The organism is Streptomyces sp. NPDC088794 (assembly GCF_044750545.1).
GTDB lineage: Bacteria > Actinomycetota > Actinomycetes > Streptomycetales > Streptomycetaceae > Streptomyces.
Genome location: NZ_JBIVKB010000012.1, coordinates 280,500 through 335,639 on the forward strand (window position 1 = coordinate 280,500; position 55,140 = coordinate 335,639).

At 71.0% G+C, this 55,140-nt stretch carries 51 protein-coding genes and 1 pseudogene (2 of these 52 running past the window's edge); 30 read left to right on the plus strand and 22 right to left on the minus strand.

The annotated features are described in order from the left end of the window. Positions 1-173, plus strand: the end of a protein-coding gene (locus tag ACIP6U_RS31020; RefSeq protein ID WP_401724585.1) for a helix-turn-helix domain-containing protein. The gene continues 748 nt to the left of window position 1, outside the view; 173 of the gene's 921 nt are visible here — the last part of the coding sequence; the start codon falls outside the window, past its left edge; its stop codon occupies positions 171-173. Between the two features lie 37 nt (positions 174-210). Here the strand turns inward: ACIP6U_RS31020 and ACIP6U_RS31025 are convergent, their stop codons facing one another. Both ACIP6U_RS31025 and ACIP6U_RS31030 read right to left on the minus strand, forming a co-directional pair. Continuing rightward, a complete protein-coding gene (locus ACIP6U_RS31025) occupies positions 211-1,029 on the minus strand; it encodes an SAM-dependent methyltransferase (protein WP_401724588.1) in 819 nt (272 codons plus the stop codon). Positions 1,030-1,123: 94 nt separating this feature from the next. Beyond that, the gene (locus tag ACIP6U_RS31030; protein ID WP_401724590.1) at positions 1,124-1,507 is read right to left on the minus strand and encodes a winged helix-turn-helix transcriptional regulator; all 384 of its coding nucleotides are present in this window, start codon (positions 1,505-1,507) and stop codon (positions 1,124-1,126) included. Positions 1,508-1,591: 84 nt separating this feature from the next. Between ACIP6U_RS31030 and ACIP6U_RS31035 the strand changes: the two genes are divergently transcribed. Beyond that, positions 1,592-2,242, plus strand: a complete 651-nt coding sequence (locus tag ACIP6U_RS31035; protein ID WP_401724593.1) for an NADPH-dependent F420 reductase — start codon at positions 1,592-1,594, stop codon at positions 2,240-2,242. Positions 2,243-2,416: 174 nt separating this feature from the next. Here ACIP6U_RS31035 and ACIP6U_RS31040 read toward each other — a convergent pair whose 3' ends face one another. Beyond that, positions 2,417-2,782, minus strand: coding sequence for a hypothetical protein (locus tag ACIP6U_RS31040; protein ID WP_401724595.1), 366 nt, complete (start codon positions 2,780-2,782; stop codon positions 2,417-2,419). 163 nt (positions 2,783-2,945) lie between these two features. On the opposite strand from ACIP6U_RS31040, the gene ACIP6U_RS31045 reads away from it, so the two are divergent. From ACIP6U_RS31045 to ACIP6U_RS31055, 3 genes are read left to right on the plus strand one after another with little or no spacing between them, the layout of a single operon-like run. Then, entirely contained in the window at positions 2,946-3,296 is a 351-nt protein-coding gene (locus tag ACIP6U_RS31045) for a hypothetical protein (RefSeq protein ID WP_401724597.1), read from the plus strand. After that, positions 3,293-4,132, plus strand: coding sequence for a hypothetical protein (locus tag ACIP6U_RS31050; RefSeq protein ID WP_401724599.1), 840 nt, complete (start codon positions 3,293-3,295; stop codon positions 4,130-4,132). The genes ACIP6U_RS31045 and ACIP6U_RS31050 overlap by 4 nt, the downstream gene beginning before the upstream one ends. A 30-nt stretch (positions 4,133-4,162) precedes the next feature. Further along, on the plus strand, positions 4,163-4,537 hold the full coding sequence (locus tag ACIP6U_RS31055) for a roadblock/LC7 domain-containing protein (protein WP_401724602.1): 375 nt from the start codon (positions 4,163-4,165) through the stop codon (positions 4,535-4,537). A 12-nt stretch (positions 4,538-4,549) separates the two neighbouring features. Here ACIP6U_RS31055 and ACIP6U_RS31060 read toward each other — a convergent pair whose 3' ends face one another. The 3 genes from ACIP6U_RS31060 to ACIP6U_RS31070 form a co-directional block, all read right to left on the minus strand. Beyond that, entirely contained in the window at positions 4,550-5,851 is a 1,302-nt protein-coding gene (locus ACIP6U_RS31060) for an aminotransferase (protein ID WP_401724604.1), read from the minus strand. Positions 5,852-5,983: 132 nt separating this feature from the next. Next, complete coding sequence (gene cpt / locus ACIP6U_RS31065; RefSeq protein WP_401724606.1) at positions 5,984-6,517, minus strand: chloramphenicol phosphotransferase CPT; 534 nt, start codon at positions 6,515-6,517, stop codon at positions 5,984-5,986. Between the two features lie 61 nt (positions 6,518-6,578). Then, entirely contained in the window at positions 6,579-6,986 is a 408-nt protein-coding gene (locus ACIP6U_RS31070; RefSeq protein WP_401724609.1) for a hypothetical protein, read from the minus strand. A 165-nt stretch (positions 6,987-7,151) separates the two neighbouring features. On the opposite strand from ACIP6U_RS31070, the gene ACIP6U_RS31075 reads away from it, so the two are divergent. The 3 genes from ACIP6U_RS31075 (at position 7,152) to ACIP6U_RS31085 (ending at position 10,167) form a co-directional block, all read left to right on the plus strand. Then, positions 7,152-7,958, plus strand: a complete 807-nt coding sequence (locus tag ACIP6U_RS31075) for an inositol monophosphatase family protein (protein WP_401724612.1) — start codon at positions 7,152-7,154, stop codon at positions 7,956-7,958. Between the two features lie 159 nt (positions 7,959-8,117). Continuing rightward, on the plus strand, positions 8,118-9,515 hold the full coding sequence (locus ACIP6U_RS31080; RefSeq protein WP_401724614.1) for an FAD-dependent oxidoreductase: 1,398 nt from the start codon (positions 8,118-8,120) through the stop codon (positions 9,513-9,515). A gap of 31 nt (positions 9,516-9,546) precedes the next feature. Then, on the plus strand, positions 9,547-10,167 hold the full coding sequence (locus ACIP6U_RS31085; protein WP_401724616.1) for a hypothetical protein: 621 nt from the start codon (positions 9,547-9,549) through the stop codon (positions 10,165-10,167). A 33-nt stretch (positions 10,168-10,200) separates the two neighbouring features. Here ACIP6U_RS31085 and ACIP6U_RS31090 read toward each other — a convergent pair whose 3' ends face one another. The 4 genes from ACIP6U_RS31090 to ACIP6U_RS31105 form a co-directional block, all read right to left on the minus strand. Next, positions 10,201-10,608, minus strand: coding sequence for a DUF3224 domain-containing protein (locus ACIP6U_RS31090; protein ID WP_401724618.1), 408 nt, complete (start codon positions 10,606-10,608; stop codon positions 10,201-10,203). Positions 10,609-10,654: 46 nt separating this feature from the next. Beyond that, positions 10,655-11,896, minus strand: a complete 1,242-nt coding sequence (locus ACIP6U_RS31095; protein ID WP_401724620.1) for a PP2C family protein-serine/threonine phosphatase — start codon at positions 11,894-11,896, stop codon at positions 10,655-10,657. Positions 11,897-12,011: 115 nt separating this feature from the next. Continuing rightward, positions 12,012-12,791, minus strand: a complete 780-nt coding sequence (locus ACIP6U_RS31100; protein ID WP_401724623.1) for an alpha/beta fold hydrolase — start codon at positions 12,789-12,791, stop codon at positions 12,012-12,014. Positions 12,792-12,985: 194 nt separating this feature from the next. Then, positions 12,986-13,990: a LacI family DNA-binding transcriptional regulator gene (locus ACIP6U_RS31105; protein ID WP_401724626.1), complete on the minus strand. Its 1,005-nt coding sequence runs from the start codon at positions 13,988-13,990 to the stop codon at positions 12,986-12,988. Between the two features lie 169 nt (positions 13,991-14,159). On the opposite strand from ACIP6U_RS31105, the gene ACIP6U_RS31110 reads away from it, so the two are divergent. Then, positions 14,160-15,047, plus strand: coding sequence for an amidohydrolase (locus ACIP6U_RS31110; RefSeq protein ID WP_401724628.1), 888 nt, complete (start codon positions 14,160-14,162; stop codon positions 15,045-15,047). Beyond that, positions 15,044-15,544, plus strand: a complete 501-nt coding sequence (locus tag ACIP6U_RS31115) for a cysteine dioxygenase (protein WP_401724631.1) — start codon at positions 15,044-15,046, stop codon at positions 15,542-15,544. Before ACIP6U_RS31110 ends, ACIP6U_RS31115 begins: the two co-directional genes overlap by 4 nt. Positions 15,545-15,581: 37 nt before the next feature. On the opposite strand, the gene ACIP6U_RS31120 is transcribed toward ACIP6U_RS31115, so the two are convergent. From ACIP6U_RS31120 to ACIP6U_RS31130, 3 genes are all read right to left on the minus strand, one after another. Continuing rightward, positions 15,582-16,151, minus strand: coding sequence for a GNAT family N-acetyltransferase (locus tag ACIP6U_RS31120; protein ID WP_401724634.1), 570 nt, complete (start codon positions 16,149-16,151; stop codon positions 15,582-15,584). A 71-nt stretch (positions 16,152-16,222) separates the two neighbouring features. Continuing rightward, positions 16,223-17,161 carry a MerR family transcriptional regulator gene (locus tag ACIP6U_RS31125; RefSeq protein WP_401724636.1) on the minus strand — a complete coding sequence of 313 codons (939 nt, stop codon included), beginning with the start codon at positions 17,159-17,161 and terminating at the stop codon, positions 16,223-16,225. A gap of 130 nt (positions 17,162-17,291) precedes the next feature. Beyond that, the gene (locus ACIP6U_RS31130) at positions 17,292-18,623 is read right to left on the minus strand and encodes a multidrug effflux MFS transporter (RefSeq protein ID WP_401724639.1); all 1,332 of its coding nucleotides are present in this window, start codon (positions 18,621-18,623) and stop codon (positions 17,292-17,294) included. A gap of 72 nt (positions 18,624-18,695) precedes the next feature. On the opposite strand from ACIP6U_RS31130, the gene ACIP6U_RS31135 reads away from it, so the two are divergent. The 7 genes from ACIP6U_RS31135 to ACIP6U_RS31165 all read left to right on the plus strand — a co-directional run bounded on the left by ACIP6U_RS31135 (position 18,696) and on the right by ACIP6U_RS31165 (position 24,558). Next, positions 18,696-19,190, plus strand: a complete 495-nt coding sequence (locus ACIP6U_RS31135; protein WP_401724642.1) for a MarR family winged helix-turn-helix transcriptional regulator — start codon at positions 18,696-18,698, stop codon at positions 19,188-19,190. A 178-nt stretch (positions 19,191-19,368) separates the two neighbouring features. Then, on the plus strand, positions 19,369-20,739 hold the full coding sequence (locus ACIP6U_RS31140) for an ATP-binding protein (protein WP_401724645.1): 1,371 nt from the start codon (positions 19,369-19,371) through the stop codon (positions 20,737-20,739). Continuing rightward, positions 20,736-21,158 carry a roadblock/LC7 domain-containing protein gene (locus tag ACIP6U_RS31145; protein ID WP_401724647.1) on the plus strand — a complete coding sequence of 141 codons (423 nt, stop codon included), beginning with the start codon at positions 20,736-20,738 and terminating at the stop codon, positions 21,156-21,158. The genes ACIP6U_RS31140 and ACIP6U_RS31145 overlap by 4 nt, the downstream gene beginning before the upstream one ends. Further along, positions 21,155-21,517, plus strand: a complete 363-nt coding sequence (locus ACIP6U_RS31150; protein WP_401724650.1) for a DUF742 domain-containing protein — start codon at positions 21,155-21,157, stop codon at positions 21,515-21,517. Before ACIP6U_RS31145 ends, ACIP6U_RS31150 begins: the two co-directional genes overlap by 4 nt. Continuing rightward, the gene (locus ACIP6U_RS31155) at positions 21,489-22,094 is read left to right on the plus strand and encodes a GTP-binding protein (RefSeq protein ID WP_401724652.1); all 606 of its coding nucleotides are present in this window, start codon (positions 21,489-21,491) and stop codon (positions 22,092-22,094) included. Before ACIP6U_RS31150 ends, ACIP6U_RS31155 begins: the two co-directional genes overlap by 29 nt. Next, the gene (locus ACIP6U_RS31160) at positions 22,091-23,329 is read left to right on the plus strand and encodes a cytochrome P450 (protein WP_401724655.1); all 1,239 of its coding nucleotides are present in this window, start codon (positions 22,091-22,093) and stop codon (positions 23,327-23,329) included. The genes ACIP6U_RS31155 and ACIP6U_RS31160 overlap by 4 nt, the downstream gene beginning before the upstream one ends. Next, the gene (locus tag ACIP6U_RS31165; protein ID WP_401724658.1) at positions 23,326-24,558 is read left to right on the plus strand and encodes a cytochrome P450; all 1,233 of its coding nucleotides are present in this window, start codon (positions 23,326-23,328) and stop codon (positions 24,556-24,558) included. Before ACIP6U_RS31160 ends, ACIP6U_RS31165 begins: the two co-directional genes overlap by 4 nt. Before the next feature lie 135 nt (positions 24,559-24,693). Here the strand turns inward: ACIP6U_RS31165 and ACIP6U_RS31170 are convergent, their stop codons facing one another. After that, complete coding sequence (locus tag ACIP6U_RS31170) at positions 24,694-26,226, minus strand: helix-turn-helix domain-containing protein (protein WP_401724661.1); 1,533 nt, start codon at positions 26,224-26,226, stop codon at positions 24,694-24,696. A gap of 158 nt (positions 26,227-26,384) precedes the next feature. On the opposite strand from ACIP6U_RS31170, the gene ACIP6U_RS31175 reads away from it, so the two are divergent. The 3 genes from ACIP6U_RS31175 (at position 26,385) to ACIP6U_RS31185 (ending at position 29,254) form a co-directional block, all read left to right on the plus strand. Beyond that, a complete protein-coding gene (locus ACIP6U_RS31175) occupies positions 26,385-27,005 on the plus strand; it encodes an L-threonylcarbamoyladenylate synthase (protein ID WP_401724664.1) in 621 nt (206 codons plus the stop codon). A 123-nt stretch (positions 27,006-27,128) separates the two neighbouring features. After that, complete coding sequence (locus tag ACIP6U_RS31180; protein ID WP_401724667.1) at positions 27,129-27,884, plus strand: dienelactone hydrolase family protein; 756 nt, start codon at positions 27,129-27,131, stop codon at positions 27,882-27,884. Between the two features lie 197 nt (positions 27,885-28,081). After that, positions 28,082-29,254: a glycoside hydrolase family 64 protein gene (locus ACIP6U_RS31185; protein ID WP_401724823.1), complete on the plus strand. Its 1,173-nt coding sequence runs from the start codon at positions 28,082-28,084 to the stop codon at positions 29,252-29,254. A gap of 104 nt (positions 29,255-29,358) precedes the next feature. Here the strand turns inward: ACIP6U_RS31185 and ACIP6U_RS31190 are convergent, their stop codons facing one another. After that, positions 29,359-31,728, minus strand: a complete 2,370-nt coding sequence (locus tag ACIP6U_RS31190) for a M4 family metallopeptidase (RefSeq protein ID WP_401724826.1) — start codon at positions 31,726-31,728, stop codon at positions 29,359-29,361. A gap of 213 nt (positions 31,729-31,941) precedes the next feature. Continuing rightward, a complete protein-coding gene (locus ACIP6U_RS31195) occupies positions 31,942-34,020 on the minus strand; it encodes a prolyl oligopeptidase family serine peptidase (RefSeq protein ID WP_401724669.1) in 2,079 nt (692 codons plus the stop codon). A 206-nt stretch (positions 34,021-34,226) separates the two neighbouring features. On the opposite strand from ACIP6U_RS31195, the gene ACIP6U_RS31200 reads away from it, so the two are divergent. The 3 genes from ACIP6U_RS31200 to ACIP6U_RS31210 all read left to right on the plus strand — a co-directional run bounded on the left by ACIP6U_RS31200 (position 34,227) and on the right by ACIP6U_RS31210 (position 39,994). Then, positions 34,227-37,010: an ATP-binding protein gene (locus tag ACIP6U_RS31200; RefSeq protein ID WP_401724672.1), complete on the plus strand. Its 2,784-nt coding sequence runs from the start codon at positions 34,227-34,229 to the stop codon at positions 37,008-37,010. A 149-nt stretch (positions 37,011-37,159) separates the two neighbouring features. After that, a complete protein-coding gene (locus ACIP6U_RS31205) occupies positions 37,160-38,506 on the plus strand; it encodes a cytochrome P450 (protein ID WP_401724675.1) in 1,347 nt (448 codons plus the stop codon). A gap of 111 nt (positions 38,507-38,617) precedes the next feature. Further along, on the plus strand, positions 38,618-39,994 hold the full coding sequence (locus tag ACIP6U_RS31210; protein ID WP_401724678.1) for an NAD(P)/FAD-dependent oxidoreductase: 1,377 nt from the start codon (positions 38,618-38,620) through the stop codon (positions 39,992-39,994). 16 nt (positions 39,995-40,010) lie between these two features. Here ACIP6U_RS31210 and ACIP6U_RS31215 read toward each other — a convergent pair whose 3' ends face one another. After that, positions 40,011-40,673 carry a TetR/AcrR family transcriptional regulator gene (locus ACIP6U_RS31215; protein WP_401724681.1) on the minus strand — a complete coding sequence of 221 codons (663 nt, stop codon included), beginning with the start codon at positions 40,671-40,673 and terminating at the stop codon, positions 40,011-40,013. Between the two features lie 78 nt (positions 40,674-40,751). Here ACIP6U_RS31215 and ACIP6U_RS31220 point away from each other — a divergent pair, with 78 nt between their 5' ends. Together ACIP6U_RS31220 and ACIP6U_RS31225 are read left to right on the plus strand one after the other, a co-directional pair. After that, on the plus strand, positions 40,752-42,149 hold the full coding sequence (locus tag ACIP6U_RS31220; RefSeq protein ID WP_401724684.1) for an MFS transporter: 1,398 nt from the start codon (positions 40,752-40,754) through the stop codon (positions 42,147-42,149). After that, positions 42,146-43,366, plus strand: coding sequence for an FAD-dependent monooxygenase (locus ACIP6U_RS31225; protein WP_401724687.1), 1,221 nt, complete (start codon positions 42,146-42,148; stop codon positions 43,364-43,366). Before ACIP6U_RS31220 ends, ACIP6U_RS31225 begins: the two co-directional genes overlap by 4 nt. A gap of 23 nt (positions 43,367-43,389) precedes the next feature. Here the strand turns inward: ACIP6U_RS31225 and ACIP6U_RS31230 are convergent, their stop codons facing one another. Further along, positions 43,390-44,574, minus strand: a complete 1,185-nt coding sequence (locus tag ACIP6U_RS31230) for a M20 family metallopeptidase (protein WP_401724690.1) — start codon at positions 44,572-44,574, stop codon at positions 43,390-43,392. 54 nt (positions 44,575-44,628) lie between these two features. Continuing rightward, positions 44,629-46,206, minus strand: a complete 1,578-nt coding sequence (locus tag ACIP6U_RS31235; RefSeq protein ID WP_401724693.1) for an AbgT family transporter — start codon at positions 46,204-46,206, stop codon at positions 44,629-44,631. Positions 46,207-46,321: 115 nt separating this feature from the next. Here ACIP6U_RS31235 and ACIP6U_RS31240 point away from each other — a divergent pair, with 115 nt between their 5' ends. Then, positions 46,322-47,347 (plus strand): Lrp/AsnC family transcriptional regulator, encoded by a 1,026-nt coding sequence (locus ACIP6U_RS31240; protein ID WP_401724696.1) that lies wholly within the window; start codon positions 46,322-46,324, stop codon positions 47,345-47,347. 38 nt (positions 47,348-47,385) lie between these two features. On the opposite strand, the gene ACIP6U_RS31245 is transcribed toward ACIP6U_RS31240, so the two are convergent. Then, a complete protein-coding gene (locus ACIP6U_RS31245) occupies positions 47,386-48,033 on the minus strand; it encodes a TetR/AcrR family transcriptional regulator (RefSeq protein WP_401724698.1) in 648 nt (215 codons plus the stop codon). 98 nt (positions 48,034-48,131) lie between these two features. Here ACIP6U_RS31245 and ACIP6U_RS31250 point away from each other — a divergent pair, with 98 nt between their 5' ends. The 3 genes and pseudogenes from ACIP6U_RS31250 to ACIP6U_RS31260 all read left to right on the plus strand — a co-directional run. Then, positions 48,132-49,022, plus strand: coding sequence for an ABC transporter ATP-binding protein (locus ACIP6U_RS31250; protein ID WP_401724701.1), 891 nt, complete (start codon positions 48,132-48,134; stop codon positions 49,020-49,022). Beyond that, the gene (locus ACIP6U_RS31255) at positions 49,009-49,770 is read left to right on the plus strand and encodes an ABC transporter permease (protein WP_401724704.1); all 762 of its coding nucleotides are present in this window, start codon (positions 49,009-49,011) and stop codon (positions 49,768-49,770) included. Before ACIP6U_RS31250 ends, ACIP6U_RS31255 begins: the two co-directional genes overlap by 14 nt. 132 nt (positions 49,771-49,902) lie before the next feature. Then, positions 49,903-50,697, plus strand: a pseudogene (locus ACIP6U_RS31260) (MHYT domain-containing protein); the annotation flags it as partial. Between the two features lie 462 nt (positions 50,698-51,159). Here ACIP6U_RS31260 and ACIP6U_RS31265 read toward each other — a convergent pair. Then, complete coding sequence (locus tag ACIP6U_RS31265; RefSeq protein ID WP_401724707.1) at positions 51,160-53,451, minus strand: zinc-dependent metalloprotease; 2,292 nt, start codon at positions 53,449-53,451, stop codon at positions 51,160-51,162. 143 nt (positions 53,452-53,594) lie between these two features. Between ACIP6U_RS31265 and ACIP6U_RS31270 the strand changes: the two genes are divergently transcribed. Further along, on the plus strand, positions 53,595-54,623 hold the full coding sequence (locus ACIP6U_RS31270) for an LLM class flavin-dependent oxidoreductase (RefSeq protein WP_401724710.1): 1,029 nt from the start codon (positions 53,595-53,597) through the stop codon (positions 54,621-54,623). A 36-nt stretch (positions 54,624-54,659) separates the two neighbouring features. Here the strand turns inward: ACIP6U_RS31270 and ACIP6U_RS31275 are convergent, their stop codons facing one another. Then, positions 54,660-55,140, minus strand: the 3' end of a protein-coding gene (locus ACIP6U_RS31275; RefSeq protein ID WP_401724713.1) for a TauD/TfdA dioxygenase family protein. The gene runs 599 nt beyond the window's last position; only the last 481 of its 1,080 coding nucleotides appear in the window; its start codon lies off the right edge, out of view; it ends in the stop codon at positions 54,660-54,662.

Genomic DNA, 55,140 nt, shown 5'->3' on the forward strand with positions numbered 1-55,140 from the left:
TGCCCGACGTGGTCTATCTGGAGCAGATCAGAAGCGCCACGTTCCTGGAGGATCGCGACGAGACGGAGGAGTACCGGGTGGTGCTGGACCGGCTCGCGGACGAGGCTCTCAACCCTCGCGAGTCCCTGGCCCGCCTCCGGGAGACCGTGGAAAGCCGGTACCCGGAAGCGTGACCGACGGAGGGCGAGGCGCGATCGCGGGGACCGGCCTCTAGCGGAGCCGACCCACTCCGCCGAACTCGATCCACTCCTGGGTGAGTTGACGTGGTGCCACCTCGCTGTCGGGGCGCCAGGTGGAGACCTCCACCAGCCCCGGGTCGAGGATCTCCATCCCCTCGAACCACTCCGCGACGTCCTTCTGCTCGCGCACCCGGCCCCAGTGCCCCTGGGTCGCCTGGTCCATGAAGTCGGTGACGAACTTGCGGACCTCGGCGTCCTCGCTGACCAGCTGACACATCACCAGACAGCTGCCGGGCGCGAGCTGTTCGACGACCCGGGCGATCACCGAAAGCGGTCCTTCCGTGTCGCTGTCGGGGATGCAGTGGAAGACCGAGTTGAAGAGCACCGCGGCCGGCTGCGAGAAGTCGATCAGCCGCCGGGTGTCGGGGTGGGAGAAGATCTGGTCCGTCTCGCGCAGGTCGGCCTGGATGACGGCGGTGCGTTCGTTCTGCTCCAGCAGGGCGCGGCCGTGGACCAGGACCATCGGGTCGTTGTCGACGTACACCACGCGTGAGGCCGGATCGATGCCCTGCGCCACCTGGTGGACGTTGTCCTGGGTCGGCAGGCCTGAGCCGTGGTCGAGGAACTGCCGGATGCCGTAGTCCCCCGCCAGTGTCCTGACCACTCGCTGAAGGAAGCGCCGGTTGTTCAGCGCCAGCGCGCGGGTGCTGGGCACCACCTTGTCGAGTTCCTCGCAAGCGGCCCGGTCGACGGCGTAGTTGTCCTTGCCGCCGAGGTAGTGGTCGTACATCCGCGCGGCCGTCGGTACCGTGGCATCGATCTTGGTGGACAACCGCTTCTCGGACTCCATCGTCTCCCCCAGTTCCGCACCGCCCCGACGGACCTACCGCCGGACCCACCATCCTAGAGAAACGGCAGTTGGTGCAGCCACCCCCTTGATCCGGTCAACCCGTACGAGGAGGCCGTTGTGCGGTAGCGGCGGTGCACGCGCCTTCCTGAGCGGCCATCACCTCGTCGCCGTGTTCGAACGCCCATGCTCCGACGGCGTCGATGGGCGCAAGCAACGTCCGCCCCAGAGCGGTGAGTTCGTACTCGACCCGCGGCGGTGCCCCCGGTTGCGCGTGCCGTGTCACCAGGCCGTTGAACTGCAGTCGCCGCAGGGTCTCGGTGAGGACCTTGGAGCTGATGCCCCCGATCCGCTCCCGCAGTTCGCCGGGCCTACGAGGGCCGTCGCGCAGCGCCCAGAGGACCACGGCGTTCCAGGTGTTGGAGAGCAGGTCGAAGGCGAGTCGGGCGCGGCAGTCGGCGAGGAAGGCGTCGGTCGTCACGTACCGAATGGTGCCTGACGCTCCTCCTAGCGTCGTCCCGAACAGTCCCGAACGGTCGTAGCGGGTACGGAGAGGGATCGCGTGATGAGAATCGGCGTACTGGGAACGGGCAACATGGCGGACGCGCTCGCCACCCATTGGGCGCGGGCAGGCCACGAGGTGGTGGTCGGCGGACGGGACGCGGGCAGGGCGCAGCGGCTGGCGGGGCGTCTCGGGTACGGCGCCGGGTCCGGTGACCTGCGAGCGGCGGCCGAGTTCGGTCAAGTGGTGCTGGTCGCCCTGCCGTTCGGCGCGGCGGTGGAAGTGGCTCGGGAGCTGCGGGACGCCCTGGTGGGCAAGGCGCTGGTCGACTGCGTCAATCCGGTCGGGCCGGGATTCCGGCTGCTGACGGAGGGCGGACCTTCGGCCGCACGGCGGTTGGCCGCGGCGGCACCGGGAGCCCACGTGGTCAAGGCGTTCAACCTCTGCCACGAGGACGTGTGGCGGATGCGCCCGCCGGTCTTCGACGGACGGCCCCTGGCCGTTCCGGTGTGCGGGGACGACGATGAAGTCCTCGCACGCGTAAGCGAGTTGGTACGAGACGTCGGCTGCTTGCCCGTCGCGTGCGGCGGTCTCGAAAGGGCCGGGCTCCTGGAGGCGACCGCGGCCCTATTCATCGCCCTGTGGGTCGGCGAGGGAGCGGACGTCCAGGCAATTGCGCCGCCGCTGGCCTTTGCGGCCGGGCCCGTCGATTGAGCGGGATGAGGAAAGTGGACTAGACATGTATGGCCTAGACAATTAAGGCCGCTTCAACCGTCGCGTGGCACCCGGAATAAGGCATTCCGAAGAACCGGTCGGCCTCGGCACGCGTTTTTGCGCCCCGAGGCCGACCGCTTTTTCGACTACCCCTTTGTCATATGCCGGAGGTGCTCATATCTCCAGGCCGGTCTCGAGCCGCTTGAGGTGGTGTCTCGCCAACGCCAGATTGCTGCGCCCGCGGTCCAGCGCCAGGTACAGGAAGAGGGAGCCGCTCGTCTGCGTGAGCGGCCTGATCAGGTGGTACTGCCGGCCGAGGGTGATGAGAATGTCCTCGATCTCGTCGTCCAGGTTGATGGACTTGAGCGTCCGCTGCTTCGCGCGCACGACCTCGGTGTTGCCCGCCCCCGCGACCTCCAGGTCGAGATTCGGCCCACCGCCCAGCACGCCGAGCGTCATGCCGCTCTCGTAGTCGACCAGGGACACCCCCAGGGCCCCGTCGATAGTCATCGCTTCCTTGAGCGTCGCCTCAATGTTCACGTGGTGCCTCGTTTCCTTCACGACCGGGCAAGACGGAGGATCTCGCCCCGAAAACGGTCTCAATGCGAGCCGTGCGGGATCAGACAACACCATTTTTTGGTCAGTGTTGCGATAGTTGGCAAATAAAGTAGTCTGCTCGCCAGGGTGACTGAAGGGGGGCCCTTTGTCATCGCTCGATGCTGCGCTCAGCCGTGCCCTGAACACGCCCGGTATCAGCGGAGCCGCACTGCTCGACGCCGTCACCGGCCTCTCCTACGCGGAGCTGGGCGAGGTGGGCGCCGGTCGGGATTCCTGCGAGATAGCGGAACTCGCCCGTACCCGTCTCACGCGGGCGGGCGCGTCGGGCGATCTGGAGAACGTCATCGTGACGACCTCCACCCAGCACATCGTGACGATCCAACTCCCCCGGCAGGGCGACCCCTTGCTGCTGTGCGCGACCGTCGACCGTGAACGCACCAACCTCACCTGGGCGCTGCGCGAACTGACCCGGTACGCCGACGAGTTGCTCACATGACCGCAGTGCCTCCGGAGCCGCTCCCCGACTCCCGCAACATCCCCGCACTGCTGTCGGCGCTACGGGGCCAGGGGCGTTCCTGCACCGTGGTCGTCGCCGGCGCCCCGGGTGGCTCGATCCACGTGCGCGACGGGCTCGTGGTCGCCATGGAGACCCCTGGCGCGCCGAGCGTCGAAGGCCTGCTCCTCAGGTCCGGCCGGATCAGCGAGGAGACGTGGTCGTCGGTCCGCGCCGCCGACACCACACACGAACATCTCGCCGCCGAGCTGGTGCACCGGGGGTTCGTCGGCGCCGGTGAACTCGAAGTCGTCAGCCTGAGCGCGCTGTTCGACGCCGCGTTCGCGCTCTCCCTCGCCACACCTGACAGTTGGGAGGTCACCGATCCCGTACCGACGCTGTACCGCAATGCCGGTGTCACCCCCGAGCGGATCCTCGGCGAGGTGTCCCGCCGTATCGACCTCCTCGCCGGAGAACCCGGTTCGGTGGCCGCTCTCGCCCGCACACGCATGGAGACGGCGTCCACCGCCGACCTCCCGGGAACAGTCGGCGCGCTCCCCGCTCGGCACAGGGATGTCCTGGCCCTCGCGGACGGACGCAAGACGGCGAGGGACATCGCCTTCGCCCTGGGCCGGGGTCTGTTCGCCGTGATGGTGGACCTACGGCACCTGCTGGACCGCGGACTCGTCCGACCGCGCACGCCCTCGGCCCACACCAGACCGAGTACGGCGGCACGCGGCGCACCCACCGCGACGACGCCGACCGCACCCGACCCCGTATCGCTCCCGCGTCGCCGCCCCGGCCGCGCCTCTTCACCGACGCATCGGCCTCAGGACTGAACCGTCTGCCCGCAACAGGAAGAAGACGCCATGAGCGACCCAGTGATCGACCTTCTCACCGCCCTGCGGGAGAACGTCATGGGCGTCACCGAAAGCACCCTGGCGACCGTCGACGGGCTCGTCGTCGCCTGTGACGTGACCAAGACCCACCCCGAGTCCATGGCCGCGGTGGCAGCGGCGACGCTCTCCCTCGGCCACCGCCTCGCCGACCAGGGCGACACCGGACAGCTCCGCGAGATCAGCGCGCGCTGCAGCACCGGCCATGTCATCGTGACGGCCGTCGGTGACCGGGCCCTGCTCGCGGTCGTGACGGACGAGGGCCTGGACCAGGCGGCTTTCCGCCGCGAGATCCCGGCCGTCACGGCGGAACTGCGCCGCCACCTCGACAAGGACGTCTCCTCCTGACACCGGCGCGTGTCAGTGCGGGCCGGTCCGTCCCGCCTCGGTCTCGCCCACCAGCTTCTGGTAGCCCGCGAGTCGCACGCACACCGTCACCGCGTAGGCGACCTGTCCGACCTCGTCGGCGGTCGGGAAGGTGGGCGCGATCCGGATCACGCTGTCCTGCGGGTCCTCGCGATGGGGGTGGGTGGCTCCCGCCGGCGTCAGCGCGATGCCGGCCTCGCTCGCCAGCCGTACGACCTCCCGGGCGCAGCCTTCCAGGACGTCGAGCGTGATGAAGTAACCACCCTTGGGGCGCGCCCAGTCGGCGAGTCCGGTGCCGTCGAGCTGCTCGGTGAAGACGCGGTCCACGGTGTCGAACTTCGGCCGCAGGATCTCCCGGTGCCGGAGCATGTGCCGGCGCACTCCGTCGGTGTCCTTCAGGAACAGCACGTGGCGGAGCTGGTTGACCTTGTCGGGGCCGATGGACCGCTTTCCGCTGTACCGGCGCAGCCAGTCGACGTTGGCCGGCGAGGAGCCGAAGAAGGCGACCCCGGCACCGCCGAACGTGATCTTCGAGGTGGAGCCGAAGACGAACGCGCGATCCGGGTGACCGGCCTCCGCGCATGCCGTGAGGATGTCGGCGACCCCGGTCTCCTCGTCGGTGAGGTGGTGCACCGCGTACGCGTTGTCCCAGAAGATGCGGAAGTCGGCGGCGGCCGTGGGCATCTCGGCGAGGCGTCGGGCGGTGTCGTCGCTGTAGGTGATGCCGGAGGGGTTGCTGTACTTGGGCACGCACCAGATGCCCTTGATCCGCGGCTCGGTGCGGACGAGGTCCTCCACGACCTCCATGTCCGGACCCGTCTCCGTGAGCGGTACGGGGATCATGTCGATGCCGAACCGCTCGCACAGGTCGAAGTGGCGGTCGTATCCGGGCACGGGACACAGGAACGCGATCCGGCCCTCGTCGACCCAACGCCCTTGTGCGCCCGGCAGGGTGGTGCCCAGGAGGGCGTGGACGACGCAGTCGTGCATGAGTTCCAGGCTGGAGTTGCCGACGGCGAGCAGCTGGTCCGTGGGCACGTCGAGCAACGGGCTGAAGATCTCCCGCAGTTCACGCAGGCCCAGCGGGGCGCCGTAGTTGCGGCAGTCGGTGCCGTCGGCGGCCGTGTACCGGTCACCGGGGAGGGAGAGCAGGTCGGCGGCGAGGTCGAGTTGCTCGGGCGAGGGCTTGCCCCGGCTCAGGTCCAGGGACAGCTTGCGGTCGCGGAGGTCGGCGTAGTCACGGCGTGCCTGTTCGAGGTGCGCGGCGAGGGTGGTGGGGTCTGCGGGCGTCGGCATGGTGCTCTTTCCGGAGAGCGAGCGGAGTTCTGGGCGGCGTGTGGGGCACGCCTTCGGTGAACCTAACAAGTGGCGGCCGCCCGGCTCACCGGATGTGCGGCCGGACGCGTGAGGTTGACGAAGACCCGCCGCTCACTGGATCCAGGCTGCGATGATTCGCGCGCACTTCAAGGACTCGGTGTGCGAGGTGTCCACCTCCAGGTCGTAGTCCACGCCCTGGTGGACCAGTTCCGCCTGTGCGGCGGCCATCCCCCGCACCCGGTCCCCGCGCGCGATCTCGCGGCCCGCGGCGATCTCGGCGTCGCACCTGACGCCCACCCACAGCACGTCCAGCCCCTCGAAGGCCTTGCGCCACTCCTGCTGGGAGGCCGTCCCGCCGAGGAAGACGTCGTCCACGACGATCCGGGCGCCCGCGCGGACCGTCGCGGCGACGCCCTCCCGCCAGGCAGCTTGCAGGGTCCGGAACTCCGGGCCCACGACCACCTCGCCGTCCGGCGCGAACTCGATGCCCGCGGCCGAGGTGGTCAGGGACGCGGGCATCGAGTCGACCAGCACGTCCACCGCGAACGCCAGCCACGGATCGGGCAGCACGGCCTGCAAGCACCGTACGATCCCGGACTTGCCGGAGCTCGACCCGCCGTTCAACACGATCACCTGAGTCGTCATCGCGCCACAGTAGGACGGACCCCACGACGGCCGGGCGGCAATTTCTCGCGGTTCGGCCGGCCTACGGGCGGAGACGGCGGCGGCGTGCGACCTGCGTGGTCGAGAGGGCCAGGACGACGCCCACGGCGAGCGCGCCGGTCGCCAGGGCGCGGGAGGGGCGCTCGGCGAAGAACTCCCCGAAGCTGAGCCGGGAGCCCACGGAGGCGAACGACAGCACCGAACCGGCCGACAGCGCCGACCCGATGGACAGCACGCTGGTGGCGGAGCCGAGCGACAGGAGCGAGGCTGCGGAACCGACCGACAACGCGGAGGCGGCCGAGCCGATCGACAGCACCGAGGAGGCGGAGCCGATGCACATGAACGAGTCCACCGAGCCGATGGACAGCACCGAGTTCTTCGAACAGAGGGAGAGCCGGGAACCGGAACCGGGGCGGCCGCAGGATGTCTGGGATCGAACGGAGCGCGTCATGGACAGATCTTCTCAGTGCGGCGCGCGCTTGGCCCTGGTTGTTGACCCATCGTTCCGGTCATGTATGCCGTGGGGACGACGGACATGGGGCTCGACCCGTGTCCCATGTCCCTGGCCGCACCGGCCGAGACAGCCTCGACGACGTGATCAAGGTGGTGGACAGCTGTGACCGGGCATGACCTGGACGGCGCCCTGCGGGTGGCCGTGGAGTTGGCCGAGTGGGCGTCCGAGACGATCCGCAGCGGGAACGGCGGTGCCGGTGGCCCGGTCCGGCAGAAGGCGAGCCCGGCGGACATCGTGACGGACACGGACGAGGCCGTGGAGACGCACGTCCGCTCGGTGCTGCGGCGGGAGTACCCGGAGTGGGGCATCGACGGCGAGGAGTACGGCGCCCAGGAGGGCGCGTCCGGCGCGCCGCACTGGGTGATCGACCCCGTGGACGGCACCACCAACTACGCCCACGGCCTCGGCTGGTGCTCCTTCTCTCTGGGCCTGGCGGAACCGGACGGCTCGCCGCTGCTCGGCGTGGTGGCGGACCCCTGGCGGCGCGAGGTGTTCACGGCGGTGCGGGGCGGCGGCGCGCACCTCAACGGCGTCCCGATCCACGCGGCGGACCACACCACGCTGACCGGCCATGTCTTCATGACGGAATGGGCGGCACACGCGCACTGGGCCGGCCTGGACACCCTGCTCGCGCGGCTCTCGGCCCGCCACTGCACGGCCCGCGTCATGGGCTCCACCGCGCTGTCCCTGGCCCAGGTGGCGGCAGGCCGCGCGACGGCCGCCGCGATCGGCGAGTTCCACCCGGTGGACGGCCTGCCCGCCCTCCTCATCGCCACCGAGGCGGGCGCGGTGGCGATGCCCCAACTCCCGGCCTACGACGAGCCGTTGCTGTTGGTCGCGCCGGGAGCGGCCGAGGAGGCGCTGGAGTTGTGGCGCGCGACGGTCGGCCGGGAAGGCGACGGGGCGTAGCGGGCGGGGACGACGGGCCTGTGGAGCCGACCGGTCGCCGGCCGGTTCGAGGTGCACCGGCCAGGGCCCGTCCGGATTCCGCGAGCAACCCCTGGGAGGGTGACGGCGTCCGACCATGCGCCAGGCTCTGCCCGCGCGGGAAGAGATGTCCTCGTGTCGATGATCGTCGTACTCGGCGCCGCCCTCGGCGGCCTCCAGACAGCCCTGCTCCTGGCCCGGGACGGCCATGACGTGACCGTCCTCGAACGCGATCCGCAACCACCTCCGACGGACCCGGAGGCGGGGTGGTCGCGGTGGGAGCGCCCCGGCATCCCCCAACTGCGCCTCGTCCATCTCCCGCTCGCCAGTTGGCTTCAGCGGGCCGAGGCGCAGCTGCCGGACCTGGTGGAGCGGATGACGGCGGCCGGCGCGGTGCGGATGAACGTGGTGGCGCCCGAGCCCGGTCTGGGCGGCAGGCCGCGCGCGGACGACGCGCGGTTCGACACCCTCGCCGCCCGGCGTCCGCTCCTGGAGTCCGCCGCTCTCCGCGCGGCGGCGGCGGCCGGTATCCGGATCCGGTGGGGTGTCAGCTGGCTCGGGCTGCGCGCTGCCGAGGGCGGGCGGGTGCCGCACGTGACCGGCGTGGAGACGAGCGCGGGCCGGATGCCGGCGGATCTGGTCGTCGACTGCACCGGGCGCAGGTCCCGACTCCCCGCCCGGCTGCGGGAGATCGGCGTGCCGGGGACCTTGGAGGAGTCCGGCGAGCGCGGATTCACGTACCACAGCCGCTACTTCCGCTCCCCCGACGGCGCCCTGCCCGCCGACACGTTCCCGCTGCTCGTCGAGCACGGCTCGCTCGGTCTCCTGCGCATCCCGGCCGACCACGGCACGTACTCGCTCGGCCTCATCAGCCGCACCGACGACCACGAACTGCGCGACCTGCTGCGCGACGAGGGTGCCTGGACGGCGGCGGTACGGCTGTTCCCGGGCGCGGGGGTGTGGCTGGAGGGGCGGCCCATCACTGACGGCGTGCAGACGATGGGCCGGCTCACCCATCGCAGGCGGACTCTGTACGACGCCGAACAGCCCCTCGTGACCGGGCTGGTGGCGATCGGGGACGCCTGGGCCCTGACCGTGCCGACGGTCGGGCGCGGCCTGGCGATGAGCCTGCACCACAGCGTCATCCTGCGCGATCTGCTGCGCGAGCGGGCAGGCACGGACGATCCGGCGGAGTTCACGGCGGCGTTCGGCAGGGCGACCGACGACGGGCTGGGACGGGCGTACTGGCAGACCGTCGCCTACACCCGGCACCGGCTGGCCGAGATGGACGCCCACGCGGCCGGCCTGCCCTACGAACACCCCGACTGGCTCCGCGCCCGGGCCCTTGGACGGCTCGCCCGGCGCGACCCGGACGCGCTGCGCGCCGAACGGGCCGCGGCGCACCTGCTACCCGGTGCGCACGAGGAACTGCGCGCCCCCGCGCTCACCGACGCCGTCGCCCGCCTGGTGTCCGAGTCGAAGGACCTCATGCCGCCGGGCCCCTCGCGCGCGGAACTCCTGGACGCCCTCACCTCCTGACCGGCGGCCCTGGCTTGGTCATACTGTGCGCATGCGTCTCGGGGTGGTCGTCGCGGTCCTCTACTGCGTGCAGTTCAGCAGGGAGTTGAGCGACGCCGAGGTCGAGCGGATCGCGCGCATGATGCTGGAACGGCCCTTCTACGACCTCACCGCCGACGAGCAGTACGCGGACATCGAGGCGGCGCTGGCGGCGGCGACCTGGGCGGACGATCTGTCCTGGCAGCCGCATGACGAACCGTCCGTCCGGGACTTCCTGCGGCGGCTGCTGGCGCACCTGGACGCGCAACGACCTTGGCAGGAACCGCCGTTCCGCGGTCTCGGACTCGATCGCTGGGCGGAGTTCAGGTCCGGTGCGCTGCTGGCCCGGGTGCGCCTGTACGCCCCCTCGCAGGACCGGCTGCACGCGCGGCTGCGTACCGTGCCGGGTGATCCGGCGGGACTGCGGGCCGTGCTGCTGCGGTTGCGGTCCGGGGACGAAGTCGCCCTGGTGGCACCGCCGTTGCCCGACGGGTACGACGCGGAGCTGAGGGCGGCGGCGCCCCATCGGGCCGCGGCGTTGGTGATCGAGGCGTTCCTCACCCATACGGGATACGAGCGCGAGCGCGTGTCCCCGGTGGGGTGGCGGAAGCGGTGGGGACGGGGCCGGCGCTGAGTGACTCGCCCGACCGTCCGCGGCCGCCGTGTCTCAGCCCACCTCGTAGTCGAACCAGATCCGATGCGTGCCGTCCGCGTCGACGGCCATGCCGCCCGCGCCGGTGATCCCGGTCAGTTCTCCCGTGCCGCTCGACGGCACGATCATGAAGAACTCCGCGGTGCGGTCGGTGCCCGAAGTCGTCGCCGAGTGGACGAAGTTGAAGGCGCCGTCCCTGCCGTCGAGCGTGCCCTCGAAGGAGTCCATGGCCACGTAGGTGCCGACGCCGGTGCCCTGGTCGAAGGCGGCGGTGAACAAGGTCGCCGAGCGGCCGGTGACGTCACCTTCGTAGTCCTTCTCCAAGGTGGCGACGCCCACCGGGAGTCCGGTGGAGATGTCCGGTTCCGGCTTCAGTTCGGTGGGGGTGAACGCTTTGACGGTGAAGGTTCCGGTGGCTCTCATGGGTCCGACGGTAGCGCCGGGGTCTGACAGCGGCCCTGCGGCGGCCTCAGCTCGGGCGAGGGAGCAGCCGGGCCGTCATGACGGCCACGTCGTCGTCCGCCCGGTCCGCGTCGAGGCGCGTGAGGATCTCGTCGAGGACCGCGGTCACGTCCTGGCCGGGGCGCAGGCGCAGGTGGGCGAGGCGGGACAGGGAGGCGTCGATGTCCTCGCCGCGGCGTTCGACGAGTCCGTCGGTGAACATCACCAGGGTGTCGTCGGGGGCGAGTGCGAGGCTCGTGGTCTCGTAGTCGGCGAAGCCGGTGCCGAGGGGTGGGCCGACGGGCAGGGGGATCAGTTCGCCGGTGCCGTCGCGGTGGAAGACGGCGGGCGGCAGGTGGCCCGCAGTGGCGAAGGCGACCGTTCCGCGCGCGGGGTCCACCAGGGCGAGCAGACAGGTCGCGGGGCGGCGGTTGCCGTCCTTGGACATGGCCGCGTCCATCTGGCGCAGGATCCGGTGCGGAGGCAGGTCGGTGGAGGCGACGTAGCGCAGCATCGAGCGGTAGGCGTTCATGTCGACCGCCGCGTCCAGGCCGTGCCCTATGACGTCGCCGATCACCAGGAGCGTGCGGCCGTAGTGCAGGCGTACGGTCTCGAACCAGTCCCCGCCGACCACGGCGTTGCTGCCGGTCGGCAGGTAGCGGGTGGCCATGTCCAGGTTGGGGTGGGGGCGGCTGGGTTCGGCGAGCAGGACCTCCTGGAGGTTGAACGCCGTGTCCCGCAGCCGGCGGTGTTCCGCCGCGTGGTGCAGGTGGGCGGCGGTCAGACGGGCCGTGTAGTGGATCGCGGCGGCCTCGTCGTCGTCGAAGGCCGGGCCGGTGCGGACCGCGAGGAGTGCGCCGTAGGCCCGTTCCCCGGCCAGGAGCGGGACGGACAGGGCGGCCACGGGTTCCTGGTCGTCGGGGGTGAAGGAAGCCGTGATGGGGCGGCCCGCGTCCAGCGTCCGGACCAGGATGTCGCCGCGCGGCACGTGCTGGAGGTTGTCCAGGAGGACGCGACGGCCCGCCGACGCGGCGGCGCGCAGGGCGCCACGGTCGGCCCGCCGGTACTCGTCCCGCGTGGGCTTGTCCGCGAACGGCTCCCTGAACTCGTCGGGGAAGAGGTCCACGGCCGCGGCGTCGCACAGTTCCTCGACGAGGAACCCCGCGCACTCCGCCGCCGTCCTGCGCTCGTCGAGCGTCGTTCCGATCACACCGACGGCCCGCTGCGCGAGGGCGAAACGATCCGCCTCTTCCGCTCCGGGCCCGGCCATCCGGTCACCGTCCAACACCATCCCCTTCCACCGTGACCATCCCAACACCGGCACGGCCGATCGGGCGGTAATGACCCGTCCGTGGTGCGGTGGGCGTGGCCGGACGGACGTCGTCTCAGACCCGGTCGCCGAGGAAGGCGTCGAGGGCGGCGGTCAGCTCCGCGGGCTTCTCCACCGGCAGTTCGTGGCCGGCGTCGATGATGCGGACGAGCGCGTCCGGGATACCCTTGGCCATCCGGAGCATCTGCGGCAACGGCAGTTGGATGTCGTGGTAGCCGTGCACGATCAGAGTGGGCGCCTGGATCTCACCGAGCCGGTCGAGGACGTCGAAGGCGCGCATGGCGCCGTACAGCGTCATCACCACTTCCTTGGGCGTGGCCTCGGAGGCCGCGATGTACTTGCGGATCTCCTCACGCGGGTAGCCCGGGGCGAAGGCCCGCTGGATGTTCGCGGCGACGAACAGCTTGAACGGCAGGAGTGTCGACACACCCATCAGCAGACCCCGGGCCCAGCTGTACGTCATGCGGCTGATCGAGTCGACCAGCACCAGGCGCTCGACCCGCTCGGCGTGGTCGAGGGCGATGGTCTGGGCGATCATGCCGCCCATGGAGTGGCCGATCAGGACGCACCGGTCGATCTCCAGGTGGTCGAGGAGGGCCAGGACGTCCCGCGCCAACTCCCGCACGGTCCGCACTCCCGCGCCCGTGCTCTCGCCATGGCCGCGCAGGTCCAGCCGTACGACCCGCCGCTGCCCGGCGAAATGCGCGAACTGGTGGTCCCAGCGATGCCGGTCGGCCGTCCAGCCGTGCACGAACACCAAGGGCACCCCGTCGCCCTCGCGGAGACCTTCGTCGTCGTACGTCAGGGCTGCGCCGTCGACTTCGAGTTGCGGCATGCGGGTCTCCTGGAAGCGGTGGGGTCGGCGGAGATGCGGAGCAGTGGGGTCACTCACGGCTCGGCAGGAGGTGAGCCGTGGATCGCGTAAGAGGTGAGCCGGGTATTCCGTTACGCGCGCCATCCAACCGTGCGTGCCTGTGGGCGAGTCCACCGGGGTGCGTTGGATCCGCGGTGGGCGAGCCGGACGGGCCCCTAGATCCGTACCGCCGACCCTCGTTCGCTCATCACCGGCGCGCACAGGATCCGCTTCCGCCGCACCCGTTTCCCTTCGATCGCCGCGACCGTCAACCGGGCCGCCTCCGCGGCGATGCCGGCCTGTCCCCAGCCGACGGTGGTCAGCGGCGGGGTGAGCACCCGGGACACGGGGTGGTCGTCGAAGCCGACGACGGAGACGTCCCGCCCGACCTCCAGCGAGACCTCGGCCGCGGCGGCGTAGACCCCGTAGGCCAGGGAGTCGGAGAAGCAGAAGACGGCGGTCGCGGGCCGCGGGCCCTCGAGGACCCGGCGCGCCACCGCTGTCGCCTCGCCCAACTCCTGTGGACAGGGGACGAGTTCGGTGTGCAGGCCGAGGCGCTCGGCCGCTTCGGAGACGTAGACGTCGGCGGGCCGGTCGGGGGTGCTGGGGCGGGTCGGGGTCAGCACGGTGACCCGGCGGTGGCCGAGTCCGTGCAGGTACTCCAGGACGGCGTCGATGCCGGCGCGGTTGTCGAAGATGACCTGCCCGGCCGTGCGGGCCTTCTGGAGGGAGTCGCCGACGGCCACCACGGGGAGGGCCTCGGCGAGCGCGGCCCATTCCTCCGCCGAGGGGTCGACCGGCGACACGAGCAGCGCGTCGACGCGCTGGTCGCGCAGTTGCTTGGCGAGTGCCAGTTCGCGGTGGGGGTCGCCGCCCGCGTCGACGGTCAGCGCGTAGCGGTCGCAGGCCAGCAGCTCCCGGCCGATGGCCGCCATCAGCTGCTGCTGCCACAGGTCGCTGAGGTCGCCCGCGAGCACGCCGACCATGCTGGTGCGGCCGCTCGCCAGGGCGCGGGCGATGGGGTCGGCCTCGTAGCCGAGTTCGGCGGCCGCCCTGCGGACCCGTTCCTCCGTCTCCTTGGAGACCTGTTTGCCGCGCAGGGCATAGGAGACGGCGGCGGTGGAGAGACCGGTGGCCTCGGCCACCTCCCGGAGGGTGGTGCGCTTTGCGGGCCTGGCCATGTACGGAAGCCTACCGGGGCCGTTCCGCCCGGTCCCGCCGCCGCGCCCGCGCGGCTACCGGTGCCCTTGACACACACTCTTGTTAATCGCTTAACTTAACCGCATCAGTGAAGCGCTTAACTACCTACCGACCGAGCCCCGCCCACGCCGCGCTCACAAGGACCTCCCCGTGCCCACCGACGTCCACCAGCACTTCTGGCCCCCCGAGTTCACCGAACTGCTCCGCGCCCGCACGTCACACCCGTACCTCGACGGCTGGACCCTGCGCCTGACGGGCGAGCCGCCGTACGAGGTCGACCCGGCGGACCACGACCTCGCGGCCCGCACCCGCCTCGCCGCCGCCGACGGTCTCGACCTGGCCCTGGTGTCGCTCTCCGGTCCGCTCGGCATCGAGTACCTGCCGCCCGCCGAGGCCGCACCGCTGCTGACGGCGTTCCACGACGGCGCGCTCGCGCTTCCGCCGCCGTTCGGTGCCTGGGCCTCGGTCTGCCTGTCGGCGCCGGAACCGGAAGCGGTCGAGCGCGAGCTCCGGCGCGGCTGCGTGGGACTCCAACTCCCCGCCACCGCGCTGCTGGACGAGGCCGGCTGGCAGAGCTGCGCGCCGCTCCTGGACGTCCTCACCCGCCACGACAAGCCGCTCTTCGTGCACCCCGGAGTCGCCCCGCCGGCGCCCGGCGCTCCCCCGTGGTGGGCCGCGCTCGTCCCCTATCTCCAGCAGATGCACGCGTCCTGGTTCGCCTTCCGGGCCTTCGGCCGCGCGCGTCACCCGCGTCTGCGTGTCTGTTTCGCCGCGCTCGCCGGTCTGGCGCCGCTGCACGGCGAACGGTTCGCGGCCCGCGGGGGCGGGCGCGGCGAGGTGGACTTCGACGCGTTCTACGAGACCTCGTCGTACGGCACGCGCGCGGTGGACGCGCTCGTGCGGACCGTCGGTATCGACGTGCTCGTCGCCGGCAGCGACCGCCCCTACGCCACCCCTGCCGACCTCGGTGCGGACGCCGCCGCCCACGCCGTGCGCACCGTCAACCCCGCCCGCCTCCTGAAGGGAGCCACCCGATGACGTACGACGCACTGCCCGACCGCTCACTCGACAAGCGCGAACTCCAGGCGCTCGTGGACGAACTCGCCGCGCGGCCCGACCTGTGGCGCGAACAGGTCGCGTTCTCCGACGAACAGCGCCACTACGCCTCCCTGTACCGCGACGAGTACGTCGACGTCTGGCTGCTGTGCTGGACCAGGCAGAACGACACCGGCTGGCACGACCACGACATCTCCTCCGGCGCCGTCGGTGTCGTCCAGGGCGCACTGAACGAGTCCAACCCGCGCATCGGCGGCACCCATCTGTCCGTCACCGTCCCCGCGGGCCAGTCCTTCTGCTTCGGCCCCGAGCACATCCACCGCCTCACCGGGGCGACCGACGACGCGGTCTCCATCCACGCGTACTCGCCGCCGCTGTGGCGTCTTGGCCAGTACGACATCACCGAGGACGGTCTGATGCGCCGCATCTCCGTCTCGTACGCGGACGAACTGCGACCGTTGGACGCGCCGGCCGCGTGAGAAGCAGCGTCTGAGGCTCCAACACCCGCTGGAGCGGTCAGAGTTCACGCGTCCGTACGTGTACGTGACCGGCAAGGGGGTACGCCGGCGGTGCCGCGGGCAGGAGCGTGGTCAGTTCGTACCGGCTCTTCTGGGCGACGCGGCATGACGCCGCGTTGTCCAACTGGTGCAGGAGTTCGAGGCGCGTCAGTCCGTCACCGGGGAAGGCGGTGAAGGCCCAGTCCGTGAGCGCCCGCAGTGCTCTGGGCGCCACTCCCCGGCCGCGCGCATGCGCCGCGGTCCAGTAGCCGACCTCGGCGGACGAACCACCCGGAGTGACGTTCTTGAGGACCACGTGACCCGCCAACTGCCCCTCATGACCCGTAGCTTGGGATTCCACGATGGCGAATCCGAAGCGGTCCCCCGTCTCCCGCCCCCGTTGCTGCTCCTGAACCCACCGCGCGGCGCTCGCCTCGTCGTGCACGGCCGAGCTCGTCCAGCGGCGCAGGACGTCATCGCGATACAGCTCAACCAGTTCGGCGGCATCCGCCAGGCTCCAGGGACGCAGGATGAGAGCCGAGGCTGACGGTGTGGCGTCTGCCTCCAGTCGTGCGCCGGTCTTGTCCATCGGACGAGGATATGGGGCCGTAGCGGCGTTGAGTGCCTCGTTCGACTGTGCGGGACGGTGAGGCTGTTGCGTCATCGCGCCGCCCGTGCGCGCAGAGCCGTGACGGACCAGTCGATCACCGGGGCGAGGGGGTCCGGCGCCGGCCAGCCGTTGATCAGGGCGAGCAGTTGGAGGTAGCGGTCTCTGCGCGGATCGCTCGCGGCTTCCAGACGGTGCAGCAGCCACCTGTGCGGTGTGGGGCCCTCGGGGCGGCCGTGGGCGAGCGCGCATTGAGCGGTGAGCGCCGTGACGACCGGATCGGCCTGAGGCGAATCCGGGCTGATGCCGGACGCCACAACCGGTCCGACGAGATCACGGGTGACGGCGACCACGTCCGGGCGCGGTGGTGCCGGGAAGCCGTCGGGCAGGTCGGCCGCATGGTCTTCGGTCAGGCGCCGCACAGTGGCTCGGAAGTCCGGGTCCAGGGAGAGTTCGGCCAGCTCCACCCATGCCCTGACCTGCTCGTCCGTGGGGTTGTCGGGCAGTTCGGGTGTCATAGAGCGCCGAGCTGCGGCAAAGCGGGAGTCGCTGCGCGGGCCGTCGAAGACGCTGTCGAGGAAGTCGTCGATCAGGCGTCGGCGTTCGGCCTCGGACAGCGTGGCCAGTTGGTGCATGAGTTCCATCTCCTCGGGGGTGGGCTCGCGTTCGGCGGCGGCCGTCAGCACCGCCCGTCGCAGACGCAGGATGCTGATCTGTACGTCCAGTGCGGCGGCGTGCTCCGCGGCGACTTCGCCGAGCGTGAGTTCCTGGTCCACGACTTGCCGGATCATGTCGAGGCCGAGCCCCAGTTCTCGAAGTGTCCGCACGAGGGCAAGGCGGGCGACGGCCTCTGGTGCGTAGCGCCGGTAGCCGGCGTGAGTGCGGTCGGCAGGCGTCACGATGCCGCGATCGGAATAGAACCGGATCGTCTTGACCGTCAGCCCGGTGCGCCGGGCCAGTTCACCGATCGAGTACAGGGTGCCGCCGTCCATGAGCCCACCCTCCTGTCTCCCCCTGGAGGAGACTCAAGTCTGCGCTCACCCGCAACTATCTACAGCCGGGCAACGTCAGCGCGGCTGTGGGCCTGTGGAAGGACTACGTCCACGCCCCGGTGGTCGAACCCTAAGTCGCCCGCCCGGACGGGGACGCGGAACGGCCACCCCTCCCCGGCTTCACCGCCGTGGGCTCCCCGTGTCCCAGCCACGGCCGGGCGAGCAGTATCAGCGCGACTCCGGCCGCACCGGCGGCGATCAGCATGATGACGGCCATGGGCAGGGAACTGTCCTCTCCGAAGAGACCGACCAGAGGTGAAGCCAGGGCGCCGAAGAAGAACTGGAAGCCGCCGAGGAGCGCGGAGGCGGCGCCGGGCGCGCCGCGGCCGAGGGTCTGGCCGATGGCCATCGTCGAGGGAATGACCAGGCCGATGCCGAGGACGGTGACGAACAGCGTGGCCCAGGTGCCCGCCAGGGTCTCTCCCGCGGTCGACACCAGCAGCACCTGGGCCACGGCACCGAGGGCCGCGATGGCCACGCCCGCGCAGAGCAGCGCGTTCAGGCCGACACGCGAGGCGAGTTGGGAGAAGGCGGCACCCGAGATCAGCATGCCGACGGCGTTGCTCGCGAAGATGAGGGAGTACGTCGTCGAGGAGACGCCGTGCAGGTTCTCGAAGACGAAGCTGGAGCCGCTGACGTAGGCGAACAGCGCCGCCGAGGTCATCGCCAGGACGAGGACGTACCCCATGAACGTACGGTCGGCCAGCAGGGTCCCCATCGCGCGGAAGGTGCTCGGCACGCCGCCGCGGTGCCGTCGCTCGGGCGCCAGAGACTCCGGGACACCGCGCACCACGCCGAACACCAGCAGGACGCCCAGGACGGCGAGGGCGACGAACACCGCACGCCACGTGGACACGGCCAGCAGCGCTCCGCCGAGTACGGGTGCGGCGATCGGGGCGACACCCATGATCTGGGACAGCACGGCGAAGTAGCGGGGCAGTTCGGGCCCGTGGAAGCGGTCGGTGAGGACGGCTCGGGCCAGCACCATGCCCGCCGCGCCGGCCACGCCCTGGAGGAAGCGGGCGCCGGTCAGTACGGCGATGTTCGGTGCCACGGCGCAGGCGAGGGAGAAGACTATGAAGGCGATCGCGCCACCGGTCAGGAGTCTGCGGCGGCCCAGTCCGTCACTGATCGGGCCGATCAGGAGCTGGCCCACGACGAGTCCGGCGAGGAAGGCGGTCATGGTCAGCTGCACGGCGGAGCTGCTCGCCCCGAGCGAGTCCCCCATGGCGGGGAAACCCGGGACGTACATGTCGATGGCGAGCGGGGCCACCGCGGTCAGCGCGCTCAGGACCACGACCAGCGTGATCGCGGATCGCCGGGACGGATCGGAGTCCGGCGGGGAAGGGACTGCGACGGGGACGCGTGAGGAGGCGCCAGAGGAGGGGGACGGCGATACCATGGAGAAAAGGTAGCCGATGATTCACTGGTTAACAAATAATCGCGACAGCCCGGAAGCGAGAACACGAGCCGCATGCCCTCCACCCCCGCCGAGATCCGCGCCCAGTGGGCCGAACACCACCCCGAGCTCGACACCTCCCCCATGGAACTGGTGGGCCTGCTCAAACACGTCACGGGCCTGCTCGCCCATGCCGTCGAACCCCTCTACGCCGGCGCCCCGCTCACCGCGCCGGAGGTCGACATGCTCATCCCGCTCCGGCACGCGAAGGATCCGATGATCGCCCGCGGTCTGGCCGACGGCCTCGGTCTCTCGCGCGCCGGTGTCAGCAAGACCCTCGCGAAGCTGGAGAAGCGCGGTTTCATCGCCCGCACCCCCAACCCGGCCGACCGACGCGCCGCCCTGGTCACCATCACGCCGGCCGGCGCGCAGGCCGTCGACGCGTTCTTTCCGCGCCAACTCGCCGCCGAGGTCGCGTTGCTGAAGGGACTCGGCGAGGACCGGGAGCAGGTTCTGCGGGCGCTCGGGCGGCTCGTGGAGGTCATGGAGGGACACGGGGGCCGCAACTGACGCTGCCCACACGGCAATTCAGACAGTTCACACAGAAGTGAACAGGGTCGGGAAACTTCGAAGCGAAGACTCGCTCAACCGTGCGAGATCGATCGATGACTGTGTGTACTGTGCTGCGCATGCCTCCCCGAGGGGACGCGGACTCACCCCTGCCCGACTTCCCCCTGGAACCGATTCGATGATCGAATTACCGGACCTGGCCGCAGGCGGTCTCGCCCTCGGCACGCTGTCCGCGCTGGCCCTCGGCGGCGGACTGCTGCGCTCACGCCGTCGACTGGCCGCGCAACGCGCGGAGACCGCCCGGTTGCGCGGCCAACTCGACGCCGTACTCCAGACGTTCACCGCCGAGGTCGAGCACCTCGCGGCGCAGCGCGTGCCAGCTGCGGCCCGGCAGCTGACGCATCCGAACGTGCTGGTGCCCGGACCCCTGCAACCGCGGACCACCGCCTCGCCGCTCGGCATCGGCCTGGAGAGCGTCCTGCGGTCGCTGCGCGCCGAGCTGGCCGCCCAGCGCACCCGGATCGACGCGGCGGCGCAGGCCGGGATGCGGGGCGCCACCCGGGAGATCCAGGCCGCCCTGTACCGGCTCCAGGACGCGCTGCGGAAGCTGCAACAGGACTACGACGACCCGGAGTTGACGCAGACCCTCTTCCAGCTCGACCACGAGAACGAGCAGTCGCTGCGGCGCGCCCAGGTGGCCGCGGTGGTGTGCGGGGCGTGGGTGGGGCTGGCCCGCGAGGAGTCGCACCTGGTGGACGCGGTGACCGGCGGTCAGGCCCGGCTCTCGGGCTACCACCGGGTGCGCGTCAACAACCACCTTGAAGCGGGCACCGCGTTGGTGTCGCACGCGGTGGAACCGGTCGCGATCATCGTCGCCGAGCTGCTGGACAACGCGCTCCGGCACTCCGCGCCGGACACCGACGTCGTGGTCAACCTGGAGCACGTGCACCACGGCGTCTGCGTCACCGTCGACGACGCGGGCGTCGGCATGACACAGGACGAACGCGCCCGCGCCCAGCGGTTGGTGGCCGGATCCGAGCCCGTCCTGCTCACCGACCTCGGCGATCCGCCCCGTATGGGATTCGCCGCGATCGGCCAGCTGACCCGGCAGTTCGACCTGGGCGTCGACGTGTCCTCGCCCTCCGCGTACGGGGGCGTGCGCGCGGTGCTGCGGGTCGAGAGCCATCTGCTGAGCCATGTCGACCCGGCCGAACGGCCGCCGGCGGCCAGTGCGCCGCGCTCGACGCGCAAGCCGGCCGGCGGCGGGCGGGTGGTGTCCGACGCCTCGCACGGGTTCGGCGCCGAGGGGGACGACGGCGCCTCCACCGCCGTACCAGGGCATCAAGACCCGGGTGTTCCGGGCGAGTTGCCGCAGCGCCGGCGCCGGGCGCGGGCGACCGGCGAGGGGGCGGACGCTCCGAAGAGACAGCCGGTGCGGCGGCCGGCGGACTCGGCCGCGGCGCTCGGGGCACTGCAGTCCGGTACCGCGGCGGCGCGGGCCGAGGACGACATCGACCAGACCGATTTCGAAGGGGGAGCGGCCAGATGACCAGCCGCCAAGCCGGCGAGCACGCGTGGGTGCTCGATCCGATCCTGCAGGTACCGCACGTGGTGGCCGCCGTGCTGCTGACCCAGGACGGGCTGGTGTCCGGCTACACGGACGCGCTGTCGCAGGCCTCGGCCGAGCGGGTGGCGGCGATCACCAGCACCGTGCAGGGAGCGGCCCGTACCGCGGCGGCGGCCTTCGCCGACCAGGACCGGGCCGAGGTACGGCAGGTGGTGATCGAGACGGACCTCGGGTACGTGCTGATCGTGCCCACGGACCACGGCACCTGTGTGGCCGCGTACGGGGACGGCGAGGTGCGCCTGGATCTGCTGGCGCACCGGGTGCACTCGCAGGTGGCGAAGCTGGGTGAGAAGGCGATGGCCGCGGTGCCCCGAGGGACCGACGGCGGCGCGCCGGCATGACGGGCCGCCGTGGCGGCCGTCCCCTGGTCCCCGCGTATCTGTCGACCGGCGGTGTGGCCCGGCCCAGCCGCTCGCATCTGGAGCGGCTGTCGATGCTCACCGCCGCAGGCCCGTCCGCACCGCCCGAACTGCCCGCGGCCGGGCTCGCCCTGCTGGACGTCATGGCCGGCGGCTCGCTGACCGTGGTGGAGGTCGCGGCCCTGCTGCGGCTGCCGGTCTCCGCGGTGCGGGTGCTGGCCGCGGATCTGATCGACCGGGGCCTGCTGCTGTCCCGCGCACCGATCCCGGCGGCCGACCGCTTCGACCCCGACCTGCTGAAGAGAGTGGCCGATGGCCTCCGCGCCCTCAAGCACCAGTGACGTCCATCTCCCCGAAACCGCCCGCGAGTTGGTGAAGATCCTGATCACGGGTCCCTTCGGGGTGGGCAAGACGACCCTGATCGACTCGGTGTCCGAGATCCGACCACTGCACACCGAGGAGCAGCTGACCGAGGCATCCGCGCAGGTGGACGACCTGGACGGGGTGCGGGAGAAGACGAGCACCACGGTCGCCGTCGACTTCGGGCGGATCAGCATGCCGGACGGGGTCGTGCTGTACCTGTTCGGCACGCCCGGGCAGGAGCGGTTCCGGGCGCTGTGGGACGACATCGCGTACGGGGCGCTGGGTGCGCTCGTGCTGGTCGACAGCCGGCGGATCGACGCGTCGTTCGACGTGCTGGGCCTGATGGAGGAGTCCGGACTGCCGTACGCGGTCGCCTTCAACGCCTTTCCCGACTCGCCCCGCCATTACACGGACGCGCAGTTGCGGGCCGCGCTCGACCTGGATCCGGCGACGCCGATGGTGACGTGCGACGCGCGTGACGCCGGCTCGTCCCTCGACGCGCTGCTCGCCCTGGTCCATCACCTCATCGACCGCGACCCCTCGGAGCACCGGTGACCACCTATCCCCCCGGCCAGCAGGACTTCGACCTCTCGGCGCCGGTGCGCCTGTGGGAGGACGGCTTCGCCCTCGACCCGTACCGCTACTACGACACCCTGCGCGCACAAGGCCCGGTCGGCTGGGCCGAGTTGGCACCGGGCGTGCCCGCGTACGTCGTGACGGACCGGCGGGCCGCACTGGACCTGCTGCACGACGAGGAGACGTTCTCGCACGACCCACGGGCCTGGGAGTCGACGGTCGCGGACGATTCACCAGTGCTCGGCATGATGCGCTGGCGGCCCAACACGCTGTTCGCCGACGGCGCGGCACACGTCCGCTACCGCTCCTCGCTGATCGACACCTTCGACCGGATCGAGCCGCACGACCTGCGGGCGCTGGTGCACCGCGCGGTGCGGCTGCTGGTGAACCGGATCGGGCCGCGCGGCGAGGCCGATCTGGTGGGCGAGTTCGCCCGGCCGCTGATGGCGCTGGTGTTCAACAGTCTCTTCGGACTGCCGGACAGTCAGAGCGACCGGCTCAACGCCGCGTTGGGCAAGATGATGGAGGGCGGGGACCAAGCGGCCGCGGGCGAGGCCGAGTTCGGCGGCTACGTGCTGGAACTGATCGAGACGAAGGCCGCGTCGCGCGGCGACGATCTGCCGAGCTGGCTGCTGGACCACCCGGCCGGGCTCACCCCGGAGGAGGTCGCCTGGCAGGTGTTCCTCACCCTCGGCGCCGGGCACGAGCCGACCGCGAACCTGGTGTCCAACGCGCTCTCCCGCATCCTGGGCCACTCGCTGTACTACTCCACACTCACCGGCGGTGCCCGCACCGTGATGGACGCGGTCGTCGAGGTGCTGCACCACGAGACACCGCTCGCCAACTACGGCGTCCACTACGCCCGTCAGCCCCTGACCTTCCACGGAGCGTGGATCCGCGCGGCCGTCCCGGTGGTGATCTCGTACGGCGCGCTCGCGCACTTCGCCGAGCAGGAGGTCACCACCGGCCGGCATCCCAAGGACGCCTCCCATCTGTCGTGGTCGGCGGGCCCGCACACCTGTCCGGTCAAGCAGCACACGCTGCTCATCGCCACGGAGTCGATCGAGCGGCTCACCCAGTGGCTGCCCGACCTGGAGCCGGTCCTGCCGCGCGAGCGACTCACCTGGCGGCCGGGCCCGTTCCACCGCTCGCTCACCGCGCTGCCCGTCCGGTTCACTCCCCGCTCCCCCGACCAGCCTGGAGATCCTTCATGACCGTGACCGACCGCATCGCCCTCGACCCGTTAGGCACCGACATCCCCGCCGAGATCGAGCGGCTGCGCTCGCTCGGCCCGATCGTGCCCGTCGAGCTGCCGGGCGGCATCCCGGCCTGGGCGCCGACCGGTTACGACACCCTCAAGGAACTGATCCTCGATCCGCGGGTGAGCAAGGACCCCCGGCAGCACTGGAAGTTGTGGCCCGAGATCGGCGAACACCCGTCCTGGGGCTGGATCCTGGCCTGGGTCGGCGTGATCAACATGCTCAACACGTACGGCGTCGACCACGCGCGGCTGCGCAAACTGGTCGCGCCGAGCTTCACGCAACGGCGCACCGAGGCGATGCGGTCCCGGGTCGAGGCGATCACCGCCGAGCTGCTCGACACGCTGGCGGAGGCCGGCGCGGACGGTGAGGCGGTCGACGTACGCGCGCTGCTGGGGTACCCGCTGCCGATGCGGATGATCTGCGAACTGTTCGGTGTGCCCGATGAGTTGACGGACGACACCGGGCGGATGATCGCCGCCATCATGGACACCTCCGACCCGACCCCGGCGCACGCGGAGTCCGTGCAGCGGCAGATCGGCACGGTGCTGCCCGCGCTGATCGCGCACCGCACCGAGCATCCCGGGGACGACCTGACCACCGAGCTGATCCGGGTGCGCGACGAGGACGGCGACCGGCTCGACGACGAGGAGCTGCTGTACACGCTGCTGCTGGTCATCGGGGCCGGGTTCGAGACCACCGTCAACCTGATCTGCAACGCGGTGGTCGCCCTCCTCCGGCAGCCGGAGCAGTTGGCGGCGGTGCGGTCCGGGAAGGTCGGCTGGGACGCGGTCGTCGACGAGACACTGCGAGTCCACCCGTCCATCGCCTCGCTGCCGCTGCGTTACGCCGTCGAGGACATCACGGTCGACGGCGTCACGATCCCCGCCGGTGACGCCGTCATCACGACCTACGCGGCCGCAGGTCTCGACCCGGCGCACTACGGTCCGGACGCGGCCGTCTTCGACGCGGCACGCGGGGCGGACGACCACCTGGCGTTCGGCATCGGCGTGCACCGGTGCATCGGCGCACCGCTCGCCCGGGTGGAGGCCCTGACCGCCCTGACCGCGTTCTTCGACCGCTTCCCGGACGTACGCCTCGCCGTGGACGCCGACGAGTTGCGGCAGGTGCCGTCGTTCATCGCGTTCGGCTGGCAGGAGGTGCCGGTGCGGCTGCGGCCCTGAGCCGGGCCGGGAACGGGGACGCGGGCGGCCCGACCGGTCCCCCGTTCCGGTCGTGCCTCCCGCGATGCATCGAACTTACGCGCGGGACCCATACGTTGTGAATCGTGCCAATGCCCTCTGCGGCGGCCACGGGGCTCACCTGTGCACGGGTGAGCCCGGATGGTCCGGTTCTGTCCGGTGCAGGGCGGGCGGGTCGAGGTCGCCGAGGGCCAGATGGGCGAGGACGACCTCGTAGAGATCGCTGCCGCCGGCCAGCAACTGGCGTTCCAGGACCGGTTCGGCGCTGCGTACGTGGTCGCGGACCGTCTGCGGGTGCATGCCCAGCGCGTGGGCGGCCCGCTCGGCGTTGCCGCCGGCGGCGATCCAGGCCCGCAGTGTGCGGCGCAGGTCGCGGGCGTCCGGGGTCAGGCGCCCGAGCAGGTCGTGCGCCCACGCGCGCAGAGCCGGTCCGGCCAGCAGGTCGCCGAGGCGGTCGCCCTCCGCCGTGCCGGAGAGGGACAGCCGCGGCTCGTCGGCGAGTCCCGCCTGGGCGTTGAGGGCGAGGTGGACGACGGCACGGACGGTGAGATCGGTGAAGTCGGCGTGCAGAAGCGCCTCGACGCGTTCCATGCGGGCGCGGACGGTGTTGCGGCTGACGCCGAGTATCTTCGCGGCGCTGACGGCGGTGAACTCCAGGCCGAGGCGGGTGGTGGCGAGGAGTTCGGCGTGGGTGTGGTGGGCCAGCGTGTCCAGCGGGCGCAGCACCTGGGCCGTCCACTCATGCAGGGTGTCCGGGTCCATCAGCCGCTCGGGGTGGGTGCGTTCGGCGTACACGGCCTGCTTGTCCGGGCGGAAGCGGGCGACGGCCAGGGCGCTGACGGCCTGGCCGTACGCGGTCGCGGTGCGGGCGAGGCTGTGCGGGGCGCTGCCGCCGAGGAACGTGCTCGCCCGCCGGTCGATCACGGTCCTCAGCTCGCGCCCCGCCGCGTCGCGCGGGGTGACGACGATGACGTGTTCGTCCGTCGCGGGGCAGCGCACGACGAGCGCGTGCTCGGCCGTCGCGTCCAGGCACTCCTCGGCGATCCGGTCGCGGTCCTCGGCCAGGCTCTCCAGGACGTACACGCACGCGGAGTCGGTGTCGAGCAGTCCGGGCCACAGGCCCGAGGCCACCCGGCGCGCGGAGACGGTGTCCTCCACCATCAGCAGTTGCAGGATGGCCAGCCGCAGGTCGGAGGTGGCCCGGGCCAGCCGGCGGTCGGCCGCGGTCGTCTCGCGCGCCCTGAGCAGCAGTTCGACCACCTGGGCGGTGTGGGTGACGATGTCGGAGGTCCGCCGGTCGAAGGGCGCCGTGCGGCAGACCGCGAGCACGGCCGCCGCGCCGGGATCCGTCGACGCTACCCGGACCAGGCGCTGGTGGCGGCCGGCGTCCTCCCAGGCCGCGGAGGCGATCCGCCCGGTGACCAGGTCCGCGACGAGGTGCCGGTCCAGCGGGGTCCGGGTGCCCGCGAGGAGGTTCCCGGCGCCGTCCTCCAGGCAGGCCGTCCCCCGCACGGCGTCCGCGAGCCACGCGACGACCTTGCGCAGGTCCCGTCCGCCCGGCCGCAGCTGGTCGAGGAGTTCCCGCGTCCATGCCCCACCGTCGACGTCCGTCCCGTCCGCGGGGCGGCTCCCGTCCTCTCGGCCTGCCATCTCGGCCTTCTCCCGGTTCGTCTCGTCCTTCTCGTCCGCCGTGTCGGCCCCGGCGTCCCGGTCGGGGACGTTACCTCACCGTTCTGTGCCGGTCGCGGTCTGCGACCGGCGGGATGTCCCCGGCGGCCGGCCGCCTGAGCACGCCCTAAGCTCGACGAATGGCCAAGTACTTCGACGTGCACCCCGACAACCCGCAGCCGCGCACCATTTCCCAGGTCGCCGACATCATCCGCTCCGACGGGCTGGTCGCCTACCCGACCGACTCCTGTTACGCGCTCGGATGCCGGCTCGGCAGCCGGGAGGGCATCGACCGGATCCGCACCATCCGGCACCTGGACGACCGGCACCACTTCACGCTCGTGTGCCAGGACTTCGCGCAGCTGGGTCAGTTCGTACGGATCGACAACGACGTGTTCCGTGCCATCAAGGCGTCCACGCCGGGCAGTTACACCTTCATCCTGCCGGCGACGAAGGAGGTGCCGCGCATGCTCCAGCACCCCAAGAAGAAGACGGTCGGCGTACGCATTCCCGACCACGTCGTCACCCAGGCCCTGCTCGCCGAGCTCGGTGAACCGCTGCTGTCCAGCACGCTCCTGATGCCCGACGAGGAGGAGCCGATGACGCAGGGCTGGGAGATCAAGGACCGCCTCGACCACGTGCTGGACGCGGTCGTCGACTCCGGGGACTGCGGCACCGAGCCGACGACGGTCATCGACTTCTCCGGCGGCGAGGCGGAGATCATCCGCAAGGGGGCCGGGGACACGTCACGGTTCGAGTGAGGCCGCTCGCGCCGACGGCGGGGGTCGCCTCAGGCAGGTGAATGGTGCGTGCAACGATGACCGTGACCCGGCCCGTCAGGCCGCCCGGTCACTCGCCGCCGACTGCGCAGAGAGGCAGCCCCCATGACCTCCGTACAGGGATCAGACGTGGACATCCCCACCGAGGACGGCGTCGCCGACGCCTATCTGGCCCATCCGGATGACGGCAGTCCCCACCCGGGCGTCCTGCTCTACCAGGACGCCTTCGGCATCCGCCCGCACCTGAAGTCGATGGCCGACCGGATCGCCGCGGCCGGTTACACGGTGCTCGTCCCGAACGTGTTCTACCGCAGCGGCCGTACGCCGGTCTTCGACCTGCCCGAGTTCATCGACCCGTCGGCGCGGCCGGAGATCTTCGAGCAGATCATGCCGGTGATGCAGGCTCTGACGCCCGAGCTCGCCATGCGGGACGCGGGTGCCTATCTGCGTTGGCTGGCCGACTCGCCGCTCGTCACCGACGGCCCGGTCGCGCTGACCGGCTACTGCATGGGCGCCCGGCTGGCCCTGTTCACCGCCGGCACCTACCCGGACCGGGTCGCGGCCGCGGCCGGTTTCCACGGCGGACGCCTGGCGACCGACACGCCGGACAGCCCGCACCTGGTGGCCCGACACGTCACCGCCGAGCTGTACTTCGGCCACGCCGACGAGGACCATTCGCTCCCGCCCGAGCAGCAGCAGCGGCTGGAGGACGCGCTCACCGAGGCGGGCGTACGGCACACCGTCGAGGTCTATCCCGGCGCGCACCACGGCTACACGCAGGCGGACACCTCCTCCTACAACAAGGAGGGCGACGAGCGGCACTGGGCGGCGCTGCTCGACCTCCTCGACCGCACCTTCTGACCGACGCTCAGACCCCCACAGTGGCGCCCGCGATGTTCGATCCGCGGGCGCCGACTCGTATTCACATGTTCGGCCCGTTGACATGCACGCGATCCCAGTGTCACTTTGAGAGCGCTCTCAGAACAGGTACGGACCAATCTCCCTGAGTGACCCCCCACAGGAGGTGGAGCGTGCTCAGAAAGCTCACTCGCCGGATCATGGCGCCGGCCGTGGCGGCCGCGCTGCTCGGCGCCGTCCTCACGGTCATCACACCGTCCGCCGCGGAGGCGGCGGTGCCCGCCACGATCCCCCTCAAGCTCACCAACAACTCCGGTCGCGGTGACGCGGTCTACGTCTACACCCTGGGCACCCTGCTGAGTACGGGGCAGCAGGGCTGGGCGGACGCCAACGGCACCTTCCACGCCTGGCCGGCCGGCGGCAATCCGCCGACACCGGCGCCCGACGCGTCCATCGCCGGTCCCGCCAACGGGCAGACGAAGACCATCCGGATCCCGAAGTTCTCCGGCCGGATCTACTTCTCCTACGGACAGAAGCTCGTCTTCAAGCTGACCACGGGCGGTCTGGTGCAGCCCGCGGTCCAGAACCCGACCGACCCGAACCGCGACATTCTCTTCAGCTGGTCCGAGTACACGCTCAACGACTCCGGCCTGTGGATCAACAGCAGCCAGGTGGACATGTTCGCCGCGCCCCACGCGGTGGGCGTGGTGCGCGCCGACGGCAGCACGCTCACCACCGGCCACCTCAAGTCGGGTGGCTACAACGGGTTCTTCAACTCGCTGCGCGCGCAGTCGGGCGGCTGGGCGAACCTGATCCAGACCCGGTCCGACGGCACCGTGCTGCGGGCCCTGTCACCCACGTACGGGCTGGAGACGGGCGCGCTGCCCGCCACCGTGATGAACGACTACATCAACCGCGTATGGACGAAGTACGCGACGACTAACCTCACGGTCACCCCGTTCGCCGACCAGCCGAACACCAAGTACTACGGCCGGGTGTCGGGCGACGTCATGAACTTCACCAACAGTTCGGGCGCGGTCGTCACCAGCTTCCAGAAGCCGGACGCGGCCAGCATCTTCGGCTGCTACAAGTACCTCGACGCGCCCAACGACCTGGTGCGCGGCCCGATTTCACGCACGCTGTGCGCGGGCTTCAACCGCTCCACGCTCCTGGTCAACCCCAACCAGCCGGACACCAGCACGGCGAACTTCTATCTGGACTCGGTCACCAACCAGTACGCGAAGAAGATCCACGCGCAGATGGCGGACGGCAAGGCCTACGCGTTCGCCTTCGACGACGTCGGCAACCAGGAGTCCCTGGTCCACGACGGGAACCCGCAGCAGGCGAACCTGACGCTGGACCCCTTCAACTAGACGGTTCGCAACGAGAGTTCGGTACGAGAGTTACGACCGACGGCCGAGGCCTCACCCCGCACTGCGCGGGGTGAGGCCTCAAACCGTGCCGGTATCGGTGTCGGTCAGCTGGTGGTCACCGCCGTGTCGTCGACGACGAAGCTGGTCTGGAGCGAGGAGTCCTCGACGCCGGAGAACTTCAGGGCGACCGTGGTGCCCGCGAAGGCCGACAGGCTGAAGGACTTCTGGACGTACCCGGAGGCCGCGTTCAGGTTGGAGTAGGTGGCCAGGGTGGTGGACCCGGCGGTGACCGTCAGCTTGTCGTACTGGGTGCTGGTGGTGGTCTCCGCCGTGTCGATGTGGAGGTAGAAGGTGAACGTGGTCCCCGTGCAGCCGCTGGGGATGGTCACCGACTGGGACAGCGTGTCGGTGTGCGTGGATCCGTAGCCGTCCAGCCAGGCCTTGTAGGAGCCGGTGCGGGCCGCCTGGCTGCTGGAGTTGGTGATGACGCCGCTGGTGGCGGTCCAGGTGGTACTGCCCGACTCGAAGCCCGCGTTGCCCAGCAGCTGGGTCGAGGTGCAGCTGCCGCCGCCACTGGAGCTGACGGTCCAGGTGAAGGAGGCGGTACCGGTGGCCCCGGTGCTGTCGGTCACCGTGACGGTGGTGCTGTAGGTGCCGGCCGTCGTCGGGGTGCCGGTGACGGCGCCCGTCGAGCTGATCGACAGGCCGGTGGGCAGGCCGGTCGCGGCGTACGTCAGGGTGCCGCTGTTGGTGCTGCTGGCCGAGATCTGCAGGCTCACCGCGGTGCCGACGGTGGAGGACTGGCTGCCCGGGTTGGTGACCGTGACGCCGGTGGTCGGCACGGTGATGTGGCTGCCGACGTTGATGCCCGCGAAGGCGTTGCCGACGCCGGCGTACTGCGCGGAGCTCGTGCCGTACAGCGCCCCGGCGGCGTTCAGGGCGGCGGTGCGGGCCTGGGCGTACGTGGTGCTGGACGTCATGTACGTCGTCAGCGCCTTGTACCAGATCTGCAGGGCCGCGGCCCGGCCGATGCCGGCGACGGCGACGCCGTCGGAGGTCGGGCTGTTGTAGGTGACGCCGTTGATGGTCTTGGTGCCGCTGCCCTCGGAGAGCAGGTAGAACATGTGGTTCGCGGGACCGGACGAGTAGTGCACGTCGAGGTTGCCGACGCCCGAGTACCAACTGTCGGCGGAGCCGCCGTCCTTGTCGGGCTCGTCCATGTACCGCAGCGGCGTGCCGTCGCCGTTGATGTCGATCTTCTCGCCGATGAGGTAGTCACCGACGTCGGAGGAGTTGTTGGCGTAGAACTCGACGCCGGTGCCGAAGATGTCGGAGGTCGCCTCGTTCAACCCGCCGGACTCACCGGTGTAGTTGAGATTGGCGGTGTTGGAGGTGACACCGTGGCTCATCTCGTGCCCGGCCACGTCGAGCGAGGTGAGCGCGTGGGTGCTGCTCGTGCCGTCGCCGTACGTCATGCAGAAGCAGTCGTCGTCCCAGAAGGCGTTGACGTACGCCGTGCTGTAGTGGACGCGCGAGTACGCGGCGACGCCGTCGTTCTTGATGCCGCTGCGCCCGAAGGTGTTCTTGTAGAAGTCCCACGTCACCTGGGCGCCGTAGTGCGCGTCGACGCCCGCGGTCTGGGTGTTGGAGCCCGAGCCGGTGCCCCAGGTGTCGTCGGCGTCGGTCATCAGGGTGCCGGTTCCCGACGTGCCGTTGTTCAGGCTGTACGTCTTGTGGGTACCGCGCGTGGTGTCGTTCAGCTGGTACGTCGAACCCGACAGCGTGGTCCCGATGGTGACCGTGCCGCTGTACTGGCTGTTGCCGGTACCGGTCTTGATGCCCTGGTAGCGGTAGAGCTCCGCGCCGCTGGTGGCGTCGGTGATGACGTGCAGCTGGCTGGGCGTGCCGTCGTCCTGCAGACCGCCGACCACCGTCTCCCAGGCGAGCTTCGGGGTGCCGCTGCCGGCCCAGATGACCTTGCGGGCGCTGTCGGTGGTGGGCTTCTCGGCGGCGAGGGACTTGGCCGCCTTGAGGGCCTTGGTCTCGGCGGACGCCTTGGCGAAGGTGGCGGTGGTGGAGGCGACCTTCACGCTGCGCTTGCTGTTGAACGTCGTGCTCACCGTGCCGGTGGCCTGAGCCGCGGGCGGGGTGTGCACGACGAGGTCGCCGCCGAGGACGGGCAGGCCGGCGTAGGTCCGCTCGTAGCGGGTGTGGAGGGTGCCGTCGTTGTCCTTGACGACGTCCTTGACGACCAGTTTCTCCCCGGCGCCGAGGCCGATCGTGCGGGCCGTCGCGGTGGTCTTCTGATCCGCGCTCTTGATCAGCGCGGTGCGCTGGGCCGGGGTGAGTTTGGCCTCCAGACCACCGGTGCGCAGGGGGCTGGGGTGGGGGGCAGCGGGCTTCGCGTTCGCCGGAACCGACTGGATGCCGACGGCGAGGAAGGCTGCGGTGGAGACCAGGGCTCCTACCGCCATCCGCTTGCGGGGGTTGCGTCTCACTCGTTCTCCTACTGCGGTGGCCGCGTGGGGCGGCCGGACAGACCGGGCAGCCGGGTGTGCTGACCGGGACGAGCCGAGCTGTGCGGGACCGTGACTGCGTGAAGAGAACGTGGGGGGTACGTGCCGCAGTTGGGGGGAGGATGGCAGGCTTGACCGAGGCATGTCAGCAGGGTCCGGGACAATCGAGGGTTATCCCTCTGCGCCGGACGGAGACAGAGGGACCACCCCTGACCCGCCCAAGTGCCTTTGCAGAAAATGCACCTGACGCTCCATCAGCTCACCCGTGACCGGATGCCCGATCGGCTGATGACCGACGCCCGGCATCAGGAACACCTCGTGCGGACGCCCGGCGTCCCGAAGCGCGTCGGACAGACGCACCGTGTTGAGGGGCGGCACGTTGCGATCGTCGAGGCCGTGCATCAGCAGCAACGGCCGTACGAGGCGCGGCGCGTCCCGCACGAGCGAGCAGGCCTCGTAGCGCTCCGGAAACCGGTCGGGATGACCGAGACTCCGCTCCCGCCAGCGGGCGTTGTACAGCCGCTGGTCGGTGACGCCCGCGCCTGCGACGGCGGCATGGAAGACGTCCGGGCGGCGCAGCACGGCGGCGGTCGCGAGAGACCCACCGAAGGACCACCCCCTGATACCGACCCGCCCGAGATCCAGCTCGGGATGCAGCCGGGCGGCTTCCCGAAGCGCGGTGACCTGGTCGTCGATCGCCACCCCGAACAGATCGCCGTGGACCTCGCGTTCCCACTCCGGCCCACGCCCCGGAGTACCCCGCCCATCGGCGGCGAGCACCGCGAACCCGTGCTCGGCGAACCACTGCGACACCAGCACCCGCCAGTCCGACTCCACGGTGACCCGCTGCGCGGCCGCACCCCCGTACGGATCCGCCAGCACGGGCAGTCGACCGCTCCCCGCCCGGTACCACGACGGCAGATGGAGCCGGGCGCGCAGCTCACGCGGACCAAGGAGGAGACGGGTGAGGCGTACATCGAGCACGGGCTGCTCGGCGTACGAGGGAATCGCGACGGCCGGCTTCCCCTTCCGCCGCGCTTGAGTCCGCCCACCGGGGCGGTCCGGGCCGCGGGCCGCCTGGACGAGCGTGCCGCCACGGCGGAGGCCGGAGTGGACGGCAGGACCCGAACTCAACCGGCGGACACCTGCCGTGTGCCCGTAGCTGTAGAGGTGCGTCTCGGTGGGCTCGGCGGACTCGGACGCGGCGAAGAGCACCTCATCAGCTTCGACGCCGAGCAGGGACCGGAGTTGGAGCCCGGGTGGCGTGACGGGGACGCCGTCGACGGTGAGCCGACGGGTGCCGTGCAGGTCGGAGTGGGCGAGGAGGGCGCCGGAGTCGGTGCGGGCGGGAAGGCCCGGGACGAGCTGCACCCAGTGGTCGTCCCGCTGCTCGTGCAGGACCGTCGTCCTCCCGTCACCGGGGTCGACAGCGAGGAAGCGGACGGTGCACTGATCCCGGGACTGCACGACGGCATACGGCCCGTGCCCGTCCCAGCCGGCCCCGACGACGTACTCGAACGCCTCTCGGTCCCAACTGGCCTGCGTCAGACGGCCGTTGAGCCCGGCGATCCGGAGGGTGACGTCGGCATTGGGGGTACCGACGGCAGCGAAACGCCGTCCTGGTGCCTCGGCGTCGAGTGCGGGCCAGGGGTGGACGCGGCTGGAGTCCGTTCGGGCGATGAGGAGTTGGGTTCCGTCCGGGGACCACCAGTGGCCGAGCGGGCCGTCGGGTGCGGTGGCCGCGGTGTGCACCGCAGTCCCGAACTCGACGTCGGGAGCGCCGGGTTCGGCGACGGCTCGGTCCGCGGTACCGTCCGCGTCCATCAGACGCAGGGCGCCGCCGGCGACGTACGCGATCCGGTGTCCCGTGGGGTCGGGGCGCGGGTCGGACACCGGGCCGGGTGTCGGCAGCCGCCATGGTCGCCCGCCGGCGACGCGTACCGCCCACAACTCCCCCGCCAGGACGAAGGCGACCAGATCACCGCTTCGGCTCGTGGCGTACGTCCCGATGTCGGTCGGTCTTTGCCGGCGCAGCGTCACGGGGTCGGCCACCAGGCGCTCCGCGCCGGAGTCGAGGTCCAGGGCCCAGAGGCAGGTGAGCGGATCGCTTCCGGCGCGGGAGCGGAGGAAGAGGACAGTCCTGCCGTCGGGCGTGATGGTGAAGTGAGCGGGGACGCCGTGGGTGAAACGGTCGGTGCGGACGAGTTGTTCGGGGAGAGGAGGGATCGAGGGAATCGGAGGGATCGACACGTACGGCAGCCTTCCACCGGACTCCGCAATAAAACATCCATTCGATTTAGGGGGTGATCTCTCAACTCGCCCGGCGCAGGACGTCGACGACCAGGTCAGTCGTCTCCAAGGGTCGTATCAGCGGCTGACGCCGACGATCCAGGTGGTCTGCGGGCGGGTGGCGGCCGGGCCACAGGTAAAGTGCCGAGGTCGGAAGGGAGATGCGCATGCACCGGGATGGGTCTCCGCTGCCGGGTCCGACGGGACGTCTGGTCGGGCGCGATCTCGACCTCGTACTGATCCAGGAGTTCGTCGACGAGGCCGTGCTCTCCGGTGGGGCGCTGCTGCTGGCCGGGGATGCCGGGGTCGGCAAGACGGTGTTGCTGGACGCGGCGGCCGAGCGGGCGCACGGCGGGGGTGCGCGGGTGGTGCGTGCCGCGGGAGTGGAGTTCGAGAGCACCATCAGTTTCTCGGGGCTCCATCAGGTCCTTCAGCCGTTGTTCGCCGGGATCGAGGGGCTGAGCGATCCGCACCGCGACGCCCTCGGCGTCGCCTTGGGACTGGACCAGGGGGCTCCCTCCGATCAACTGCTGGTCTCGAACGCGGCGTTGACCCTGCTCGTACAGGCAGCCGCGGAGCGCCCGTTGCTGGTCGTCGTCGACGATCTCCCGTGGCTGGACCGGGCCAGCGCCACGGTGCTGGGCTTCGTCGCGCGCCGCCTGGGCGGCAGCAGGGTCGGCTTCCTCGGCGCGTACCGGTCGGGTGAGGGGAGCTTCTTCGAACACGGCGGAGTCCCCCGGCACCACGTACAGCCGCTCGACGCGGACGCGGCGGCTGCGCTGATCGAGGCGCGCGCCCCTTCCCTCGCTCCCCGCGTGCGGGAGCGTCTGCTGACCGAGGCGCAGGGCAACCCGCTGGCCCTCCTGGAACTGCCCACCGCCCTCAGCGGCCCGCAGCGCTCGGGCACCGGGATGCCCGAACTGCTGCCGTTGAGCCGCCGGCTCCAGGCCGTGTTCGCCTCCCGCGTGGAGGCGCTGCCCGCCTCGACCCGACTGCTCCTCCTGTACGCGGTCCTGGACGGCACCGGCGACCTGCGCGCCCTCGCGTCGGCCGGTTCCGAGCGGACTCGTATGGAGGACCTCGCTCACGCGGAACGGGCGGGACTCGTGTCCGTGGGCGAGCGCACCGGACGTCTGGCCTTCCGCCATCCGCTCACGCGCTCGGCCGTCGTGGAGCTCTCGACCAGCGATCAGCGGCGCGAGGTGCATCGTGCCCTCGCCGAGTACCGGACTGACCGGCCCGACCGGCGCGCCTGGCACCTCGCGCACGCCGCGGTCGAACCCGACGAGGATGTCGCGGTGCTGCTGGAGCGGGTGGCGCGCGACACCGTACGGCGGGGTGACGCGGGCGGTGCCATCGCCGCGCTGCTGCGCGCCGCGGAGTTGAGTCCGCGCGGCTACGAGCGCAGTCGGCGGATCGCCGAGGCGGCCTATCTCGGCGCGGACCTGACCGGCGATCTGCGTGACGTGCCGAGGCTGCTCGAAGAGGCCCGCCTGGCCGACGGCGGACGGGCCGGGCCGCTGGTCGCCGCGGTCGCGGCGGCCCACCACATCCTGCTCAGCGGCGAGGGCGACCTGGACACCGCCCACCGGCTGCTCGTCGGCGCGATCCAGATGCAGCACCAGCCGTACGACGCGACCGACCCCACCATGGTCAACGCGCTGTACACGCTCGCCTGGCTGTGCCAGAGCAGTCAGCGCGCGGAGCTGTGGCAGCCGCTGCACCAGGCGCTGACCCTGGTGAAGCCGGGGGTCCCGGACCAACTCGCCGTGGCGCTCAGCACGATGGCCGATCCGGCGCGGACGGCACCGCCCGCGCTCGGGAGGCTCGACGAGGCGATCACCTCGCTCGACCGGGAGGTGGATCCGGTCCGCGTCATCCGGATCGCCCTGGCCTCCCTCTACGTGGACCGGCTGCCGGGGTGCAGGACGGCGCTGCGGCGCGTGCTGCGCGACGGGCGGGACAACAGCTCGCTCGCCGTGGAGATCCAGGGGTTGGTCTACCTGGGCAGGGACCACTTCGCGGCGGGTGAGTGGGACGAGCTGGAGGCACAGGCCGCGCAGGGCCGGGATCTGGGCGAGGCCCACAGCTACCAGCTGCTGTCGACGGAGTTCCTGTACCAACGGGCGCTGGTCGCCGCGGCGCGCGGTGACGAGGCTGCCGCCAGAGCTCTGACGGACGAGATGACCCTGTGGGCGACACCTCGCGGTGTGGGTTCCTACCTCTCCTGCGCCTCGCACGCGCGGGCGTTGGCCGCGCTCGGCCGCGGCCGGTTCGAGGACGCCTACCGGCACGCGTCGGCCATCAGCCGCCCGGGGGAACTCGCCTCGCACGTCCCGCCTGCCCTCTTCGTCGTCATGGACCTCGTCGAGGCCGCGGTCAGGACGGGCCGGACCGAGGAGGCGACGGCGCACGCCACCGCTGCTCGCGAGGCCGGCATCGACGCGATCTCGCCCCGTCTCGCCCTGCTCGTCAAGGCGTCGGCGGCGATCGCCGCGGTCGATCACGACGCGACCGCGCTGTTCGAGGAGGCGCTCGCCGTACCCGGCACCGACCGCTGGCCCTTCGAGCTGGCCAGGGTCCAACTCGCCTACGCCGAACGCCTCCGCCGCGCGAAGGCCACCACGGAGGCGCGCACCCAGCTCGGCAACGCGATCGACACCTTCGAGCGACTCGGCGCCCGCCCCTGGGCGACGAGGGCGGGCAACGAGCTGCGGGCGACCGGTCTGTCCCTCGGCACCGCCGGGGTCACCGGGCCCGCGTCGCTGACGCCACAGCAACGGGAGATCGCCATGCTCGCGGCGGCCGGTCTCACCAACAAGCAGATCGCCGAACGCCTCTTCCTCTCCCCCCGCACCGTCGCCGCCCACCTGCGCCAGCTCTTCCCCAAACTGGGTGTCGCCTCGCGAGCGGCGCTGCGCGACGCGTTGGTGCAACTGCCGCCGGAATAGGGCCTGTTGCCGCGTCGGACACGGAGGACGCCGGAAGCACGGCTGGACACGCCGAGCCCTTCTGCTTCCATACGCTCCCCCGAGCGCCCCTCCTCGTCCGGACCGCGTCCCTGAGGCTGGAGGATCGGTCCTGCGATCGGGGGGTATCCATGACAACGGCCTCTTCCGTCGGCACGGCTCCGGGAGGGCTTCCCTTCCTCGGCCACCTGCTGCCGCTGATGCGCGACCCTCTGCGGTTCCTCACCTCGCTGCCCGCGCACGGTGACCTGGTCTACATCCGTATCGGCCCGCTCAAGGCCCTCGCGGTGTGCGACCCCGGGCTGACTCGTCACGTCCTGGTCGACGACCGGACCTTCGACAAGGGCGGCCCGCAGATCGAACAGGCCCGGGAGGCGCTGGGCAACGGTCTGCCGCTCTGCCCGCATGCCGAGCACCGGCGCCAACGCCGGTTGGTCCAGCCGGCGTTCCGCGCCGCCCGACTCCCCGCGTACGCACGCGTGATGACCCAGGAGACGGCCGCCGTCACGGGTTCCTGGTCCGACGGCCGGACCTTCGACGTCTATGTCGAGATGCAGCGGATCGCCGCCCGGAGTTTCGTGGCGACGGTGTTCGCCGACACCCTGACCGCCACCGCCCTCACCGAGATGCTGGAGGATTTCGGCGTCATCGCGGAAGGCATCTTCCGGCGCATGATCACGCCACCCCTGCTCAACGGACTCCCCACCCCCGGCAACCGCCGCTATCACCGCGCGCGCTCGCGGCTGCGCGGGACGATGGCCCGTGTCATCGCGGACCGCCGCTCGGGCGGCACCGGCGACGACGACCTGTTGTCGGTCTTCCTGGACACTCCCGATTCCACCGAAGGCGACAAGGACCAGGGTCTGTCCGATGCCGAGATCATCGACCAGTTGATGGACTTCTTCTTCGCCGGCATCGAGACCACCGCCGCCGTCCTGGCCTGGACGCTGCATCTGCTGACGAACCATCCCGGCATCGAGGAGCGACTGCACGCCGAGGTCGACGACGTCCTCGCCGGCACCGCGGCCACGTTCGACGATGTGCCGAGGCTGGAGTACACGCGCCGGGTCATCGACGAGACGCTGCGGCTGTATCCACCCGGCTGGCTCATCAGCCGTACCACCACCGCCGACACCCGCCTCGGCGGGCACTTCCTGCGGGCCGGTACGGCCATCATCTACAGCCCGTATCTGATCCACCACCGCGCCGACCAGTACGACGACCCCGAGCGTTTCGATCCCGACCGTTGGAGCGGTCCGCAGCGTCTCAGTCCGTCGGACGGTTCCTTCATCCCGTTCGGCGGTGGCGCCCGCAAGTGCATCGGCGACCAGTTCGCCCTCACCGAGGCCGTCATCATCCTGGCCACGATCGCCGCCCGGTGGCGTCTGGAACCCTTACCGGGCAGCCGAGTTCGCCCTTCCATGGCGCTCACGTTGAGTCCGCAACGGCTGACCATGCGCGTCAGGCCCCGCGTGTGACGGTTTCCGAGTGCCACGGTCACACCGCAACGCGCCCCCGTCGTCGAAGATCGGTGCGGCGAGCACCGGGTACCTCTTGGGCAACAGAGTTCGACCAAGGGGGAAGCACCCGTGCGGAACAGCCCTGCCGAACACCGTGGCACTTGGGGAAAGGCCGTGGTCATCGGCGGCGGATACGCGGGCCTCGTGACCGCTCGCGTCCTGGCCGACCATTTCTCCGAAGTGGTCGTCCTGGAGCGGGACGTGGTCGACGAGAACACAGGCACCCATCCGCACGCACCGCAGGGCTACCACGCGCACGCCCTGCTGGCCAAAGGCGGGGAGATTCTGGAGCGGTACTTCCCAGGCCTGCGCGCGGAGTTGCAGGACATCGGGGCACCGGTCTTCGACTACGGAGAGCGCCTCAGTTTCCTCCTGCCCACCGGCTTCGCCCCAAGGAACCGGACGGGCGTGGAGATTCAGACGTTCACCCGGGACGAACTGGAGCGGCGCCTACGCGGCAAGGTGCTCGCGCTGCCTCAAGTGACGCTCCTGTCCGCCACACGCTGCGAAGGTCTCAGGATGACCGGTTCCGGCAGGGTGGACCGAGTCCTGTACCGGGCCGAAGGCGCCGAGCAACTGACGGAACTCGAAGCGGACTTGGTGGTCAACACCTCGGGCCGGGCCGGCGCTCTGGACAACTGGCTTACGGAACTGGGCCTTTCCGTGCCCGAGAAGCGCGTGGTCAAGGCGAGGATCACGTACACGTCGATGTCCTTCGACCGGCCGGAGAAGAACCACCCGGACTTCAACCTGGCCTACCAGATGACGTTCGCGCCCGACATCCCCCGGGGCGGAGTCATCCTGGCGGTCGAACGGAACCGCTGGATGTGCTCGTTGGTCGGATACGACGACCAGATGCCGCCGATCGAGGACGGCGCCTACCTGGATTTCGCGAAGAGCCTCAAGAACGGCCGTCTGGTCGAGCAGCTCGAAACCCGGACCGGCCAGGGCCCGACGCATCGCTACACCAATGCCGACAACCAGTGGCGCCTCTACCACAAGATGAAGGACTGGCCGGAGCGCCTCATCGCCATCGGCGACGCGGTCTGCGTCTTCAACCCCGTCTACGGACAGGGCCTGACCGTCGCCGCGCTGGAAGCCGAGCTGCTCGACCGCACACTGACCGAACGCGCGACGCGCAAACGCGGCCTCGATGGCCTGGCCCGGACATACCAACGCGCGGTGGCCCGCATGCTGCTGACCCCATGGACCCTGTCGAGCAACTCGGATCTCATGTGGAATCCGGACCATCAGCCCCTCTCGGCGAGGTTCGCCCACTGGTACAACCGGCACTTCTTCGAGGTGTCCGTCCGGGACGCGGGGGCGTGGACCCGATTCGCGCGGGTCGCCAACATGGTGGCTCCGCCGACCGTGCTGTTCCATCCGGCCGTGGTCGCGAAGGTCGTCGCCCAGGCGTTGTTCCGCCGCGCCCGACCGGCTGACTGACTGACTGACGCCGGCCCTACTTCGCCTGGTACGCCCGGAGAAAGGTCCGCACTCCCTCGACGATGAGCGGCCGGACCCGGGCGTCCTCCGCGGCATTCGCCGAACCGAACCTGTTGAGCGCGACGTTGAAGGTCAGCGCGATGAACTGGTCGGCGGCGAGCAGGGCGTCGGGGACGTCGAGCAACCCGGCCTCGGCGAAGGCGGCGAACCGCTCGGCGAGTGCCTCCTCAGGGGCGTCGGCCATGGAGTTCTCGCCGCCGTCCGGCACATGGCGGGACTGTGCCCGGACCAGCCGTTGCAGCGTCGCGTACTCCGACGAGCCGAGCATGTCGGTCGCGATGCGCGTCGCGAACCCGACCAGGACGTCCTCCAGGGCGGCTGCTTCGGTGGGGCCCGCGAGGGTGTCGTCGAGGATGCGCCGGATCGTGGTGATCAGCGACTGGCCGACGGCGTCGACGACCGCCTGCAACAGCGTCTGCTTGTCCCCGAAGTAGTCGTAGACCGTCCGCTTGGACACCTCGGCCCGGGCGGCGACCGCATCGACGCTGGTCCGATCGAAACCGTCGGCGAGGAACAGTTCCCGGGCCGCGGCGAGGATCGCGGCCCGCTTCGGCGTGGACCCCTCGCGCAGTGTCTTCGCGGTCGGTGTCTTCGGCCTCGGCGTCTTCGTGGTCGGCATGGCCTCACTCTAACCCAACTACACTGCACGGTGTAGTGTAATTTTGGTTGCTCGCCCGCCTACGAAGGAAGGACGTTCATGACCACAACCCTGGTCGCTCCCCCGGTCCGCGTCGGGAAGGCCGCCGTCTGGGCGCTGGGCATGCTGGCGGCCGCCACCGGGACCCTGGAGTCGGTGGTGACACCGACGCTCCCGCTGCTGCAACGGGAGTTGTCCATGAGCCCCGCCCAAGGGGCGTTACTCAGCATCACGATGCTCATCACCGGCGCGCTCGTCACACCCGTCGCGGGCAACCTCGGTGACCGCCACGGCGGGAAACGGGTCATGCTCCGGCTGATGGCGGTGGTCGCGGCCGGTGGCCTGGTGTCCTCGCTGGCGCCGAACCTGCCGGTGCTGCTGCTCGGTCAGGTACTCGAGGGCGCGATGGTCGGCGCGATGCCCCTCTCGTTCATCCTCGTCCGCAAGCACCTCACACCGGGCGAGTCCCAGGTGGCCATCGGCGTGGTCAGTGGGATGTTCGTAGGCGGCGGGATGCTGGGCACGCTGATCGCCGGGCCCATCGCGGAAAACCTGTCCCGGCACTGGATGTTCGCGATACCGACGATCGCGATCGTCGTGGCGACCCTGCTGGTCCAGAGGCTGATGCCGGACGACCCGCCGGCCCGCTCGGAGGCCAGGATCGACTGGCCAGGTCTGGTGCTCCTCAGCGGCATTCTGCTGACGCTCATGTTCGGGCTCGCGCTGGCGCCCAGCGCCGGCAGCCAACCGCTCGCGTTCGGCGCCCTCGTCGTGCTCCTGGCCCTGTTCGTGGCCGGGTGGACCGTCGTCGAACGCCGGTCGCCCTCGCCGATGGTCGATCTCAACCTCCTTGCCAAGCCCGCGATCTGGAGCTCGTACGTGATCACGTTCGCCGTCTGCGTGGGCACCGCCGTGGCGATGTATCTCGTGCCGCAACTGTTCGCGGTGTCCGCCGACGGCTACGGCTTCGGGGCGAGCTCCACCGACATCGGGCGGTATCTGCTGCCCGGCGCCGTCATGGCGGCGATCAGCGGGCCGCTCGGCGGGCTCGCGGCGCGGCGATTCGGCTCAAGTGCCGTGGTCGCGACCGGAATCGGCCTCATGACGGCCACGTTGGTCGCCCTGGCGTTCCAGCACTCCGCGGTCTGGCATCTCGTCGTCGGCAAGGCGCTGATCGCCCTGGCCAGCGGTGTCTGCGTCACGGCGATGGTCGTCAGGACGGCCACCTCCGTCGATCACGGCAACACCGGCACCGCCACCAGCCTGGTCCTGGTGACGCGCGTGATCGGCTTCGCCGCGGGCGCGCAGATCAGTGGCGCCTTCCTCACCGCCGGGACCCGCCCCGGGATGGACGACCCGGCCGAATCGGCCTTCGTCACCGGCTTCGTCGTCGCCGGCGCGGTCACGGCACTGTCCCTGCTGGTCGTCCGCACCTTGAACAAGGGAGTCAAGGCATGACCCACACCCATCAGTTGACGGGCACCCGCGTGACACCGAGGCGCAAGGTCCTGATCTCGGGGGCCAGCATCGCCGGTCCCGCCCTCGCCTACTGGCTGAACCGCTACGGATACGCGGTCACGGTGGTCGAGAAGGCGGGCTCGCTCCGCAGCGGCGGTTACCCCATCGATGTGCGCGGCACCGCACTTGAGGTCGTGCGTCGGATGGGGATCCTGCCCCGACTCCGGGACGTGCACGTCGACTCGCGCCGGATCACCTTCCTCGACGCGGACGGCGGCACGGTCGCTTCGGTCGACCCCCATACCGTCGCCGGCGGTGTCGCGGGACAGGATCTGGAGGTGCGGCGCGGGGATCTGACCGACGCCCTCTACACAGCGGTCCGAGACGACGTGGAGTTCTTGTTCGACGACCACATCGACACCCTCGACCAGACCGGCCACGGGGTCGACGTCACCTTCCGCGGGGGCGACAGCCGTACGTTCGACATGGTGTTCGGCGCGGACGGTCTGCACTCACGTACCCGCGAGTTCCTGTTCGGCCCCGAGGAGCGGTTCCACCGCTATCTCGGGTACTGCTTCGCCGGGTTCACCCTGCGCAACACCCTCGGGCTCTCCCACGAGGTCATGATGTGGAACACGCCAGGCAGGGCCGCGGCTCTCTACGCCGTGGGCGACGGCGACGAAGTGCACGGTTTCCTCAACTTCGCGCGCCCGGAACCGCCGTTCGGCGCGTTCCGTGACCCGGAGGCCCAACGGGACCTGGTGGCAGGGGTCTTCGCCGATGCGGGGTGGGAAGTCCCTGGGATGGTCGCCGCCATGCGTGACGCCGACGACCTGTTCGTGGACGTGGTCAGCCAGATCCGCATGCCTCGTTGGTCCAGTGGCCGGGTCGCGCTGGTGGGCGACGCCGCGTACGCGCCCTCGTTCCTCACCGGGCAGGGGTCCAGCCTCGCGCTCGTCGGTGCGTACATGCTCGCCGCTTCCCTGTCCGACCGGGACGCGGTGGAGGGGTTCGCCGCCTACGAACACGACACCCGTGAATTCGTGACCGCGAACCAGGAGTTGATCGGCGAGGGCGATGCCGCGCTCTTCCCCACCACCGCCCGGGCCCTGGAACGGCGCAACGAGATGCTGCGTGGGCTCAGCGCCATGCCTCCCGCGCAGGGTCGACCGGCCCACTCGGCGCTCACCCTGCCGGACCTCGTGCACGCCGGCTGATCTGCGGGAGGTCTCCCCCGGGCTCAGCCCCGCAGCGGCTGCGCCAGCCGTTCCAGCAGGCCCGCTACCAGCGCGGTCTGCGCGGGCACGGTGTCCGGGTAGATGAACTCCCCCTGGGCATGGGCTCCGTCGCCGACGGCGCCCATGCCGCACAGCACGGGCAGGCCGAGCGCGGCGACGAAGTTGGCGTCGCTTGCGCCGCCGACCGCGGTGTCGCGCAGGGCGTCGCGGCCCTGGTCGCGGGCGACCGCGCGGGCGAGGTCGAGCAGGGGGACGGAGGCTGCGTTGAGGGTCATCGGCGGCCGGTTCCAGGCGTGGTCGATCTCGATGCGGACGCGCGGGTCGCTGACCTCGATGGCGTCCAACTCCGCGTCGACCCGGTCCTGTTCGGCCTGGCTGCTGACCCGGATGTCGACGCCGGCGGTGGCCTGTCCGGCGACGACGTTGATGGCCGAACCGCCCTTGAAGAGGCCGGTGTTGATCGTGGTGCCCTTCTCGGGGGCGGCGACCTTCGCGGCGGCGACCACGAACTCGGACAGTGCGGTGATCGCACTCGCCCCGTCCTGCGGCGCGAGCCCGGCGTGCGCCTCCACTCCGGTGGCGGTGACCTGGAAGATCCCGGTGCCCTTGCGGGCCGTCTTGACCGCGCCGTGGGCGCTCGGCTCCAGCACCAGCGTGACGTCGGCCTTCCGCGCGACCTCCTCGATCACCGGCCGCGAGGACAGGGACCCGATCTCCTCGTCGCCGTTGAAGAGGAAGGTGACGGTGGGCAGCGGCACACCGCTCTCCCGCGCCAGCCTCAGGGCCCAGATCCCCTGCGCCAGACCGGTCTTCATGTCGAAGATGCCCGGCCCGCTCAGCCTGTCCCGCCCGTCGTCGGACGGCCCCGGCTGCTCCCATCCGGCCAGGGTCCCGGTCGGCCATACGGTGTCGTAGTGACCGACGAGCGCGACGTGCCCGGCGCCGGTGCCGGCGTAGGTCAGGGTGAGGGTGTCGCCGCATTCGACGCCGGGGTGGCGCTGTTCGTGGTTGGGCCGGCCGAGACGCCGGACGGTCAGCTCGCGCAGGAGGTCCAGGCCGCTCGCGAGGCCGGGAAGGTCGTAACTGCCGGTCTCGTGGCGGACGAGGGTCAGGATGTCGTCGACGATCCCCGACGAGACGTCCTGGGCGCGGGCGGTGAGGGTGGCGGCTGCGGGTGAAGCGGTCATGGTCTGCTTTCTCGTAGGGAGACGCGGGGGCGGCTCTGTCGTGGGCGTGCGGGATCAGCCGACGCCGAAGGGGATGCCGAGCAGGTACCAGGCCACGAAGAACGCGACCCAGACGACCCAGACGACGGCGGCGATCGGGATGGTGAAGGAGGCCAGGGTGCCGATGCCGGCGGACTTCTTGTGCTGCTGGATGAAGCCCAGGGCCATCGCGAAGTACGGGCTCATGGGGGTGACGCAGTTGGTGACCGAGTCGGCGACGCGGTAGACGGCCTGGGTGGTCTCGGGCTCGATGCCGATGAGCATCAGCATGGGCACGAGGATCGGCGCGGCCAGCGCCCACAGGGCGGAACCGCTGGTGATGACGAGGTTCATGAAGGTGATCAGTACGGCGATGCCGACCAGCACGGTCCAGCCGCCCAGGTGCATGTCCTTCAGGGTCTGCGCGCCCTCGATGGCGATGACGTTGCCGATGTTCGTCCACTTGAAGTAGGCGAGGAACTGCGAGATCGCGAAGAAGAGGACGAGGATCGGGGCGTAGGTGCGCGTGCCCTCGACCAGGCCGTCGACGATGTCGCGCGGGGCCCGGAAGGTGCCGGCGATCCGGCCGTAGACCCAGCCGAGGAGGGTGAAGAACAGGAAGAGGACCAGCGACATGCCGGTGATCAGCGGGGATTCGACGAGGGAGCCGCCCGGGCCGCGCAGGGGTGAGGACGCGGGGACGAGGGCCGCTGCCAGGAGCGCGACGAAGCCGAGCGCGACCAGGCCGGTTGTCCGCAGCGCGCGGCGCTGCTCCTCGGTGACCTCGATGGTCTTCAGTTCCTCGGCGCTGAGCGCGGTGATCGGCTCGTCGGGGTCGAGGTCCGTGCGTTTGGCGATGACCTTGTCGACGACGAGTGTGATCACCAGGGCCACGAGGACGGACGAGGCGAGCGCGAAGAAGTAGTTGGCCACCGGGGTGACGACGTAGTCCGCGTCGATGGTGTGGGCCGCGGCGGTGGAGATCGACGACAGCAGTACGTCGGTGGTGGTGATCGCCGGGGAGGCGTCGTAGCCGGCGGAGATGGAGACGTAGGCGACGATGCAGCCCAGCACCGGACTGCGGCCGGCGGCACGGTAGATGAGGGCCCCGAGCGGGATGAGGGTGACGTACGCGGCATCGCCCGCCACGTGGGCGACCATCGCGGTCATCGACAGCGCGAAGGTGAGGTACCTGCCCGGCACGCGCGCGACCATGCGGCGCAGCATGGTCGTGAACAGCCCGCTGGCCTCGGCGACGGCGATGCCGAAGCCCACGATGAGGATGGTGGCCAGCGGCGGGAAGGTCGCGAAGTTGTCGACGGCCCCCTCGATCATCGTCGTCAGGCCGGCCTTGCTGAGCAGGCTCTGCACCTTGATGGCCTCGTGCGTCCCGGGGTGCACGGTGCCGACACCGGCCGCCGCCAGTACCGCGCTGAGGACGATCACGACCCCCGCGAGGATCCAGAACAGCCAGAAGGGGTTGGGGAGTTTGTTGCCGATCTTCTCGATCGCCGCGAAGCTCCGGAACGCGATGCGCAGGGCTCTCGACTCCGGCTCGGTCGGCGGGGACGGGGGCTCGGGCTGCGGTTGAGGCTGAGCGGAGGTGACACTCATCGGTACCTCTTCGTGCATTGGGGGGACGTTCCTGCGAACAATGGCATCCGAGTGAGAGATTCTCTATACCCTGGATGTAACGGTGGGATTAATCGGCACCCTAAAGTGGAGCACCATGACCCGTCCTCTCCTCGACGAGCTCGACCGGCGCCTCATCGGCGCGCTCCACCTGGCACCCCGGGCCACCTGGGACGACATCGGCGAGATCCTCGCCGCCGACGCCAGCACGCTCAAACGCCGTTACGACCGGTTGCACGAGGCGCGGATGGTCCGCGTGATCGGACAGGCCGACTGGGGCATGCACTCCACGGCCATGCCGGTCCACGTCTTCCTCGACGTCACCGGCGAGACCCCGCTGGCCGTCCTCCACCGACTGCGCGACCTGCCCCACCTCCAGCTGCTGGCACAGATCTCGGGCGACTACCCGCTCTACGCCGTCGTGCACGCCCCGTCCGAGGCGGCCACCAGCGAGGCGATCGACCGGATGTTCTCCGTCCCCGGGGTCCGCCGCGTCAACGCCCTGCCCGCGCTCAGCACCCTGCGCCGGGGCAGGACCTGGGACCCCCAGTCCCTCACGGAGACCGAGCGCGCCGACCTGCTGAAGCTCACCGGCGCCCGCCCCGAGGGCACGGCGACCGCGACACCGCCCGCGAAACCGCTCAGCGAGGGCGAACGCAGCGTCGTCGCCCAACTGCTCCAGGACAGCCGCGCGTCCGCCGCGAGCATCGCCCGCACCGCCGGCCTGGCCACCTCCACCGCGCACCGCGTCGTCCGCCGGGTCCTCGACGAGGGCTGGGTCAAACCGCGCCTGGAGATCGTGTCGGAGTGGCTCGGCTTCCGGACGGCCTTCATCCTCCGGCTGCGCGTGGCTCCGGGTCAGACCCCCGACGTGATGCGCCGCATCGACCGACTCCCCCAGACTCGGCTGGCCGCCCACGTCGCCAGCGACATGTCCGTGCTCGCCACCGGCCTGGTCACCGACCGCTCCGCCCTGGCGCTCTTCGTCGACCACGAACTGGCCGGCATCCCGGGCCTCCTCGCGGTCAGCGTCGACGTCATGCTCGCGGAACCGCGCCGCTACTGGCTGGACCGCGACCTGACCTCGGGCCTCGGCGAATTCCACGCACCGACGCTGCTGTAATCCGCGACGGCGCCGGCGGAACACCCTTCAGCCGGCCGTCACAGCCCGCCGCTCGCTCCCCCCGGCCGAGCGGCCGCCACGATCAGTCGCCTGATGTCGGCCAGGTCGGCCTCGAACTCGGCGGTGAGGTCCACGGGCAGGTCCAGCCATGGCCCGAGCCTGGTGTGGCCCGGAAGTTCGCCGTTCGGGAGCTGACCGCGTCGGCTGCGCGGGTCCACGGGTCCAGGCGAGAAACGGCCCGAGGCCTCGGAGGCGGCGAAACCGATCACGAAGGTGCTGACCAGGCGTTCCAGCCGGGGCACTTCGGATTCCGGGACCCCCGCTTCGATGAGGGCGACGTAGATGATGTCCACCGCCCGGACGCCGTCCGGCGTGACGGCGGGGCGGGCGAAGAGGAGTTGCGCGGCCCAGGGGTGACGCCCGGTCACCTCCCGGACGGCGTACGCGAGGGCGTTGAGCCGCTCGTCCCAGGCCAGGTCCTCGACCGCGCCCGACCGCACCAGCGCCGCGAGCAGGCGTCCGACCATGCCGTCGAGGAGCTCCGCCTTGTCCTTGACGTGCCGGTACAACGCCATCGGCGTCACGCCGACGCGCTCGGCCAGTGCGCGCATGGAGACCGCGTCGAGGCCGTGCTCGTCGGCGATGGCCAGTGCCGCGTCCAGGATCTCTTCCCGTCTCCCACTCATGGGTCTACAGTGTAGACGTATACGGCGTATACACGTGCCGTGTCCCGGATCCGTCGCAGGTCGGATCCGTTGTGGGTCGGACGCCACCTGGAGGGCAGATGCTCGTCGCGGACGGACTGGTGAAGTGCTACGGCCGACGGCATGCGCTCGACGGCTTCGACCTGTCGGTCGCGCCCGGTGAGATCGTCGGCCTGATCGGGCACAACGGCGCCGGCAAGACCACCTTCGTCGAGATCGTCACCGGTCTCGTGCGTCCCGACGCGGGCCGACTCCTCGTCGGGACGCACGACGCCCTGCGGGCCGGCCGCGCCGCACGACGACTGCTCGGCGTGGCCCCACAGGAGTTGGCCCTGTACGGCAGTGTCAGCGTGCGGGAGAACCTGCGGCTGTACGCCGGACTGGCGGGGTTGCGCGGACGGCGCCGGGACGCCGAGATCACCCGTGTCCTGGAGGAGTTGCACCTGACGGCTCTCACGGAGCGGACCGTGGGTGTGCTCTCCGGCGGACAGCGCCGCCGCGTCCAGGCAGCCACCGCCATGGTCGGATCTCCGCCGTTGCTGCTGCTCGACGAGCCCACCGCCGGGGCCGATCCGGAGACGCGGGCGGCCCTGCTGGCCGCCGTCAGGTCCCGCGCCGAGGCCGGTGCCGCCGTGGTCTACACGACGCACTACCTGCCCGAACTCGTCGACCTCGACGCCACGTTGGCGCTCGCGCGGGCCGGGCGGGTCATCGCGCGCGGCACCCAGGAGGAGCTCACCCGCCATCTCCCCGGCGAGCTCAGGGTGTCGTTCGCCGATCCAGCCGAAGCAGAGCTACGGATGTCGACCACGGACCCCGGCGCCGATCTCGCCGCCCTGCTCGCCGCCGGCCGCACACCTTCCTCCGTCGACATCCGCCGCCCGAGCCTGGACGACCTCTACCGGTCCCTCGAATCCACGGAGCAGGAAGATGCCCCAACCGACCCGGAGCCGCACGATGCAGCCGCGTGAGTCCGCCGCCCGCGCAAGTGTCCTGATACGCCACAACGCGCTGCTGATGCTGCGCGAACCCGGCCCGCTGCTCAGCCGGATGATCCTGCCGCTGGTGTTCATCACCCTGCTGCGCCCGCTCTACCTCGCCGCGCAGGGCCGGACGGCCGGCACCGAACAGGCCGTCGTCGGCACGCTGGTCACCTTCTCGCTGCTCGCGCTGAGCATCTCCGGCAGCGCGATCCTCACCGAACGGCTCGCCCACACCTGGGACCTGCTGCGCGGCACACCGCTCCACCCCGCGGAGCTGCTCGCAGGCAAGGCCGTCCCCGTCTTCGCGGCGCTGCTCGCCCAGCAGTTGCTGATCGTCGGCTTCGGCATGGGTGTCCTCGGACTGCGCGTTCCGCATCCGTTCCTGCTGCTGAGCGTCCTGCTGTGCTGGACCTGCGCCCTGCTCGGACTCGGCGCGCTGCTCGGCGTCCTGGTGCGCAGCATGGGCGAACTGTCCGCCGCCTACGACGTCGGCGGCATGCTGCTCAGCAGTGTCGGTGGCGCGCTCGTCCCGCTCAGCGTCCTGCCGGCCTGGGTCTCGGACGTGGCTCCGGCCTCCCCCGGCTACTGGGCGACCCGAGGCCTGCACGCGGCCCTCGCCGGCGGCACGCACACCGTCGCGGCGGCCTGCGGCACGCTCCTCGGCACGGCGCTGATCTGCGGCGCCCTGGCCTCGGTACGCCTGCGGGGCAACAGCGCTCGGCTGGTCGCGCTGTAGACCCCCGTGCGTCCTGAGTGAGCTGCTGATAACCGCGAGTTCACAGCGAACTGCGAGGAAGGGCTTGCTTTAACGGGCCGTGACCGTAACTCTTCACCAACAAGGTGCCTTTGCTCTGGGGGGAGTTGGCGCATGAACGGCACGATCGACGGGTTCCGCTATGGTGCGGTGACCCCGGTGGCGGCCTATTTGATGGCCTGTCTGGGTGGGGCGCTGGGGCTGCGGTGCATCGTCCGCTCCCTGCTCAACGAGGAGTCCTGGAAGCCCGGTTGGCTGGCGCTCGGCGCCGCGTCCATCGGCTGCGGCATCTGGACCATGCACTTCATCGCGATGCTCGGCTTCCAGGTCGAGGAGACCGGGATCCGCTACAACGTGGGGCTGACCGTACTGAGCCTGGGCGTGGCGATCGTCGTGGTCGCCATCGGCGTGTTCATCGTCGGCTATCTGGGCGCCGGCCGGATGACACTGGCGGTCGCCGGTGTCATCACCGGGCTCGGGGTCGCCGCGATGCACTACCTCGGCATGGCGGCCATGCAGCTCAACGGGGACATCCAGTACGACGTGGTCACGGTCGGGCTGTCAGTGCTGATCGCGATCGTCGCCGCGACCGCCGCGCTCTGGGCCGCCGTCTCCATCAGGGGCTTCCTGACGAGCCTCGGAGCCAGCCTGATCATGGGCGTCGCGGTGTCCGGCATGCACTACACGGGCATGGCCGCCGTGGCCGTGCATGTGCACAACGCCGGGAACGGCTCCTACTCGGGCGACTCGCCCACCTCGCTGCTGCTCCCGATGCTCCTGGGACCAGCGGTCTTCCTGCTGCTGGCCGGCGTGGTGGTCATGTTCGACCCGCTGCTGGTCCTCGGCGACGGCGAGTGGAACCGGGGCCCGTCCGCCTCGCCCCGACGCCCCGCCACGGAGACGTCCGAAGCGGGTGACCCTGCCGTCGGACCCGGTACGCGCTCCCGCGGCACCTTCCTCGACCGGTCCGCCGCTGCGGCACGACCTCGCCCGGACGGGCCGGCTTCCCCGTCCTGGCAGTCTCGGGACATCTCCGCGGCCACCGCCGCCGGAGGACGGCGCCGGGATCCGTCCCGGGCCTCGACCGGACGTCCCCCGGAACCTCCCGGGGCAGGCTCCGGACGTCCCACGGAGTCCGGCTCCGGACGTTCCACCGGCGCCGGCGCGGAACGGCCCCCGCGACCGCTCCGGACCACGTCCGAGCCCAAACCCGCGCCGACAACCGCACGTCGGCAGGCACCACCGCCCGCCAACCCGGCGCAGGGACCCTACGGTCCCCCGCAGCAGGCGCCCCGCCCGGCCCCGCCGCGCGCCCAGGAGTGGTAGGCCGCCGAACCCAGCAGCCTGTCGGCGGCCACCCACCCGGCAAAATCAGTTCGGCGCACCGGGCGGCACCCGCGGCAGCGGATCGAGCCGGACCGAGCCGGGGTCGGACAGGAAACGGCCGATCAGGTCGGCGGCCTCACGCCCACCGTCGTCGTCCCGTCGGCCCGCCTCCTCAGCGAACCGACGCAGGGCGGCGCGCAGTTCCGTCTGGGCGATGGCGTGCGAGGCACCGTCCCGGACCACGGTCAGCAGGTGGTTGAGGAGCGTCCAGCCGGCCGTGCGCTGCACCGCCTCTCCGCCGCGCGGTTCCGTCGGGACCGGATCGCTCCGGCGCCAGGTGGTGGCGAGCAGCGCGTCGACCAGGTCGGTGACGCCCGGCACGCCGGGGTCGGTGGCGTGCTGCCAGGCGAGGCGGTTCAACCGGGCCGGTTCCAGGAGCTGTTCGGTGACCAGGGTGACGGCGACGCCGACCGCTCCGAGGGGGTCGAAGATCCGCCCCGCGCCCGTGTCGAGGTACTGGTCGGTGCGCCCGTAGCGGATGGCGGGCGGGGTGAGGGTGTCCAACACGGTGTCGGGCAGCGCGAGTTGCTCGGCGCGCAGGAGCGAGGCCAGCTTGGCGAGCGCCCGTTGCTGAGTGGCGGCCTCGACCACCTCTGTGCCCCGGCTCGCGGCAGTCCCGTCCCCCGCGAGGCCGTACGCGTACCGTACTCCCCCGACCAGTCGCGCCACCGCGGCCACTTCGTGCCGGTGCAGGAGGTACAACAGCGCGAACCGCTCCTCCAGTTCACCGGTCTGCCGCTCGGGCGGCAGCACCCCGCGTGAGAACCCGTCGAGCGCCACGCGGCGGACGCGCGTCATCGTCTCCAGGGCCTGGAGCGGATGGTCGGCCGTCACCCAGGGCACGCCGTCGGCATGGGCGACGTGCGGTCCTTGGCCGTCGTCGTCGGAGACGTAGGCCAACTCCGCGGACTCGCGCCGCAGCCGGGCCAGTTCGACACCCTCGTCCGCATCCTCGCCCGCGAACTGCCCGTAGGCGTGGGCGACCAGGAAGTGGTCCCACGGACCCAGCCCGGTCGAGTAGGCAGCGGACAGGTCGACGCGGCCGTCGTCGCCGACGCGGACACCGGCGTGCGGGTAGTCCATGACCGACGGCTTCGGGTGGGTCGTACTGGCGAAGTTGTGCATGAACCCGAGGGCGTGGCCGATCTCGTGCGCGGCGAGGTGGCGCAGTCGGGCCAGGACCAACTCCTCGACGGCGGCGAGGCGTTCGGCCTCGTCGGGGCGGCCGTAGGGGGCGAGCAGGGCTTCGCCGAGGGCGCGGACCTGCTCGACGCGCTGGGAGCCGAGCCGTACCCGGGCGTGCAGGATCTCGCCGGTGCGCGGGTCGGTCAGCCCCTGACCGAGGGACCAGCCGCGACCGGCCCGGTGCACCCACACCACGCCGTTGACACCCGGCTCGTACGGGTCGAAGCCGTCGCCGCCCTCCTCGACGCGGTAGGCGTCGGGCAGGCCGATCGCCGCGAACGCGTCCCGCCACCAGTTGCCGCCTTCGATCACGGCCGACCGGAGGGGCTCGGGGACGGCCGGGTCGACCTGGAACACGATGGGGGCGGTGCCCGGGCCGACGCGGAACCGGGGCTGGACCTTGACCTGCGTGTCGGCCAGTCCGACGCGGCCGTGGTCGGCGTATCCGACGCCGTAGCCGCCGGAGGCGGGGTGGAAGCGGCGTACCGGCATCGGGTCGGCGGGCAGCCGGATCAGGTTGAGCTGCTGCACGACCGTCACGGCACGCGGGTCGGCGGAGACCGCACGGATCGCGTATCCGCGGCCGGGACCGCGGAGCGTGAGGAGCGCCGGCAGCCGGATGCCGGTGGGGCCGGTGCGGCTGTCGGCGACGAGCGGGAGGCTCAGCGACTCGTCGACGGCGTACTCCCCCTGCTCCTTCTCGTGCAGGTGCTCGGCGATCCGATCGTGGTCGGCGAGGACGAGGCCGGTCGCGTCCACGACGGCCGCGCCGTTCTCCTCGCGCAGCACCGGACCGCTCCACACCACGGACAGCGCGAAGGACTCCCGGCCCGCGCGCACGGCGGCCGCGTCGCCCGAGGTCAGGAAGTGCTTGTTACGGACGACGAACAGCACCCGGTCGCCGGTCCGCCGGAACTCCACGAGTCTCGCCTTGCCCGCCCGGCCCCGGTCCAGCCACAGCTCGCTGGAGCCGAGCCCCTGGGAGAGGGAGACGGTCAGCAGGAAGGGCTCGTCGAAGTGCCGGATGCCCAGGAGCAGCCGGTCGTCCGGGAGTTCGGCGTCGGTGACGAGGTCGATGAAGTCGGCCGGCATGCGTGCCCTTTCGCGGAGAGGTCTCGACGTGATCCTTTCAGGCACGGTTCGCCGGGCGCCGGGCGGGAACAGCGGGAACACTTCACAGGACGATCCGGTTGGCACTGCCGTCCGGACATGATCGAAGAACGACGGAGGAGCCCGTGCCGCCGACCTCACGCCCCTTGCGCAAGCTGGGCTTCCTGACCATCGGCTTGTTCGACGAGGCCGATCCGCGCAAGGGCCACGAGTCCACGCTGGAGATCATCGAACTGGGCGAACGCCTCGGCTTCGACAGCGCGTGGCTGCGCCACCGGCACCTCCAGTACGGCATCTCCTCCCCCGTCGCGATCATGGCGGCCGCCTCGCAGCGCACCAGCCGGATCGAGCTGGGCACGGCGGTCACCCCGCTCGGCTGGGAGAACCCGCTGCGGCTCGCGGAGGATCTGGCGACGGTCGACATCCTGTCCGGCGGGCGCGTCAACCCGGGCGTGAGCGTCGGCCCGCCGATGCACTTCGACCGGGTCAAGGAGGCGCTCTACCCGGACACGGCCGACGTCGAGGACTTCAGCTACGAGCGGGTGCGCAGGTTCGTGGACTTCGTCCGTGGCGAGCCGGCCACCGACTCCGGCGGCGTCGAGGGCTTCGAGGTGTTCTCGGACCGGGTGCAGCCGCACTCCCCCGGCCTCGGCCGGCGCCTCTGGTACGGCGGCGGGAGCCTGGGCTCGGCGCAGTGGGCCGGCGAGAACGGGATGAACTTCCTGACGAGCAGCGTCGTCAAGGCCGAAGCGGAGCAGGGGCCTTGGGACTTCGCCGAGATCCAGCTCTCCCTCATCCGCGCCTTCCGCGCCCACCACCCGGACGGCGACGCGGCCCGCGTCTCGCACGGCCTCGTCGTCATCCCCACCGACTCCGCCTCGCCCGAACAGCGCGCGAAATACGAGGAGTTCGTGGCCAGGCGCACCCCGCGCACCACGTCACCGCAGGGGCCGGCGCGGCTGCTGTTCGCGCCGGACATCGTCGGCACCTCCGAGGAGATCGCCGAACGGCTCCACGCGCACGTCGCGTTCCGCGAGGTCGACGAGGTCGCGTTCGCGCTGCCGTTCACCTTCGAGCACGAGGACTACGTGCAGATCCTGACCGACATGGCGACGAAGCTGGGCCCGGCGCTGGGCTGGCGGCCCGCCGGGTGACCGATCGGCCGGCGACCCACCCCGCTCGCCGTCGCCTCACCAGCGGCCGGGCTCCGTGCCCACCACCGCCTGGGACGGCCTGCCGTCCACGCCGACGGGCACGTCACCGGTGAGCATCACCCGGTGCATGATCCGGGGGTGGCCGAGGTGCGCGTTGTCGCTGGGGGCGAGGTGGATGGTGGCCCGGTTGTCCCAGAAGGCCACGCTGCCCGGCTCCCAGCGGAACCGGACCGTGTACTCGGGCCGGGTCGCCTGCTCGAGCAGCATGTCGAGGATCGCGGCACTCTCCGGCCGGGAGATGTCGGCGATCTGCTCCAGGTAGTAGCCGTTGACGAAGAGCACCCGCTCCCCCGTCTCCGGGTGGACCCGCACCAACGGGTGCACGGAGGCGACCTGATGGTCCAGCAGATGACGTACGTACGAGTCGTCACCGGGCCTCGGCTGGTAACCGACGCCCAGCCGGTGCTCGGCCCGCAGTCCGGCCACGAACTCCCGTACGGGGCCGGAGAGTCCGGCG

Excerpts from the sequence above, each read along its gene's own strand:
- ACIP6U_RS31025 (WP_401724588.1), bottom strand. The coding sequence starts at position 1,029 with ATGGAGTCCGAGAAGCGGTTGTCCACCAAGATCGATGCCACGGTACCG.
- ACIP6U_RS31170 (WP_401724661.1), bottom strand. The coding sequence starts at position 26,226 with ATGGCAGGCCGAGAGGACGGGAGCCGCCCCGCGGACGGGACGGACGTC.
- ACIP6U_RS31205 (WP_401724675.1), top strand. The coding sequence starts at position 37,160 with ATGACAACGGCCTCTTCCGTCGGCACGGCTCCGGGAGGGCTTCCCTTC.
- ACIP6U_RS31240 (WP_401724696.1), top strand. The coding sequence starts at position 46,322 with ATGACCCGTCCTCTCCTCGACGAGCTCGACCGGCGCCTCATCGGCGCG.
- ACIP6U_RS31165 (WP_401724658.1), top strand. The coding sequence starts at position 23,326 with ATGACCGTGACCGACCGCATCGCCCTCGACCCGTTAGGCACCGACATC.
- ACIP6U_RS31150 (WP_401724650.1), top strand. The coding sequence starts at position 21,155 with ATGACGGGCCGCCGTGGCGGCCGTCCCCTGGTCCCCGCGTATCTGTCG.
- ACIP6U_RS31090 (WP_401724618.1), bottom strand. The coding sequence starts at position 10,608 with ATGAGAGCCACCGGAACCTTCACCGTCAAAGCGTTCACCCCCACCGAA.
- ACIP6U_RS31105 (WP_401724626.1), bottom strand. The coding sequence starts at position 13,990 with ATGGCCAGGCCCGCAAAGCGCACCACCCTCCGGGAGGTGGCCGAGGCC.
- ACIP6U_RS31135 (WP_401724642.1), top strand. The coding sequence starts at position 18,696 with ATGCCCTCCACCCCCGCCGAGATCCGCGCCCAGTGGGCCGAACACCAC.
- ACIP6U_RS31125 (WP_401724636.1), bottom strand. The coding sequence starts at position 17,161 with ATGGACGGCGGCACCCTGTACTCGATCGGTGAACTGGCCCGGCGCACC.
- ACIP6U_RS31265 (WP_401724707.1), bottom strand. The coding sequence starts at position 53,451 with ATGCCGGCCGACTTCATCGACCTCGTCACCGACGCCGAACTCCCGGAC.
- ACIP6U_RS31175 (WP_401724664.1), top strand. The coding sequence starts at position 26,385 with ATGGCCAAGTACTTCGACGTGCACCCCGACAACCCGCAGCCGCGCACC.
- ACIP6U_RS31120 (WP_401724634.1), bottom strand. The coding sequence starts at position 16,151 with ATGGACAAGACCGGCGCACGACTGGAGGCAGACGCCACACCGTCAGCC.
- ACIP6U_RS31225 (WP_401724687.1), top strand. The coding sequence starts at position 42,146 with ATGACCCACACCCATCAGTTGACGGGCACCCGCGTGACACCGAGGCGC.
- ACIP6U_RS31085 (WP_401724616.1), top strand. The coding sequence starts at position 9,547 with ATGCGTCTCGGGGTGGTCGTCGCGGTCCTCTACTGCGTGCAGTTCAGC.
- ACIP6U_RS31235 (WP_401724693.1), bottom strand. The coding sequence starts at position 46,206 with ATGAGTGTCACCTCCGCTCAGCCTCAACCGCAGCCCGAGCCCCCGTCC.
- ACIP6U_RS31255 (WP_401724704.1), top strand. The coding sequence starts at position 49,009 with ATGCAGCCGCGTGAGTCCGCCGCCCGCGCAAGTGTCCTGATACGCCAC.
- ACIP6U_RS31060 (WP_401724604.1), bottom strand. The coding sequence starts at position 5,851 with ATGCCGACGCCCGCAGACCCCACCACCCTCGCCGCGCACCTCGAACAG.
- ACIP6U_RS31215 (WP_401724681.1), bottom strand. The coding sequence starts at position 40,673 with ATGCCGACCACGAAGACGCCGAGGCCGAAGACACCGACCGCGAAGACA.
- ACIP6U_RS31220 (WP_401724684.1), top strand. The coding sequence starts at position 40,752 with ATGACCACAACCCTGGTCGCTCCCCCGGTCCGCGTCGGGAAGGCCGCC.
- ACIP6U_RS31140 (WP_401724645.1), top strand. The coding sequence starts at position 19,369 with ATGATCGAATTACCGGACCTGGCCGCAGGCGGTCTCGCCCTCGGCACG.
- ACIP6U_RS31145 (WP_401724647.1), top strand. The coding sequence starts at position 20,736 with ATGACCAGCCGCCAAGCCGGCGAGCACGCGTGGGTGCTCGATCCGATC.
- ACIP6U_RS31115 (WP_401724631.1), top strand. The coding sequence starts at position 15,044 with ATGACGTACGACGCACTGCCCGACCGCTCACTCGACAAGCGCGAACTC.
- ACIP6U_RS31055 (WP_401724602.1), top strand. The coding sequence starts at position 4,163 with ATGAGCGACCCAGTGATCGACCTTCTCACCGCCCTGCGGGAGAACGTC.
- ACIP6U_RS31070 (WP_401724609.1), bottom strand. The coding sequence starts at position 6,986 with ATGACGCGCTCCGTTCGATCCCAGACATCCTGCGGCCGCCCCGGTTCC.
- ACIP6U_RS31080 (WP_401724614.1), top strand. The coding sequence starts at position 8,118 with ATGATCGTCGTACTCGGCGCCGCCCTCGGCGGCCTCCAGACAGCCCTG.
- ACIP6U_RS31245 (WP_401724698.1), bottom strand. The coding sequence starts at position 48,033 with ATGAGTGGGAGACGGGAAGAGATCCTGGACGCGGCACTGGCCATCGCC.
- cpt (WP_401724606.1), bottom strand. The coding sequence starts at position 6,517 with ATGACGACTCAGGTGATCGTGTTGAACGGCGGGTCGAGCTCCGGCAAG.
- ACIP6U_RS31185 (WP_401724823.1), top strand. The coding sequence starts at position 28,082 with ATGGCGCCGGCCGTGGCGGCCGCGCTGCTCGGCGCCGTCCTCACGGTC.
- ACIP6U_RS31130 (WP_401724639.1), bottom strand. The coding sequence starts at position 18,623 with ATGGTATCGCCGTCCCCCTCCTCTGGCGCCTCCTCACGCGTCCCCGTC.
- ACIP6U_RS31095 (WP_401724620.1), bottom strand. The coding sequence starts at position 11,896 with ATGGCCGGGCCCGGAGCGGAAGAGGCGGATCGTTTCGCCCTCGCGCAG.
- ACIP6U_RS31100 (WP_401724623.1), bottom strand. The coding sequence starts at position 12,791 with ATGCCGCAACTCGAAGTCGACGGCGCAGCCCTGACGTACGACGACGAA.
- ACIP6U_RS31200 (WP_401724672.1), top strand. The coding sequence starts at position 34,227 with ATGCACCGGGATGGGTCTCCGCTGCCGGGTCCGACGGGACGTCTGGTC.
- ACIP6U_RS31155 (WP_401724652.1), top strand. The coding sequence starts at position 21,489 with ATGGCCTCCGCGCCCTCAAGCACCAGTGACGTCCATCTCCCCGAAACC.
- ACIP6U_RS31250 (WP_401724701.1), top strand. The coding sequence starts at position 48,132 with ATGCTCGTCGCGGACGGACTGGTGAAGTGCTACGGCCGACGGCATGCG.
- ACIP6U_RS31180 (WP_401724667.1), top strand. The coding sequence starts at position 27,129 with ATGACCTCCGTACAGGGATCAGACGTGGACATCCCCACCGAGGACGGC.
- ACIP6U_RS31050 (WP_401724599.1), top strand. The coding sequence starts at position 3,293 with ATGACCGCAGTGCCTCCGGAGCCGCTCCCCGACTCCCGCAACATCCCC.
- ACIP6U_RS31190 (WP_401724826.1), bottom strand. The coding sequence starts at position 31,728 with ATGGCGGTAGGAGCCCTGGTCTCCACCGCAGCCTTCCTCGCCGTCGGC.
- ACIP6U_RS31035 (WP_401724593.1), top strand. The coding sequence starts at position 1,592 with ATGAGAATCGGCGTACTGGGAACGGGCAACATGGCGGACGCGCTCGCC.
- ACIP6U_RS31230 (WP_401724690.1), bottom strand. The coding sequence starts at position 44,574 with ATGACCGCTTCACCCGCAGCCGCCACCCTCACCGCCCGCGCCCAGGAC.